43 protein-coding genes, 1 rRNA gene, 1 other RNA gene, 2 pseudogenes and 1 riboswitch (1 of these 48 running past the window's edge) are annotated in these 57,671 nt (G+C 35.4%); of the genes and pseudogenes, 29 read left to right on the top strand and 18 right to left on the bottom strand.

Translation table 11 applies throughout. The annotated features are described in order from the left end of the window. Both rrf and ACQKMI_RS19575 read left to right on the top strand, forming a co-directional pair. Positions 1-95 (top strand): 5S ribosomal RNA (gene rrf, locus ACQKMI_RS19570); the annotation flags it as partial. Positions 96-650: 555 nt separating this feature from the next. Continuing rightward, entirely contained in the window at positions 651-773 is a 123-nt protein-coding gene (locus tag ACQKMI_RS19575; RefSeq protein WP_263297453.1) for a hypothetical protein, read from the top strand. A gap of 34 nt (positions 774-807) precedes the next feature. On the opposite strand, the gene ACQKMI_RS19580 is transcribed toward ACQKMI_RS19575, so the two are convergent. Next, the gene (locus ACQKMI_RS19580) at positions 808-1,071 is read right to left on the bottom strand and encodes a hypothetical protein (protein ID WP_427491627.1); all 264 of its coding nucleotides are present in this window, start codon (positions 1,069-1,071) and stop codon (positions 808-810) included. Positions 1,072-1,371: 300 nt separating this feature from the next. Here ACQKMI_RS19580 and ACQKMI_RS19585 point away from each other — a divergent pair, with 300 nt between their 5' ends. From ACQKMI_RS19585 to ACQKMI_RS19620, 8 genes are all read left to right on the top strand, one after another. Continuing rightward, positions 1,372-2,403: a sugar-binding transcriptional regulator gene (locus ACQKMI_RS19585; protein ID WP_427491629.1), complete on the top strand. Its 1,032-nt coding sequence runs from the start codon at positions 1,372-1,374 to the stop codon at positions 2,401-2,403. A 125-nt stretch (positions 2,404-2,528) separates the two neighbouring features. Beyond that, positions 2,529-3,545, top strand: coding sequence for a type I glyceraldehyde-3-phosphate dehydrogenase (gene gap / locus ACQKMI_RS19590; protein WP_323648341.1), 1,017 nt, complete (start codon positions 2,529-2,531; stop codon positions 3,543-3,545). Positions 3,546-4,021: 476 nt separating this feature from the next. Next, positions 4,022-5,206 carry a phosphoglycerate kinase gene (locus tag ACQKMI_RS19595; protein ID WP_427491631.1) on the top strand — a complete coding sequence of 395 codons (1,185 nt, stop codon included), beginning with the start codon at positions 4,022-4,024 and terminating at the stop codon, positions 5,204-5,206. Positions 5,207-5,237: 31 nt separating this feature from the next. Continuing rightward, entirely contained in the window at positions 5,238-5,999 is a 762-nt protein-coding gene (tpiA, locus tag ACQKMI_RS19600; RefSeq protein ID WP_427491633.1) for a triose-phosphate isomerase, read from the top strand. Continuing rightward, positions 5,992-7,533, top strand: a complete 1,542-nt coding sequence (gene gpmI, locus ACQKMI_RS19605) for a 2,3-bisphosphoglycerate-independent phosphoglycerate mutase (RefSeq protein ID WP_427491635.1) — start codon at positions 5,992-5,994, stop codon at positions 7,531-7,533. The genes tpiA and gpmI overlap by 8 nt, the downstream gene beginning before the upstream one ends. Positions 7,534-7,535: 2 nt before the next feature. Further along, positions 7,536-8,828, top strand: a complete 1,293-nt coding sequence (gene eno / locus ACQKMI_RS19610; protein WP_197143197.1) for a phosphopyruvate hydratase — start codon at positions 7,536-7,538, stop codon at positions 8,826-8,828. A gap of 298 nt (positions 8,829-9,126) precedes the next feature. Next, a complete protein-coding gene (locus tag ACQKMI_RS19615) occupies positions 9,127-9,639 on the top strand; it encodes a GNAT family N-acetyltransferase (protein ID WP_427491637.1) in 513 nt (170 codons plus the stop codon). A 27-nt stretch (positions 9,640-9,666) separates the two neighbouring features. Then, positions 9,667-10,083 carry an N-acetyltransferase family protein gene (locus ACQKMI_RS19620; RefSeq protein WP_427491639.1) on the top strand — a complete coding sequence of 139 codons (417 nt, stop codon included), beginning with the start codon at positions 9,667-9,669 and terminating at the stop codon, positions 10,081-10,083. Positions 10,084-10,613: 530 nt separating this feature from the next. Here ACQKMI_RS19620 and dltD read toward each other — a convergent pair. From dltD to ACQKMI_RS19655, 7 genes are all read right to left on the bottom strand, one after another. After that, a complete protein-coding gene (dltD, locus tag ACQKMI_RS19625; protein WP_427491641.1) occupies positions 10,614-11,789 on the bottom strand; it encodes a D-alanyl-lipoteichoic acid biosynthesis protein DltD in 1,176 nt (391 codons plus the stop codon). After that, entirely contained in the window at positions 11,786-12,019 is a 234-nt protein-coding gene (gene dltC / locus ACQKMI_RS19630; protein ID WP_323648322.1) for a D-alanine--poly(phosphoribitol) ligase subunit 2, read from the bottom strand. The genes dltD and dltC overlap by 4 nt, the downstream gene beginning before the upstream one ends. Positions 12,020-12,081: 62 nt before the next feature. Beyond that, complete coding sequence (gene dltB / locus ACQKMI_RS19635) at positions 12,082-13,245, bottom strand: D-alanyl-lipoteichoic acid biosynthesis protein DltB (protein ID WP_323648321.1); 1,164 nt, start codon at positions 13,243-13,245, stop codon at positions 12,082-12,084. Beyond that, complete coding sequence (gene dltA, locus ACQKMI_RS19640) at positions 13,242-14,714, bottom strand: D-alanine--poly(phosphoribitol) ligase subunit DltA (protein ID WP_427491644.1); 1,473 nt, start codon at positions 14,712-14,714, stop codon at positions 13,242-13,244. The genes dltB and dltA overlap by 4 nt, the downstream gene beginning before the upstream one ends. Positions 14,715-14,732: 18 nt before the next feature. Next, positions 14,733-14,870 carry a teichoic acid D-Ala incorporation-associated protein DltX gene (locus ACQKMI_RS19645; protein ID WP_285397286.1) on the bottom strand — a complete coding sequence of 46 codons (138 nt, stop codon included), beginning with the start codon at positions 14,868-14,870 and terminating at the stop codon, positions 14,733-14,735. Between the two features lie 720 nt (positions 14,871-15,590). Further along, on the bottom strand, positions 15,591-17,234 hold the full coding sequence (locus tag ACQKMI_RS19650; protein ID WP_427491646.1) for an alkaline phosphatase: 1,644 nt from the start codon (positions 17,232-17,234) through the stop codon (positions 15,591-15,593). A 324-nt stretch (positions 17,235-17,558) separates the two neighbouring features. Continuing rightward, the gene (locus ACQKMI_RS19655; RefSeq protein WP_427491648.1) at positions 17,559-18,803 is read right to left on the bottom strand and encodes a transglutaminase domain-containing protein; all 1,245 of its coding nucleotides are present in this window, start codon (positions 18,801-18,803) and stop codon (positions 17,559-17,561) included. Between the two features lie 276 nt (positions 18,804-19,079). Here ACQKMI_RS19655 and secG point away from each other — a divergent pair, with 276 nt between their 5' ends. The 7 genes and pseudogenes from secG (at position 19,080) to ACQKMI_RS19690 (ending at position 27,063) form a co-directional block, all read left to right on the top strand. Beyond that, positions 19,080-19,307: a preprotein translocase subunit SecG gene (gene secG / locus ACQKMI_RS19660; protein WP_323648313.1), complete on the top strand. Its 228-nt coding sequence runs from the start codon at positions 19,080-19,082 to the stop codon at positions 19,305-19,307. 425 nt (positions 19,308-19,732) lie between these two features. Further along, entirely contained in the window at positions 19,733-20,479 is a 747-nt protein-coding gene (locus tag ACQKMI_RS19665; RefSeq protein WP_427491650.1) for an alpha/beta hydrolase, read from the top strand. Between the two features lie 35 nt (positions 20,480-20,514). Further along, positions 20,515-23,055 carry a ribonuclease R gene (gene rnr, locus ACQKMI_RS19670; protein ID WP_427491652.1) on the top strand — a complete coding sequence of 847 codons (2,541 nt, stop codon included), beginning with the start codon at positions 20,515-20,517 and terminating at the stop codon, positions 23,053-23,055. A 117-nt stretch (positions 23,056-23,172) separates the two neighbouring features. Further along, the gene (smpB, locus tag ACQKMI_RS19675; RefSeq protein WP_079561397.1) at positions 23,173-23,637 is read left to right on the top strand and encodes an SsrA-binding protein SmpB; all 465 of its coding nucleotides are present in this window, start codon (positions 23,173-23,175) and stop codon (positions 23,635-23,637) included. Positions 23,638-23,952: 315 nt separating this feature from the next. Continuing rightward, positions 23,953-24,308, top strand: a transfer-messenger RNA (tmRNA) gene (gene ssrA / locus ACQKMI_RS19680). Between the two features lie 298 nt (positions 24,309-24,606). After that, positions 24,607-25,398: pseudogene (locus ACQKMI_RS19685) on the top strand (tyrosine-type recombinase/integrase). 759 nt (positions 25,399-26,157) lie between these two features. Continuing rightward, the gene (locus ACQKMI_RS19690; RefSeq protein WP_427491654.1) at positions 26,158-27,063 is read left to right on the top strand and encodes a hypothetical protein; all 906 of its coding nucleotides are present in this window, start codon (positions 26,158-26,160) and stop codon (positions 27,061-27,063) included. A gap of 137 nt (positions 27,064-27,200) precedes the next feature. Here ACQKMI_RS19690 and ACQKMI_RS19695 read toward each other — a convergent pair. Next, positions 27,201-27,452, bottom strand: a pseudogene (locus tag ACQKMI_RS19695) (recombinase family protein); the annotation flags it as partial. Positions 27,453-27,567: 115 nt separating this feature from the next. Between ACQKMI_RS19695 and ACQKMI_RS19700 the strand changes: the two are divergent. Next, positions 27,568-28,047, top strand: coding sequence for a HEPN domain-containing protein (locus tag ACQKMI_RS19700; protein WP_427491872.1), 480 nt, complete (start codon positions 27,568-27,570; stop codon positions 28,045-28,047). A 200-nt stretch (positions 28,048-28,247) separates the two neighbouring features. Further along, complete coding sequence (locus ACQKMI_RS19705; RefSeq protein WP_427491656.1) at positions 28,248-28,562, top strand: chromosome segregation protein; 315 nt, start codon at positions 28,248-28,250, stop codon at positions 28,560-28,562. A gap of 490 nt (positions 28,563-29,052) precedes the next feature. Here ACQKMI_RS19705 and ACQKMI_RS19710 read toward each other — a convergent pair whose 3' ends face one another. The 4 genes from ACQKMI_RS19710 to ACQKMI_RS19725 are packed head-to-tail and all read right to left on the bottom strand — an operon-like array spanning position 29,053 to position 36,096. Next, positions 29,053-30,873, bottom strand: a complete 1,821-nt coding sequence (locus tag ACQKMI_RS19710; protein WP_427491658.1) for an AIPR family protein — start codon at positions 30,871-30,873, stop codon at positions 29,053-29,055. Between the two features lie 9 nt (positions 30,874-30,882). Continuing rightward, positions 30,883-31,902, bottom strand: coding sequence for a PD-(D/E)XK motif protein (locus ACQKMI_RS19715; RefSeq protein WP_427491660.1), 1,020 nt, complete (start codon positions 31,900-31,902; stop codon positions 30,883-30,885). Then, positions 31,899-34,610, bottom strand: coding sequence for a Z1 domain-containing protein (locus ACQKMI_RS19720; protein ID WP_427491662.1), 2,712 nt, complete (start codon positions 34,608-34,610; stop codon positions 31,899-31,901). Before ACQKMI_RS19720 ends, ACQKMI_RS19715 begins: the two co-directional genes overlap by 4 nt. Continuing rightward, positions 34,603-36,096 carry an ATP-binding protein gene (locus ACQKMI_RS19725; RefSeq protein ID WP_427491664.1) on the bottom strand — a complete coding sequence of 498 codons (1,494 nt, stop codon included), beginning with the start codon at positions 36,094-36,096 and terminating at the stop codon, positions 34,603-34,605. Before ACQKMI_RS19725 ends, ACQKMI_RS19720 begins: the two co-directional genes overlap by 8 nt. Positions 36,097-36,377: 281 nt before the next feature. Here ACQKMI_RS19725 and ACQKMI_RS19730 point away from each other — a divergent pair, with 281 nt between their 5' ends. From ACQKMI_RS19730 to ACQKMI_RS19750, 5 genes are all read left to right on the top strand, one after another. After that, on the top strand, positions 36,378-38,141 hold the full coding sequence (locus ACQKMI_RS19730) for a DNA cytosine methyltransferase (RefSeq protein WP_427491666.1): 1,764 nt from the start codon (positions 36,378-36,380) through the stop codon (positions 38,139-38,141). Between the two features lie 1,126 nt (positions 38,142-39,267). Continuing rightward, positions 39,268-40,119 carry a hypothetical protein gene (locus ACQKMI_RS19735; protein WP_427491668.1) on the top strand — a complete coding sequence of 284 codons (852 nt, stop codon included), beginning with the start codon at positions 39,268-39,270 and terminating at the stop codon, positions 40,117-40,119. A gap of 1 nt (position 40,120) precedes the next feature. Continuing rightward, positions 40,121-41,605: a hypothetical protein gene (locus ACQKMI_RS19740; RefSeq protein WP_427491670.1), complete on the top strand. Its 1,485-nt coding sequence runs from the start codon at positions 40,121-40,123 to the stop codon at positions 41,603-41,605. A 371-nt stretch (positions 41,606-41,976) separates the two neighbouring features. Continuing rightward, complete coding sequence (locus ACQKMI_RS19745; protein ID WP_427491671.1) at positions 41,977-42,753, top strand: hypothetical protein; 777 nt, start codon at positions 41,977-41,979, stop codon at positions 42,751-42,753. Beyond that, positions 42,753-43,820 (top strand): DUF4145 domain-containing protein, encoded by a 1,068-nt coding sequence (locus ACQKMI_RS19750; RefSeq protein ID WP_427491673.1) that lies wholly within the window; start codon positions 42,753-42,755, stop codon positions 43,818-43,820. The genes ACQKMI_RS19745 and ACQKMI_RS19750 overlap by 1 nt, the downstream gene beginning before the upstream one ends. A 377-nt stretch (positions 43,821-44,197) precedes the next feature. Here the strand turns inward: ACQKMI_RS19750 and pruA are convergent, their stop codons facing one another. Further along, positions 44,198-45,742: an L-glutamate gamma-semialdehyde dehydrogenase gene (gene pruA / locus ACQKMI_RS19755; RefSeq protein WP_427491675.1), complete on the bottom strand. Its 1,545-nt coding sequence runs from the start codon at positions 45,740-45,742 to the stop codon at positions 44,198-44,200. Positions 45,743-45,925: 183 nt separating this feature from the next. Between pruA and ACQKMI_RS19760 the strand changes: the two genes are divergently transcribed. Next, positions 45,926-47,260, top strand: a complete 1,335-nt coding sequence (locus ACQKMI_RS19760; protein ID WP_427491677.1) for a helix-turn-helix domain-containing protein — start codon at positions 45,926-45,928, stop codon at positions 47,258-47,260. A 29-nt stretch (positions 47,261-47,289) separates the two neighbouring features. Here the strand turns inward: ACQKMI_RS19760 and ACQKMI_RS19765 are convergent, their stop codons facing one another. Further along, complete coding sequence (locus ACQKMI_RS19765) at positions 47,290-48,264, bottom strand: proline dehydrogenase family protein (RefSeq protein WP_323648282.1); 975 nt, start codon at positions 48,262-48,264, stop codon at positions 47,290-47,292. Positions 48,265-48,575: 311 nt separating this feature from the next. Here ACQKMI_RS19765 and ACQKMI_RS19770 point away from each other — a divergent pair, with 311 nt between their 5' ends. Together ACQKMI_RS19770 and brnQ are read left to right on the top strand one after the other, a co-directional pair. After that, positions 48,576-49,556: a proline racemase family protein gene (locus tag ACQKMI_RS19770; protein WP_427491679.1), complete on the top strand. Its 981-nt coding sequence runs from the start codon at positions 48,576-48,578 to the stop codon at positions 49,554-49,556. A gap of 23 nt (positions 49,557-49,579) precedes the next feature. Continuing rightward, positions 49,580-50,929 (top strand): branched-chain amino acid transport system II carrier protein, encoded by a 1,350-nt coding sequence (gene brnQ, locus ACQKMI_RS19775; protein ID WP_427491681.1) that lies wholly within the window; start codon positions 49,580-49,582, stop codon positions 50,927-50,929. 315 nt (positions 50,930-51,244) lie between these two features. On the opposite strand, the gene ACQKMI_RS19780 is transcribed toward brnQ, so the two are convergent. Continuing rightward, the gene (locus ACQKMI_RS19780; protein ID WP_427491683.1) at positions 51,245-52,528 is read right to left on the bottom strand and encodes a Na+/H+ antiporter NhaC family protein; all 1,284 of its coding nucleotides are present in this window, start codon (positions 52,526-52,528) and stop codon (positions 51,245-51,247) included. Positions 52,529-52,636: 108 nt separating this feature from the next. Beyond that, positions 52,637-52,744, bottom strand: a riboswitch (SAM riboswitch). Between the two features lie 295 nt (positions 52,745-53,039). Here ACQKMI_RS19780 and ACQKMI_RS19785 point away from each other — a divergent pair. Together ACQKMI_RS19785 and ACQKMI_RS19790 are read left to right on the top strand one after the other, a co-directional pair. Continuing rightward, the gene (locus tag ACQKMI_RS19785; protein WP_427491685.1) at positions 53,040-53,786 is read left to right on the top strand and encodes a protein NO VEIN domain-containing protein; all 747 of its coding nucleotides are present in this window, start codon (positions 53,040-53,042) and stop codon (positions 53,784-53,786) included. A 70-nt stretch (positions 53,787-53,856) separates the two neighbouring features. Beyond that, positions 53,857-55,497, top strand: a complete 1,641-nt coding sequence (locus ACQKMI_RS19790; RefSeq protein WP_427491687.1) for a DUF2075 domain-containing protein — start codon at positions 53,857-53,859, stop codon at positions 55,495-55,497. Between the two features lie 584 nt (positions 55,498-56,081). On the opposite strand, the gene ACQKMI_RS19795 is transcribed toward ACQKMI_RS19790, so the two are convergent. Beyond that, positions 56,082-56,444: a hypothetical protein gene (locus tag ACQKMI_RS19795; protein ID WP_427491689.1), complete on the bottom strand. Its 363-nt coding sequence runs from the start codon at positions 56,442-56,444 to the stop codon at positions 56,082-56,084. Positions 56,445-56,743: 299 nt separating this feature from the next. Next, positions 56,744-57,671, bottom strand: the 3' portion of a protein-coding gene (locus ACQKMI_RS19800) for a hypothetical protein (protein WP_427491691.1). The gene runs 11 nt beyond the window's last position; only the last 928 of its 939 coding nucleotides appear in the window; its start codon lies off the right edge, out of view — the gene reads right to left on this strand; it ends in the stop codon at positions 56,744-56,746.

Genomic DNA, 57,671 nt, shown 5'->3' on the forward strand with positions numbered 1-57,671 from the left:
GTCACACCCGTTCCCATACCGAACACGGAAGTTAAGCTCTTTAGCGCCGATGGTAGTTGGGGGCTTCCCCCTGTGAGAGTAGGACGTCGCTAGGCACCTGAAAAAGTCGAGGATTTATTCCTCGGCTTTTTTTATTTGCAATTTTTTAGTAAATGTTAATCCACCCAATACTATTATGGTTCCTGCCAATTATCTAGTCGAAGCAAGAGAAATGAAGAATCTGATCATAAAAGCCATAGCTAAGAAATGTGGCATACGTTTCGACGACAGAGCAAAATATTGAGCCAACTAACGAAGATCCAGGACCAGCAGATTAAAGAACGCAACATTTCTTGTGACCAAGCGAAGGCAAGGATTTTCATCGTCCGCAGTATCAGGCGATGAAAAGTAGAGTCGTAGTGACATAAGAAGTAGAGGGATTTTTACTATACCCAAATTTTTAGAGGTAATAATCACAATTCACAAATTGTTCAATGAAAACGTTTAGAATTTGAACAGTTTGTGAAGACCTTCACATTAGGCTTTATTTTTTTAAAAAAAGGAGTAGAATAGGAATCAGTAAGAAGTTGTTATAAAACAGTTTATCAAAAGTATCACATTTTTAGTGGTTGTTATAATACAAAAACGTATATTTGAAGGGAGATTTTACAATGTGGGTTATTACAGTATTTGAGAAAAAGGACGTTCGTATTTTTGAATACACAAATAAAAATGAAGCAACGAAAGCTTTAGGCGGATTTAAGAAAAACGCAATTTTATCTTTCACAAAATAAGCTAACAAAAAACTCGTAACCATGACAAATTTGGTTACGGGTTTTTATTATGTTGAAAAAAATGGTTAAGAGATCTATGTAAACGTTGTGGCTCTTTAAATGAGGGGGATTTCCGTTCCAGGCTACTCGCTTTGTTGTTGCTGTCGCTACGCTTTCGCACAGATAAAACAATTGCTGCCGCTTCGCTTTCGCACAGAGCAAAGCTTCCTGTGGGCGAGCGTCGAGCCGCTTCCTCCGCTAAAGGAACGAAGGCTAAATGCGTCACGTCCTGTGACAATGCCTTCGTGACCAACGTCATGTTGGCCTCAGGGTCTCGCCTGTCTCGTTTTCCCACGGGAGTCGAGTAGCCTTCCACTCCAATCAGCAATAGTGTAGAATTTTTATAAATTTATCCCGCATAACAGTGCGGTAAGAAACCCACATTCCAATGAAGTCCAACACAGGCGTAATGAGGCCACTAAATAATTTTCAATGCCAAAACATAGCATTTACTTGCTCTTTATTTTAAAGCGTATTATAATAAAAATGTAAGTGGGACATAATTTTATGTAGTGGGACGGAATGTAACCCGCAACTATTAAAAAGGGAGTAGATAAATATGTTATCTGTACCTGAGGCACAGCAAAGGCTACTTCCAGAAATGTATCCGCTTCTACAATCGAGATATCGTATTTTGCAAACAGTTCAGCTTATGCAGCCAATTGGGCGTCGAACACTTGCAGATTCACTTAAAATGACCGAACGAGAAATTCGTAAAGAAACAGATATTTTACGTGAGCAAGGGTTATTAGATTCTCAAAAGTCGGGTATGGTATGTACAGACGAAGGTGAAGCAGTTATTGATCAGCTACGAGCACTAATTTATGAATGGTCTGGTCTTACACAGCTCGCTAAATTACTGGAAAACCATTTTGGCTTACAGCATGTAATTGTTGTTCCAGGTGATTACAATGAAGACGATACGATATTAACATTGCTCGGAAAAGAGGCAGCACAAAAATTTATGTCAACAAGTTTTGATGGTGAAATAGTAGCTGTTACTGGTGGAAAGTCCGTTGCATCACTCACGCAATTTTTACATCCAGCTGATACACACAACATCACATTTGTTGCTGCTCGTGGAGGTATTGGACATGAAATGCAAATGCAAGCCAATACACTTGTCTCAACATTTGCCATGCAGATGAATGCACAGTATCGCACGTTGTTTTTACCGGAGCATTTAAGTGAGCAGGCCTATCAAGCAATGTTATCAGAGCCAATGGTAACTGAAATGATGAATTACTATGATCATGCAGATTGTGTCATTCATGGTATTGGCTCGGCAGAGGAAATGGCTGTTCGTCGTAATTCATCGCCTGAAGATTTACGGATACTCGAAGAAAAGGGTGCAGTTAGTGAAGCATTTGGCTATTATTTCAATGCAGAAGGCGAAATTGTACATCGAATTCGAACAATCGGTATTCAGTTTGAGCAAGTTCAAAGAAGTAAGCAAGTCATTGCAGTTGCTGCTGGTAAACAAAAAGTGAAGGCAATGCTATCGTACTTTAAGGTAGCACCAAAGCAAACCATTTTTATAACGGATGAGGTAGCCGCAAAAGCTATCGCGGAAGGTTTACCTTCTTTATAAATGACTATGTAAATCGTATTTCAGCGGGTGCTACAAAACCCTTGAATGAGAATAAAGCCAATTGCGGATATTATAAATGTCCGAGGCAAAAATAAATTATTTAAACAATATTGGAGGAATTGACAATGGCATTAAAATTAGCGATTAACGGATTTGGACGTATTGGACGATTAGTATTTCGTGAAGCTATGAAGCACGATGAAATCGAAGTGGTTGCAGTAAATGACCTAACAGATGCAGGTCAGCTTGCACACTTATTAACTTATGATTCAGTACACGGTATCTACGATGCTGATGTTTATGCAGAAGGCGATTCTTTCGTAGTAAATGGGAAAAAAATTAACGTGTATGCAGAAAAAGATCCTGCTAATTTACCTTGGGGTGATCTAGGTGTTGATGTAGTACTTGAATGTACAGGTAGATTCCGTTCGATGGAAGAAGTAGGAAAACATGTTCAAGCAGGTGCTAAAAAAGCAATCCTTTCGGCTCCAGCGAAGGGCGATATGCCAACGTTTGTAATGGGTGTTAACCATGAAGATTACAACCCTGATACAGATGATGTTATTTCAAACGCTTCTTGTACAACGAACTGTCTAGCGCCAGTTGCCAAAATACTTGATGAAAAATTTGGTATTGCACGTGGTATGATGACGACAATTCACTCATATACAAATGATCAACGTATCCTTGACTTCCCGCACTCTGATCCACGTCGCGCACGTGCTGGTGCAGTGTCAATGATTCCAACAACAACAGGGGCAGCAGTAGCAGTTTCAAAAGTATTACCTCAATTAAAAGGTAAATTAGATGGTTTCTCTATGCGTGTACCAACACCAAACGTTTCATGTGTTGACTTAGTAGTGGAGCTAAAATCAGAAGTAACAAAAGAATCCATTAATGCTGCATTAAAAGAAGCTTCAGAAAAAGAGCTTAAAGGTATTTTAGGATACAACGAACTACCATTAGTGTCAATCGACTACAATGGTAACCATAACTCTTCAACTGTAGATGGTCTTTCTACAATGGTATTAGAAAATAGTATGGTAAAGGTTCTAGCGTGGTATGATAACGAAATTGGTTACTCTACTCGTTTAATGGACTTAGCTTTATATATCGCAGAAAAAGGATTAAACAATAAATAAGTGTCATAATTCGATAACTTAAGTAAAAAGTGTGACATAATACTGCTTTTTGCGCACAAAAAGTATAGCCTTTATAATATCTAACAGATATAATATACAAGGGTAATGGAGTAAGGGAAATTTACCCTTACTCCTTTTTTATACGTAATATAAGATCGACGGCAGGTTATGTAATTGCAAGACATAGAACGTGACTTTTGCTACTATAAAGGCAAGTAAAGGGTACATCTCCTTAAAGTGGGTTGATGTCCATTTCGACTGGGCGACTCCTTGGGGTACATGTTTTAACAAATGCTATCTCTAACTTTTGGTGAAAGAGTATTTCATTAAAGGTTTGGATGATACTAGCTTTGTTATAACTTTATGTGTTGATGGACCAAATAGTTCTAACTAAAACAGATATCGTGAATGATGTGAGGAGCCAAGATGGGTGAATCCAGGAATTTCACGACTAAAACTTTGAAGGGGGTTTCTTCATGTTAAATAAGAAGACGATGAAAGATATTGATGTAAAAGGGAAGCGCGTATTTGTACGTGTTGATTTTAATGTACCGATGGCAGATGGCTCGATTACTGACGAAACACGTATTCGTGCAGCAATCCCTACAATTGAATATTTAGTGGAGCAAGGTGCCAAAGTTATTTTAGCCTCTCACTTAGGACGTCCAAAGGGTGAAGTAAAAGAGGATATGCGCTTAACTGCAGTAGGTGTACGTTTAGCTGAATTAATGGGTAAACCTGTGACAAAATTAAATGAATCGATTGGTCAAGAGGTAGAAGAAGCTGTTGCAAACATGCAAGATGGTGACATTATGCTACTTGAAAATGTACGCTTCCACGCTGGTGAAGAGAAAAACGATGCTGCATTAGCAGAGCAATTTGCAAAATTAGCGGACGTTTATGTGAATGATGCGTTCGGCGCAGCTCACCGAGCACACGCGTCAACTGAAGGAATTGCCAAGCATGTACCGGCAGTATCTGGTTTCCTTATGCAAAAGGAATTAGATGTGTTAGGTAAAGCATTATCTAAGCCGGAGCATCCATTTACAGCCATTATCGGTGGCGCCAAAGTAAAAGATAAAATTGGTGTCATTGAAAGCTTATTAGAAAAAGTGGATCACCTTATTATCGGTGGTGGTTTATCATTCACATTCATCAAAGCGCAAGGCTATGATATCGGTAAATCTTTATTAGAAGAAGATAAAATCGATTTAGCAAAATCCTTTATTGAAAAAGCAAAGGCAAAAGGCGTGCAATTACATATGCCAATCGATGCCGTTGTCGCAAATGAATTTTCAAAAGATGCTGAAACAAAAATTGTCGATGTAGATGCTATTCCAGCAGATTGGATGGGCTTAGATATTGGCCCGAAAACAGCTGCTAAATATGCAGAGGTTATTAAAGATTCTAAATTAATCATTTGGAATGGACCAATGGGTGTTTTTGAAATGGATAAATTTGCGAATGGTACAAAAACTGTAGCTGAAGCTATGGCAACAACAACTGGTTATACAGTAATCGGTGGCGGGGATTCTGCAGCAGCAGTAGAAAAATTTGAAGTTGCTGATAAAATGGAACATATTTCTACAGGTGGCGGTGCATCACTTGAATTAATGGAAGGAAAAGAACTTCCGGGAATTGTGGCATTAAACGATAAGTAAAATGGAATAAAAAATATAGGAGGCAAAAACAATGCGTAAACCAATTATTGCAGGTAACTGGAAAATGTATAAAACATTTGAAGAGGCTATTCAGTTTGTCGATGCGGTACAGGACAAAATTCCTTCAAATGATAAAGTAGACGCTGTTGTTTGTGCACCAGCACTTTACCTACCTACGCTTGTGCAAGTTGCGAGTGAATCTGAGTTAGCTATTGGTGCACAAACGATGCACTATGAAAACGAAGGTGCATTTACTGGAGAAATTAGTCCAGCTCAGTTAGCAAGTGTGGAAGTAGACTATGTTATTTTAGGACATTCTGAACGACGTGAATATTATAACGAAACAGATGAAGCCATCAATAAAAAGGTTGCTGCAGCACTTACACATAATATCGTACCAATTATTTGCTGTGGAGAAACACTTGAGGAACGTGAAGCGGGAACTACTGAGCAAAAGGTTGCTCATCAAATTACAGCTGCACTTGCTGGATTTGGGGCAGAAGAAGTGGAGCATATGGTGATTGCTTACGAACCTATTTGGGCAATTGGTACAGGTAAAACAGCTACAGCAGAAGATGCTAACCAAGTATGCGGTGCAATTCGTGCAGTAATTAAGGAATTATATAATGCTGAAACAGCCGCTGCTATACGCATTCAATATGGTGGTAGCGTAAAACCTGAAAACATTCAGGAATTATTATCAAAAGAGCATATCGATGGGGCTTTAGTTGGCGGTGCAAGTTTACAACCAGATTCATATTTAAAATTATTGGAGGCGGCAGCAAATGCCTAAAAAGCCAGTAGCATTAATTATTTTAGATGGCTTTGCATTTCGTGATGAAACGTTCGGAAATGCAGTAGCTCAGGCAAACAAGCCTAATTTCGATCGTTTTTGGAATGAGTTCCCGCATTCAACATTAACGGCAGCGGGTGAAGCGGTGGGGTTACCCAATGGTCAAATGGGGAACTCTGAAGTTGGACACCTGAATATCGGAGCTGGACGTATTGTCTATCAAAGCTTAACACGCTTAAACAAATCTATTCGTGAAGGAGATTTCTTTACGAATCAAGCATTTTTGGATGCAATGGGACATGTGAAAGCACATCAATCTAAGCTTCATATTATGGGCTTACTGTCAGATGGTGGCGTACATAGTCACTATGAGCATATGTTTGCACTCTTAAAGCTTGCCAAACAACAAGGCTTAGACAAAGTCTTTGTACATGGTTTCTTAGATGGTCGTGATGTTGGACCAAAAACTGCTTTAGACTATATTGAAGAAACTGAAAAACAAATGAAGGAAATTGGCGTAGGTCAATTCGCTTCTATTCATGGTCGCTATTATGCAATGGATCGTGATAAACGATGGGATCGTGTAGCCCTTACGTACAATGCATTAGTAGATGGTGTTGGTCAAACAGCTGATAGTGCAGCAAGTGGTGTAGCTGAATCATATGAGCGTGATGTAACTGATGAGTTTGTTATCCCATTTAGCGTTCAAGAGCAAGGAGAAGCAGTGGCAACGATTGAAGATAATGACGCTGTTATTTTCTTCAATTTCCGACCTGACCGTGCAATTCAACTGTCTAAAGTGTTTACAAATAATGAATTTGATGGCTTTGCTTTATCAGCTAAACAGCCAAAAAATTTAAAATTTGTATCCTTCACACACTACAGTGATGAAGTAAATGCTCAAGTTGCGTATGCAAATGACAACTTGAAAAATACGATAGGTGAAGTGTTAGCTTCTAATGGCAAAACGCAGCTTCGGATTGCAGAAACAGAAAAGTATCCGCATGTTACATTCTTTATGAGTGGTGGTCGTGAGGAGAAATTTGATGGGGAAGAACGTATTTTAATTGCATCTCCAAAGGTTGCAACATACGATTTAAAACCTGAAATGAGTGCCTATGAGGTAACAGAAGCATTGCTTGCAGAGATTGCGGCCGATAAATTTGATGGCATTATTCTTAATTTCGCTAACCCTGATATGGTTGGGCATAGCGGAATGTTAGAGCCAACAATCAAGGCCATTGAAACAGTCGACGAATGTCTTGGTAAAGTAGTAGATGCACTCCTTGCAAAAGGTGGCGCAGCTATTATTACAGCTGACCATGGTAACTCTGATGAAGTACTTACTTTAGAAGGGGATCCAATGACAGCTCATACAACAAATCCTGTTCCAGTAATTGTGACAAAACCAAATTTAATGTTAAGAAATGGTGGCATTTTAGCCGATTTGGCGCCAACCATGTTAGAATTATTAGAGGTGTCACAACCTTCTGAAATGACAGGTCAATCATTAATTGAAAAAGAGGAGAATTAATTATGCCATTTATTACACAAATTTATGCGCGCGAAGTTTTAGACTCACGTGGGAACCCAACAGTAGAAGTTGAAGTATTTACAGAATCAGGCGCTTTTGGACGCTCAATCGTACCATCAGGTGCATCTACAGGTGAATATGAGGCAGTAGAATTACGCGACGGTGACAAATCTCGTTACCTAGGCAAAGGTGTATTAAAAGCAGTTGAAAATGTAAACACAATTATTGCTCAAGAGCTAGAAGGTAACTACTCAGTTCTTGATCAAGTAGTCATCGACAAAGCTTTAATCGAGCTAGATGGCACAGAAAACAAAGGTAAACTAGGTGCCAACGCTATTCTAGGTGTATCAATGGCAGTTGCACATGCTGCGGCAGATTATTTAGATGTACCTCTTTATCAATATCTTGGTGGATTTAACGCAAAACAACTACCAGTACCAATGATGAACATCATTAATGGTGGCGCTCACGCTGATAACAACGTAGACATTCAAGAATTCATGGTAATGCCTGTAGGAGCAGAATCATTCCGTCATGCATTACGTATGGGTGCTGAAATTTTCCACAACTTAAAAGCAGTACTTAAAGCGAAAGGCTATAATACAGCTGTAGGTGATGAAGGTGGTTTTGCACCAAACCTTGGTTCTAACGAAGAAGCAATTACAGTAATTTTAGAAGCAATCGAAAAAGCTGGCTATAAACCAGGTGAAGAAGTGAAACTTGCAATGGACGTTGCTTCATCTGAATTATTCAATAAAGAAGATGGCAAATATCACTTAGAGGGTGAAGGTGTTGTCAAAACTTCTGAAGAAATGGTTGACTGGTACGAGGAATTAACTGCAAAATACCCAATCATCTCAATTGAAGATGGCTTAGACGAAAACGACTGGGCAGGACACAAATTATTAACAGATCGCATTGGCGCTCGCGTACAATTAGTAGGCGACGATCTATTCGTAACAAATACGAAAAAATTAGCGGCTGGTATTGAGCAAGGTGTTGGTAATGCAATCCTTATCAAAGTAAACCAAATCGGTACGTTAACAGAAACATTTGAAGCGATCGAAATGGCAAAACGCGCTGGTTACACAGCAGTTATCTCACACCGTTCTGGTGAATCAGAGGATGCAACAATTGCTGATATCGCAGTTGCTACAAACGCTGGCCAAATTAAAACAGGTGCTCCATCACGTACAGACCGCGTAGCTAAATACAACCAACTTCTTCGCATTGAGGACCAACTTGGTTCAACAGCTGAGTATCTTGGTTTAAATTCATTCTATAACTTAAAATAAGCTATTACTTAGTAGCTTCAGTAATATCGCCTCAAAGGTATTTATATACTTTTGAGGCGATTTTTTTGTTGCTCGGGCGGGTTATTGAGGGGTAGCTTTTAGTTAAGTGCTCAGGTCCCCGAGAGAAATGATCAGGTAGGAAGACAAAGTGATCAGGTCCCCGAAAGAACAGAGGAATGCTATGGAAATGCAATAGTTAGTCCGTTATTATATATTTAATTTATTAGTAAAACATACATTAAAAATAGGGGAAAAGCTTAGAAAATGTAGAATACTATACTGAGAGGAGAGTGGAATGATGAAAATTATTGAAACAGAACGACTTACCCTTCGCTTACAAACAACAGATGATGCAGATTTTATCCTTGAGCTAGTGAATGATCCTTCATGGCTAGAGTTCATTGGTGATCGCGGTGTGAGAACAGTAGAGGATGCGCGTGAATATATAGTGAATGGACCAATTCGCATGTATGAGCAATCTGGCTTTTGTTTTTATCTAGTTGAAAGAAAAGAAGATCAAAGCCCGATAGGAATGTGTGGTTTTGTTAAAAGAGAGTCGCTAGAAGATGTGGATATTGGCTTCGCTTTTCTTCCTAAGTATTGGGGAAAAGGATACGCCTATGAAGCAGCATCAACGACATTAGCATATGGACTAGATACACTAGGACTAAATCGTATTGTAGCTATCACAACTCAAGATAATCATGCTTCAGCCAAGTTACTCGAAAAGATAGGCTTGAAGTTTGAAGGATTAGTTCAACTTTCCAATGATTCTGAAGAACTTAGACTTTTTTCATTTGATAGAAGCTAAAATTATTATGAAAGCAAAGGTGATCATGTGAATATTAGAGAAGCGAATGAATTAGATTACCCAGAATTAAGAATAATTTATCTGGAATCACGTCGTAAAAACTTCCATTGGGCGGTTTTAGAGGAAATGACCTTAGACGATTTTGATAAAGATACAGTAGGAGAGCATATAATTGTAGCGGAAGAGGATAATCATATACTTGGATTTGCTTCATTATACTTGCCAGATAACTTCATTCATAATTTATTTATTAACCCTAATTACTTTGGTAAAGGGATAGGTGGTCATTTACTAAATGCCTCCATTAAAAAAATGAATAAACCATTAAGATTAAAATGTGTATCCGAAAATCATATGGCGTTGAAATTTTATGAGAAGAATGGTTGGAAGAAGGTAAACGAAGAAGGGGAAAAGGAAAAATATTGGGTTATGATATTTGAATAAAAGAACTTAGTTTCTTGACCCCCTAATAGATTCTAAAGTGTCACTATTAGGGGGTTAGTTCAAATCAACCTCCGTATCCTTATTTATGTTGTACTATTTTGTTGAGAGGATCAAAACCTAAACCTTGATAGTATTTATTTTCATGGGAGGGAGTAGGAGCATGAATTTTAATATTAAGGAAGCTATTGAAATTCTGGAGCGTACACCACAAACTTGACCGGATTATCAGATGGGTGTCTACAATGTAATGAAGGGGAAAGAACATGAAATGCTCATGAAATGATAAACCATCTGATTGTGGTTGATTGGAGTGGAGGCTGGACGCCCCCAGGAAAGCGCCCAGCCGGAACGGAAATCAACCCCTCGTTTTGCCGAAGAGACATACTATAATTAATATATGACACCTTTATTTCGTTTTTCGAAAATGAGCTTTATACATTACATTTGCCTTCAAAGATAATCACATAAAAAAAAGAGAGACAGACTAAAGTGATTAACACTTTAGTCTGTCTCTATGTTCGTTAAACGATTTATTGCTCCGCCCAGTATTTGTCTAGCTCTTGATCTAGATATACCCAACCCTTCCATGCGATATGAATCGTATCCATAATGAAATAAGGATCATAGTCATGGCCTGAGAAATCAACATATGGAACACCATTATCAGTCAAGATCTGCCCCATTTTTTCGTAATATTTTTCTCGACGTTCCTCAGGGTATTCCGTGTAGTCATACCAATGACCATTTACTGGAATAGAAACAAATAGTGGCTTTGCACCAGCATCCTTTAAAACATCAATGACTAGCTGTAAATCCTCATATTCAGGTGAAGTTGTATAATCTTCGTTTTTTCGCATGCCTTTAAACTTGTTAATATTAGCGTTTTTAAGGCGTTTATAAAACTTGTTTTCAATCATTAAGTCATTGGATACACGTTTCTCGCCATATTTCTCGGCATTTTGCAATTGTTGCTCAAATGTTTGGTCGACAACTAGTTTGTCATTGTTTTTTAATTTACTGCCTTCTCGAGGGAAGAGCGAGTAATATAAATCTTTTTTCTCTAAAAGAGCCTTTTGGACATGGCCTGCCATCATTGCAAGTCGTCCTATAACTGGTTTTTCCTTACCACCAGATAATTTATATTCATAAATTGTTCTTAGTAGTTCATCGCGATTGACAGTATCGAATTCAAGAAGGCGTTTCATTCCTCGATTTCGAAGGTCTTCGTCAATGTCCTTATTGTATGCTAAATCATAAGCATGCAACATCGAATAGTTAGGAGAAAAATGTAATTCATTCATTCCCTTTTTCGTAAACCATTGAGGAGAAATAATGAAGACAATTTTCTTATCCTTTAAATTCTGTTCCTGTGCAGCAAAGTTTAAAAAGTGTGTAATAGACTGCATTCCACCACGCCCGACCATAAATGTCGTATACGGAGCATTTGTAGCTCGAGCATAATTATAAGGGTGGAAAGGATCAAAACGGTTTAATTCTGAGGAGCCATATAAAGGCATCGTATTAGGCTCCTGCAACATACGTTCCTGGAAATACATCCCTTGGAACACTAACGGAGACATACTAGTCTTTGCCTGTTCTACTTCTTCATCTGAAATCCAAGCTTTAATCCATGAATTTGGGAAGAATACAACAGCAGCAAAAAGTATAAAAGCAACTAATAATGATAGAAAGCCTTTCTTAATCATTGTCTTTCAGCTAATTCCGCTACAATACGATTTGGCGTGTTCCATTCCTCACGGTTAAAATCAGTAATTGGTACTGAGATATTAAAGCGGTTTTCAATTTCCACTAATAAATTAATTGTACCGAATGAATCAAGAAGTCCTTCTTCAAATAAATCGATATCTTGATTTTCTAAAATGATATCGTCCTCGCATAACTCTACTAGCATTTCTAAAACCTGTTGTTTATCCATATTATAAATCTCCTTTATTGTTTAGGCTGTGTTATTCATAAAAGCATGAACAGAGCCGTTTATTAAAATAATGTTCCTGAAAAAATATAGAAACCAAAGCAAATGGCATTAAAAGTGATAAATACACCTATTGCATGAGTCCATTTATTTTTTGGCCAAATCTTGCGCTTTTTATTCCAGCGTTCAAATTTATCGAAGCAGATAATTAGCAAGGCATGGTAGAGTCCATAGACAACAAAGTGCAATTCCAATCCGTGCCAAATACCCATTAAGAAGAACAGTAAAAAGAAGCCGATATAAGAAACTGTATATTTGTTTTTAATCCATTTTTTCTTTGTCATCCACAGCACAAAGCGCATATAGACATAATCCCTGAACCAGAAAGAAAGACTCATATGCCAACGGTTCCAAAAGTCTTTAATATTACGACTCGAGAATGGACGGTTAAAGTTAATGGGCGTTTGAACACCCATAATGCGACTGACACCAACGGCAAAAGCACTATAACCCGCAAAATCGAAAAATAAATAAAAACTATACATATACATATACGCTATTTGCCCTTGAAAAGGTGTCAAATAGTTATACGTTTGATTTGGTAAATAAATAAGTGTGTAATTATATATTAAATAAGCCAAAATAAACTTATATAAAAAGCCTACAAATATATAATTGATCCCGCTTAACAGCAGTTTTTGATAGTCTTGCCCAGACGGCACTGTGTGCATATCTTTATAAAAGCGTCTCCAACGATCAATAGGTCCCGATGATACTGTTGGGAAGAACAGTAAGAAATAGGCAAGCTCAACTACTGAAATTTTATCCTTAATTAAGCCATCTCGTGTTTCTAAAATCATCTGTACTGATTTAAAGGTAATATAGGATACCCCTAAAAATCCAAATAAATTATGAAGACCAAGAATTGGCAGAACCTTCACAAGAACAAGTGGCAAAATAGACAGTACTACAGCAATGACGAATACAGAGGTATTATTCTTCTGTAAGCGATATTTTTGGTAAACGATAATTAAAAATAACTGAAATACTGTAAACAGTATAAGAGAAATGGAGCCGTTAAGGGAGCTACCAAAAATAAGAGCTAACACGACAATCGAAATAACGATATTATAGCCTTTAGCTGATTTCCCTCGTAGTCCTAAAATAATTGTTGGCAGTAACAAAATACCAATGATGATGAAAAAAACTATATTTCCATAAGGCGTCATACTGTTTCCATAACCGCCAATCCTTTACGATCAACTTTGCCGTTTGTATTTAAAGGTAAAGTGTCAATGTATTTGAATGTTTTTGGAATCATATAAGATGGTAAATACTCCGATAACAATGCTTTAAGCTGCTTCGTCATTTTGAAGGCAGAGTCCGTCAATGGCTCTCGAAGAACAATATACGCACTTAATGATACAATCTCATCATTTTTTGAAACAGGAATTATAACACAGCTAGATACAGGTGGAAGATTACCCATTTGTTTTTCAATTTCCTCGATCTCTAAACGATAACCGTGTAGCTTCACCTGAAAATCTTTTCGTCCAGAAAAGAACAGATAGCCATCTTTTTCATAACCAACGTCTCCCGTTTTATAAATACGTTGATCCCCTATTGTAGGAAACGCTTTAAGTGTTAAATCAGGTGCACCAAGATAACCTGCACTTACAGTCGGTCCAGAAATAATAATCTCGCTATCTTCTAACAAGGATAGATTAGGCTCAGATAGAGGGGCGATTGGTAATTGGTCAAACTGCTCTAAAAGCTCCTTTGTTACTTCCACATAAGAGACGGCAACGGTTGTTTCTGTAGGACCGTACAAATTATAAATAGAAGCTTGAGGGAAGCGTTGCATTAATTCCGTAGCTACGGATACTGGTAAAACTTCTCCGCAGAATAAAAATGTATCTAGAGAAGGCATTAACGCCTGATCCCACTCCTTGTTCATTAAACACATCTTCGCGAAGGAAGGTGTGGAAGTCCAAACGCGAACATTAGATGAAGCTAATGACTCAAATAACGCTTTTGGATTAGCAATTTGCTCTTGCTTAATCGCGTAAAGTGTTTGCCCGCTAACTAGTGCAGGATATAAATCCATCACAGATAAATCAAAGGAATAAGGCGCTTGATTTAGAAACACTCCAGATTCCTGTAATGGGAAATGTTCATGCATCCAAGCAACAAAATGTGCTAAATTATCAGCTGTAATTTGAACACCTTTTGGCTTACCAGTAGAACCAGATGTGTAAATAATATAATAAATTTCTTGATCCTTAACCCATGTTGAAGGCTCAGTCGAAATGCTAGTAGTTTGAGCCACTAAATCACTTACTTCTACTACAGGGACATGTAAGTTGGAACTTAACGTTTCAGTTTTTAGTAGCAAGCAAGCCTGAGAAGCTTCTATTATAATCTGTAACCTTTCAGACGGTGTTGAAGAGTCCACAGGTACGTATGGATGACCTGCCTTTACTGCACCTAAAAAGGCAACGATTTGTAAAGGTGACATATGCCCGTAGACGACGATAGGTTGTTGTCTTTCTAAATCAAGAGCCATTAAATATTGTGCTACACAATCAGAAAGATGCCAAAGCTCACCAAACGTTAAAGAATCATTGTCGGTTTGATAGGCAGTTCGATGTGGATGCTGTTGTGCCACTTTTTGAATAGCCTCTAAAATACTTAACATAGTTTATATCTCCTTTTCTTAAAATTCCGTATATATAAATGGTCCTGCGTTCATATCATGGAAGCCATGAATAAGAAACAAGAGCACTAAAATGATGAAATAAAATAACGTAAAGCCTATAAAACGAAAAAGCTCATTATTTTTAATGGATTGCATAAGTCCACCTCCAATTAAAAATGAAAAAGATTATAACTTTGTAAATATACTAAATAAATTGATATTTTTTCAAGTTATTTCTAAATTATTTTTGACATTAAAAATTTTTTAATACTGTTTTGACGGATTGTAGAGAAAAACGTTGCTAAATTTCCGTTTATTCATGAAATCATAAGATAAATTTAAGGTAGAATTAAGGTTTTGAAAAACATGACTATTATAATGGTAAGAAAATAATTTTTGTTTCACCTCAACTTGAATTTTTCTAAACGTTAATCCTTATTTATTATCGCTGTTTTTCTGCTTTATGGGTACTTAAGAAATCCTTAAATTTCGTATAGGGCGTTCGAGACAATTGATCCCGCATTAACGGGCGGTAATACGCCCACCTCAATATTCGGCAAAAGCAAAGAAGTTAAGTGGGAGCAATCAGTGGGGGATGAAGAAAGAAAACCCACTGAATAATGTTTCATTTAATCCTGCTACCCATTTTTACCTCGTTACACTAAGCATAATCAATGAAAGTAAAATAAAAGTAAATTTGATGAAAAATATCGGTATAAAATAAGTTGAGATGCAAAGGGGTAACGAAAAAGGAAGCCGCAAACATATGAAGCAGATAATGAAATCGGAAATCTTTCGAGGACTGTTGCAAAGACAAATTTGAGCAAAAAGAAAAGCAGCGGGGAAGAAGAGAATCCCCACTGATTAAGTTTCACTTTATTTGAGAAGCTTTAAAACTTTTTTGGAAACGTAAAAATCAGTGCCGTTGTAGACATTGATTGTGTCTAACGTATGCGTTTTAGCGGTTGTCTTGTCTTGTTCGTATACTACTATGTTCTTATTAACTGGGATTGTAATGGTTACATCCTTCTTTTGTGCAATAAATTTAGGGTTTTCTTGATCGCTTAAGTCAATTTTAGAAGTGTAGCCTTTTTCTGTGAAAGCCTTTGTTGCTGGTATATATAAATCCTCTGTAAGCTTATTTAAATCGAAGCCCATAAACTTTGCCATCGCATGTGCTAAATCCGTATTTTCGACAAGGCCTGTAATTTTAGATGGTCCGAATGAATATAAGAATACATCCTCACCTGTGTGCCCACCAGTTGTATAACCAATATTGGCGCGAGTTGCAAGCATTTTTACCATTTCTTTGCCCAGATCATTAGTCGATTTTAATGTGGCAAGCTCTTTCTCAGATAGATCATTTAATCCATAAAGTGCAGCGACTTCTACAATATTTGATTTGTCTTCTTTTAATTGGCTTAACGCACCTTCAATAGTCATTTTAGCTTTCTTCAGAGGATCAATATAGGCAGATACAGGTGTGTAGGAATAAGTACTTGTCGTGTTAACATTACCCATTGTAATCCCACTATTACCGTGGTCTGTAACAGCAATGACCATTGTATTACCGTCTTTTTTTGCAAAATCTACGGCTTCTTTGACTGCAGCATCAAACGATAAAATATCGCTAATTATGCCGATCGTGTCATTTGCGTGAGCCGCCCAGTCCACCTTACTGCCTTCTACAAAAAGGAAGAAGCCATCTTCATCCTTTTTAAGCGTATTTATCGCTTTACTTGTCATCTCAGCGAGTGTAGGCTCGGATGCTCTTGTTGTAGCACGATCTAAATCGTAGGCGAGATCACTTGGAGCAAAGCTTCCCCAAATTTTTGACGACTTACTATTGAAGAGCTCATCACGGGTCTTAACAATGTCATAATTCTTTTCTTTTAGGACATCCAATAACTGCTCGCCATCTTTACGAGCAGTTTTAGTAGTACCCGGTGCCAGAGATTCTAAGCCACCGCCTAACACGACATCTATGTTTTGATAAACTTGCTGCTCAGCGATGTCATCGTATTGGCTTCTATTTTTCACATGTGCAGAAAAGCCAGCTGGTGTGGCATGCTGAATTTCCGAAGTAGAAATCAATCCAGTTGCTTTACCCTGTTGCTTAGCCCCTTCTAACACATTAGCTACAGGTCTATAAGCATCTTCTTTGGCAATTGGCTCTAGCCCTGGTGAATTAATAACGGCTGGTAGCACACCCACAAATTTATCATTCGATTTATGACCAGTTGCTAACGCGGTAGCAGCAGGGGCTGAGTCTGTAATGGCTGAATCTGCAGAGTATGTACGCACTGCCCCTGATAAAATTTCATCCATAGCCAAGCTTTCCCCTTTGTACCAGCGAGAAAGTGTAACAGCATTATTACTACTACCATCCATCACGAGCATAATTACATTTGTTGGCTTCTTCACTTGGGCTGCTTGTACTTGCGGCTGAGCGATACTAATCGACGATAAAGCAATAGCACTTGCGAATAACAATGAACTCCATTTTTTTGAGTATTTCATGACTTTCCTCCTCTGGGTTAATTCACAAGTAAGTGTAAAGGAAGGTTGTTAAGCTAGGATGAATTAATTGTTATGAATTGTGGGGGGATTGTTAACTATAGGATTAATATTAAAAGTTAGGTGATTGGAGTGGAGACAGGGCGACTCCTTGGGGATCAGTCACAGAGGATACACTGGAGCGAAGCAAAGCGGCTCATCGGTTGCTCCCAGGAAAGCGCCAAGTCAGAACGGAAATCACTCCCACATTTTGGTGATGAGCGACAAAAGGGGAAAATAGAATCTGCTTACTATCCATTGATGGAAGCTTGCAGATTCTAGAATTCGCTATAAAGTTTGTGAATGTTTTTCACCGTCAATGGTTTCGTAAAATAAAACCCCTTTGTCATCAACGAACAAGTTTAAAACCTCTTCCTCTAATAACACTTCTTCTGAACCATCGTTTATAAATATTTTCGTTAAAAAGCCGGCATTATCATAATCACTGCAATAAATAGCATCTTCAAAAGCCGCCAAGTAGTAGCAGGCTGTTTCTGTAACTTGCCTATTTTGTTTTGCTGCTAAGTCATAGGCGTATACCATATTATCGTTCATGTCATTATAATAAATAACATTTCCAACGGTATCTGCGTACCACATATCATGCATGAAATCGTACGCATTGTTTGTAGCAGCAAAATAGTTTTCATTTGCCCATATATGGTCTTCACTTAGTTTCTCGTCATTCACTAAAAAATATGCATAGGAAATAGCATAAGGTTCAATAGGAGTGATATCATTCCAAGTCGTATCAATATGATACCAATCACCATTAACACTTACTAAGTTCCATGCATGAAGCTGATTATCGCTATAACCATATACATATTTAGCATCAAGACCAGCCGCTAAAAATAAACGATAGGCTAATAGTGCATAAGCTTGACAAACACCAGTTTCATTACTAATTAATTCATAAACCGATTGCCCTTGTGAATCACCTTTATCAGTATAAGTGGCTAGTTGTACGACAAAGTCATTAACGGTTTTAGCACGATGAAAATCATCCATGTCATCTGTAATAAACTTCTTAGCAAATTCCTGAACATAAGCGTCAATTTTCTTTTCCTTCTTCGCATCTGTAATATATGTAAAGTCAAACTCTACTTCGTACCCATTATCTACTTCCCATGCTTCCCAGTTGTATTCTTGAATATAGCCTGTTGTATATGGATTAACAAAATTAAGTATGTTATAAAGATCATTTACTTGTTCTTCAAATGTATCCCAATCTAATTTTCCTCTATACATGACTGTAAAGTTTGGATCAAAAGTTGAAATATGTTTTTCAACTTTTTTTGAAAACTGCAGCATTGCAGGATCTTCCTTGAATAATGTCGTTGAAAAAAGGTCTTCCGCAGAAAACTCAGCTGATGGGGCTTTACTAGCAAGCTCCTTAGGGTCCATAGAGACCTCTTCTTCTGATTCAAGTTCGTCTTGTAATAGTACTTCGACGCCCTTCATAGCAGCTGAGCAAGCGCTAAGCATGCTTAAAATAATAAGTAAAAAAATCAGCAATATACTCTTTTTCATAATTCCTCCCATTATTTTTATATTTTTTGATCATCACTAAAACGTGGGTTGATTTCCGTTCTGACTTTATAAAAATGGATATGTTCCTATTTTTTAGTGAAGGACTCGCTTTTAACTATTATAGGGTAATATGGTAGGAGTGTGGTGTGCTATATTTTGGGAAAACTGACCGATATAGGGCGAATAAGGGCATTTATTAATCTCAGTTTGTCAAGAGAACCTTTTTTTGTTATAATATGATATGTTGTGATGTTCGAAGTTCGGGAGGTGCAGTGAATGCATACAGTAGTATTAGTTTCATTAGTTATCGTTTCAATAGCGTTGATCGTTGCAGTATTACTTCAATCTAGTAAAAGTGCAGGCTTGTCAGGTGCCATCTCGGGTGGAGCTGAACAACTATTCGGAAAGCAAAAAGCACGCGGTATGGATCTAATCCTTCACCGTACAACAATAGTGTTAGCAATATTATTCTTTGTTTTAGCACTTGCTATTACAAAAATCTAATAGTTGAAGATATATCGCCTAACCTTACTGGTTGGGCGTTTTCTTTTATAGTACTAATTATTTGGACGCCAATACATAGTTAGTTCAGTAAAGTGAATACTTGAGCAGAGTAGGGAAATATCCGCGGAAGTGTGGTGAATACCCGCGAAAGCAGGGCGAATACCCGCGGAAGCAAGGTGAATACCCGCAAAAGCAGAGGAAATACCCGCGAAGCAAAGCAATACCCGCGGAAGCAGGGCGAATACCCGCGGAAGCAGGGTAAATACACGCGAAAGCTAAGCAAATCCCCGCGAATCATCAAATCCTCCACGCGTTTTCAGAGGATTCTCCTATAGCAACAGAAGAAACCGACCCCAAAGCTTTTGAGGAAGCTTCGGTATGGCTATAATAGGTATAGTATGTATTTGGATGAAGGAGAGCTCGCAATGAAAAAATCGTTATCACAGCCTTTTTTCTTTCAAGCAGGACCTCGAGCAGTTTTATTATTGCATGGGTTTACGGGAAGCTCGGCGGATGTGCGCATGCTTGGTAGATTTTTAGAGAAAAAAGGGTATACTACATTAGCACCTCATTATAAAGGTCACGGTGTGGAACCTGAGGAACTCATTACAACAGGTCCTGCTGATTGGTGGCAGGATGTCATAGCCGCGTACAAACAGTTACAGGATGCGGGCTATCAGGAAATTGCGGTTGCTGGCTTGTCATTGGGTGGTGTCATGGCTCTAAACGTTGCGCTGAATAACCCAGTGAAAGGGTTAGTGACAATGTGTGCCCCGATGACGATGCGAACAACGGATATTATGTTTGAAGGTGTACTGAAATATGCGAGGGACTACAAAAAGTTCCAAGGTAAAGATGAGGCACAAATCGATGCTGAGGTTGCGTTAATTGCTGAAAAGGGCATGCCATCTCTACAAGAGTTGCGAGAGTTTATTGCTCGGACACGTCAGGAAATTGACATGATTTATGCACCAATTTTTGTCGTGCAAGCGACAAATGATGAGGTAATTGAGACAGAATCTGCCAACATTATATATAATCAAACTGAGTCACTTGAAAAACAGATCAAGTGGTATGAAAACTCAAAACATGTTATTACGTTAGATCAAGAAAAAGATCAGTTACATGAAGATATTTATTGCTTTTTAGAAAGCCTAAATTGGGCACAATAAAACATATAAGGATTTTCTCATGAAGGAGGGAAATTATGAAAGACCAGAAAGATACACTACAAAGTCGTTTACTCGATTTTTTCGGTGGAGAAGAGTATAAACCATTAACAGTTGGCGAAATCGAGGATTTATTTGGCTTTGAGGATGCTGACGAATTTAAAGAATTAGTAAAAACGTTAGTACGTATGGAGGGGCAAGGCTTAGTTGTACGTTCTCGCTCCAATCGTTATGGCCTGCCAGAGCGTATGAATTTACTTCGAGGTAAATTTATCGGACATGCGAAAGGCTTTGGCTTTGTGGCACCTGATGTTGAGGGAATGGACGATGTTTTCATTCCACCACATGAAGTAAATGGTGCGATTAATGGCGATACGGTGTTAATCCGTGTGTTAAAGGAATCATTCGGTGATCGCCGTGAAGGAACTATAACAAAGGTAGTGGAACGTGGGCAAACAAGTTTTGTTGGGACGTTCCAAGCAAATCGAGGCTTCGGCTTTGTTGTGTTAGATGATAAAAAACTACCAATGGACATTTTCATTGCTAAAGGAGATACGTTAGGAGCTGTCGACGGACATAAGGTTGTCGTGGAGATAGCTACTTGGCCAGAGGATTTAAAATCAGCAACAGGCTATATTACGAAAATTTTAGGGCACAAAAATGATCCAGGTGTGGATATTCTATCTATTTTATATAAGCACGACATTCCACCTGAATTCCCAGAAGAAGTGGTTGCTGCTGCGCAACGCGTGCCAGATGAAATTACTGAGGCAGATTTAGAAGGTCGCCGTGATTTACGCCACGAAACGATTGTGACAATCGATGGAGCTGATGCGAAGGATTTGGATGATGCTGTAACCGTAACGAAAAATGTAGACGGTACTTATAAACTTGGCGTACATATTGCAGACGTTAGTTATTATGTAACACAAGGCTCTGTAATAGATATTGAAGCTTATGATCGTGCGACAAGTGTATATTTAACAGACCGCGTTATCCCGATGATTCCGCACCGATTATCGAATGGGATCTGTTCGTTAAATCCACAGGTTGACCGTCTAGTACTATCCTGTGAAATGATTATTGATGCAAATGGTAATGTGGTTTCACATGAAATATTCCAAAGTGTCATTAAAACAACTGAGCGTATGACCTATAAGGACGTTTACAAAATTTTAGAGGAGCAAGACGAAACGCTAATTGCCCGCTACGAGCCACTAGTGCCAATGTTTAAACATATGGCTGAGCTTTCTAACATTTTACGTAATAAACGTCAAATGCGTGGTGCCATTGACTTTGACTTTAAAGAATCTAAAGTGATCGTGGACGAAGATGGCTGGCCAGTAGATATCGAATTACGTGAACGTACAGTAGCTGAGAAATTAATTGAAGATTTCATGCTAGCGGCCAATGAAACAGTAGCAGAGCATTTCCATTGGATGAATGTACCGTTCCTTTACCGTATTCACGAGGATCCAAAGCCAGAAAAGCTGCAACGCTTCTTTGAATTTGTCACGAACTTCGGTATTTTAATCAAAGGTACAGGAAACACAGTACATCCGAAAGCTTTACAAGATGTATTAAAAGCCATCGAAGGCATGCCAGAGGAGCCCGTTATTTCAACGATGCTTTTACGCTCAATGCAACAGGCAAAATATTATCCTGAAAGCTTAGGCCACTTTGGTTTATCAACTGATTTCTATACACACTTTACGTCACCAATTCGACGTTATCCGGACTTAATCGTCCATCGTTTAATTCGAACGTATTTAATTAATAAAGATACATCAAGAGAAACAGTTGCACAGTGGAGTATGGCGATGGATGAAATTGCGGATCATACGTCAGAACGCGAACGCCGTGCAGTTGATGCGGAACGTGATACAGACGCACTGAAAAAAGCACAATATATGTCCGATAAAATTGGTGAAGAGTTTGAAGGAATCGTTTCGTCGATTACAAACTTCGGGATTTTCATAGAGCTTCCGAACACCATTGAAGGACTTGTCCATATTAGCAATATGACAGATGACTACTATCGTTTTGACGACCGTCAAATGATTATGATCGGTGAGCGTACAAATCGTCAATTCCGTATTGGTGATGAAGTTACAGTCCGTGTAGCAAATGTTATTATTGAGGAGTCATCCGTTGACTTTGAAATCGTCGGAATGGTAACGTCTTATGGACGAACACGAAAAGCAGCACCTACTGTCATTCACGCACGTAAAAATTATAGCGACAACAAAGGTGGTCGTAATGGCCGCAAAGGTGGTCGCGAAGAAGAAAGAGGCGGACGTGGTAGCCGTAGTGGTCGCAACGAAGAAGAAAGAGGCCGAAGTGGCAGCCGCAGTGGTCGCAACGAAGAAGAAAGAGGCCGAAGTGGCAATCGCAGTGGTCGCAATGAAGAAGGACGTGGCGGACAAGGAGAACGACGTGAAAACGACCGTGATCCACGAGGACGCCGCAAAGAAGGCTCAAACTCAAGCCCAGGCCCTAAAAAAGGCGTGAAGCAAAAGCAAAAGTTTTACGAGGGCGTAGCCAAGAAAAACAAAAAGAAAAAATCAAAACGTAAATAAAGTAAAAGTATAGGTGAAGGCACCAATTAGCGCTTTAAAGCAATTTGAAGCGGGGTGCTTTCACTTTATCAATAAGAGCGGTTAACCCTGCTCTACCTTTAAGTAGAGGTGAATAATATGGCAAAAGGTACTGGGAAAGTATTAGCACAAAACAAAAAAGCCGGGCACGACTACTTCATTGAAGAGACAATTGAAGCGGGCATGGTGCTTACAGGCACAGAAATTAAATCCATCCGTGCAGGAAGGGTTCAACTAAAAGAATCTTATGTACAAATCCGCAGCGGTGAAGCTTGGATCAACAATATGCATGTCAGCTCATTCGAACAAGGCAACCGTTTTAACCATGACCCACTGCGCGCCCGCAAATTACTGCTTCATAAAAAGCAAATCGGCGAGCTAGTAGGTGCCGTAAAACGTGACGGCTACACAATTGTTCCGTTAAAAATGTACATTAAAGATGGCTATGCCAAACTATTAATAGGCGTCGGCAAAGGTAAAAAAGATTACGACAAACGTAACGACATGCGTAAAAAAGAAGCGAAACGCGATATGGAACGCGCCTTCAAATCTAAAAATCAATAGTCATAGATTGTTAGAAAGCTCACTATATTTAGATGGTGAGCTTTTTTATATTTGGATGGATAGGATGCTAAGGGCGAGTTCTAAAGGACTGTGACTTTATAAGGAACTTACCGCAGATGATAAAATAAGAAAATCATTGTGAGCTAGCCAATTTTTTCTACTATGCGGGACACTTGAACTATAGATAGATTTGCTTTATAATAAGTATTACTGAATGCCAGATTACATGGAAGCGTACTTTTAGCTCCCACCGTACTAGAAGAAATTCTAGCTCCTTTGCTTGAACGAAGCTTAAGTGCTTCGATTCATATTCAAGGGGACGTTACGGATTCGACAGGGATGGTTCAAGCTTTAGTCGCGCGTCGGAGGTCTCGGCTCCGTCATCAACGGAAGTTATATAATAACTGGCAAACAACAAAACTTAGCTTTCGCAGCGTAAGCTCGTAAGCGCTCTGCCTCTCTATCGCCCATGTAGAGAACGTGGGGCCCAACTTTAGTGGGATACGGTCGATGGTGCCACCTGAGTCACCGACAAGAGATTTCCAGGTTAGCGTACAGGACGCCTGTTTGTCGGCATAATGTTACGTGAATCGTAAATAGGCAAACTACACGCGTAGAAGCTGAAGTATTGGAGTTTCTGGACGCGGGTTCGACTCCCGCCGTCTCCATACATAGTATTTAGCAGTAGAAATGCTGTTAAATCAACGTTTATAAGAGTTAGGGTAACTTGATGAAGGTGTTAAACTTTCAAAAAGACTCCCTAACTTTTTTCGTTTTTAAGGGTACATTTAATTGAATACTTACGTTTATAAACCTTCTAATTCACACGATGAATAGGGGGTTTTTTGTTTGGATAAAAGCAGAAAGCATGGTGTGTTTTCGATGGAAAATGCACGTCATGTTAATCCTAAAGATAGTAATAACCATTGGATACCGATTGATTACGCATTAGAACTTGTATTTAAGCAAATGAATATTGCTGGCAATAGACCACGTACCATTGATAGCTATGACTATATTTTTAGGGGATTTTGTGAAGTAAATAAAATTCATTATGTAGAGGAAATTACGCTTGATACAATTTATAGTTACTTAGAAGGTCTAGATGTTTCACAGCAAACAAAGAAAATACGTTTAAAGACCATTAAAGCAATTTTAGGGAAGTTTTATTTCAATGATTGGATGAAAGATAAGTTTTGGCTAAAGATTCAAATTAAGGTTGATACAGAAGTGAAAGAAGCAGCTAAAGAAGGCGATATTCTCAAACTGGTTCACTTCATAGATAAATCGACATTTATCGGATATAGAGATGTTACCGCTATTTTGCTAATGTATCGTTCTGGGATACGTATTCACACACTTTGTGAATTAAAAGAACGGCATATTGACTTTGAACACCAGTGTCTAAATTTAGATGGTTCAACATTAAAAAATCACAAGCTTTTAAAGCTACCATTAGATGATGAACTAACAGAAATGTTGCAACTGCTAATAAAGCAAAATAAAAAGATACGTCAGCATTACAAGATAAACAATCAAAGCGTATTCATCACGCAGAATGGTTTATCAATGAGTACATCTAAATCATCGAACTGTGTGATTTCTAAATAGCTTAATAAGTATTCAAAGCGTTTCGGTTTAGAAAATATTAACCCACATGCGATTAGAAGGGGATATGCGAAAAATCTATTGAATAAAGGGGCTAGTGTGCCTTTAATCAGTAAGGCATTAGGTCATTCTGATTTAGCAGTAACAACGTAATATTTAGACCTCAATGTGGAGGAAGTGGCACGTAGCTTAAAGGATTATTTATAGACAAATAAAAAAGAGAGTGCTGGAAACACCCTCTTAACAGAAATGCACTATATGTTTGGCGACATAGTAGTGCTAACCCATAAAATTACATTGCCTTCATTTTACTTCAAAAAAAGCTAAAGTGCAAAGGTCTACTTTCTTATTGTCTTTTTTAGGAAAAACTCTTTCGAGGTTGCCCACTAACTCGAATCAAAACAAAACTGGAAAGGTTATGACTTAGCCGACGCATTAACTAAGTCTAGGATACAATAACGCACTTCCTTGTTAGTGCTAGTGTCTGAATGGTGTTAGCTACCATAAAGGCTAGGAGTGGAAGATCTGATTAGTTAAGGCTAAGCAGTATTCACCGTTGAATGTAATTGTTGCCGAGTTCCTCATATAACTATAGGATAAGCATTTACGCTACGTGTAAGGCACGTATAACGGATTATAAGCACTATCGGGGGCAGAAGTAGATAGTAGGTGAATTGTTCGAAAGGACACATTTAACAAGGGCATACATATACGGATACCTCAAATGACGGATTCATGTACATACATAAGCAAATGACTGTCTATGTTTTAGATTCTATTAAGTTAGTTTCTAAAATGTAGGCATTCATTATTAGCACCAAGCCGTTGTCCTCAATTCTGGCTTCATGGGGAATTTTACCCATAAATATCATTCTGTTATAATATATGGAATTGAATTGGAGGGTTATATGTATGATTGCTAAAAATTTGAAGTTGTTAAGGTTCAGTTTCTTTATTCCTATACTTATATTATCGTTATTATTGTTTTTTGAATATGACTGGGAAATCTCTTTAATGGGATCTGTAGTATTATCTATTTTTTTAAATATAGGGTTAAAAGCCAAGATATATTATAGGAAAATAAATTTAACATTTAATTGGATATTCTTATTGGGTGCTATAGCAGGGGTGATATATTTTGTCATTACACATAAAACAAATTTTTTAGCGTATATAGTTATTTTCTTTTGTTATATTTTAATCTCTAATCTACTTATCGAAAAGAGTATGTTAAGTCATATCGATTATCATATAAAACACAAATTGAATAATAGTTATGTGGATGAAAGATATAAAGACACAGAACCTTTTAAACAAAAAGTTTATCTTAGAAATATACGTACTATAAATGCATATGTAATTGTTTTGGGTACAGGAGTTGGTATTTTTTTAGTTATATCAATAGTTTATGGTATTGACCTGCTAACAAAAGAAGAAATGGGAGATGGACTAGGGTTATTAGGAGTAGGTTTGGGTATTATTGGATTTTTAGGAATTCTTATTGCAATGGAAAACAGTAGAGAAAAAACAAAGTTCTTAATTAAAAGTTTCTATTTTATCTTAGAAGAAAAACATAATATAGACTATGTAAACAAATTAGAGAAGATCGATCCAAAGATAATTGAATTCAGAGATATTCCTTATTTATTAGATTTAGTAGAGAGAGAAAAGCAAAGAGAGAAATTAAAAGGTGATCTTGAGGAAATAATATCAAAGATTACTGATAAAGAATTAGATGCTGATGACAACTCTAAAAATTCAATCAATCAAGAAAATCGATTTATACGAATATTAAAGGTCTTGATGAACTGGGATTAGTTAAGTTATATGTTGATAGAATAATTGTTTTGTTATGCATATTTGTGCAAACATATATTTAAAAAGTCATACAAACGCTTATACTTACTATAAAGGAAAGGTTTTTAATATTTTTTTGCACAATAAAAGAGGGGGGATTATGCCTCCTCTTTTTGTTGTCTGTATTCCTTTATACGGCGTTTAAAAGTGGCGATACTACATTTAGCATATTCCGCGGCTTCTGGCTGCGACATTTCTCCACGTTCCACCATTTCGATAGCATGTAATAATGCACCTTCAATTTTATATGTTTTAGTTTTACGACCGAACTTTACCCCTTTTTCTTTAGCGTCTTTAATCCCTTCTTGCGTTCTTTCGATAATCATGGATCTTTCAAACTCTGCAAACGCACTGAAATTTGCTGATATTGAAGGGAATATTAATTCTGTTTTAAATAATTGGTTTAAATTTCATAATGACTATAAGATAGTATTAGAACTATACTCGGACGAATTTTATAAACCTATGTATATAAATTCTAGCTTTTTAAGTTATATTCAATCATTAGAGATTTATCATAGACGGAAATTTGACTCAAAACTATTTTTGGAAAGTGATTACAATACGTACATGGAAAAACTCAAGGTATTTGTTGAGAAAGAAATTCCTGAATTTACAGCCAAAATCGATTCAATGAAGCAACATGGTAATGAAGTTAATCTTGGTAAACGTTTAAAGGAAATTATTAGTTCATTATCAGGAGATTCGAAATCATACCTTTTTGGAAATAGTAAAAAACGCGATAAATTTATTATGCAATTAGTGGAAACTCGAAACTATTTAACTCATTTTGATAAAACGAGGAAGAAAAATATTTTAGAAGATACTAATTCCTTATTGAATGCGGTTATGAGAATGCAAGCATTAATTACATTAACCATTTTAATTGACTTGGGTATTGATGAAGAAATTGCATTAAATAGAATAAAAGAAAGTAATAAGTAGTTACGGTATATTAAAGGTTTAGCACCGAATATTATCGAAAAGGTTTTGAAAGTTAAATGGTTCTAAATCATGTAAGGATTTATCAGGATAAGCCGAACGTATGTGAAATATTTTTATTCATGTTGTTATTTTTATTACATGAATATATTATTTAATTTGCAAACTTTTTTATTTATAAGGTGTTAAGGTGAGGTATAATAATGCAAAAGCAAATAGTTTTTACTGAAGAAGAATATGAAGAAATTGTTATGAAACTAAAAGAATACGATGAATTAAAGAAACTGCAAATGGAACACGACAATTTAAAAGAAGAATATGATAATTTTATAAAAATTGTTAAAGGTATTTTTAGTAGAAGTGACGGGAAATTATCTTATTATAAAACTACGAAATATCACCCAAATCATTTACATATTAATGATGAAACGTTAGCCTTACTATTTAATTATTTTTACCGTGATGAATTTTATCAACAAACGGGATTAGAAGTGGATAGGTATTGGACATTTAAATAGTAATAAATTGAGGGAACTGAAATTTTTAGTTCCTTTTTTATGTTTGCAGCTAGTGAATTAGTGAAAGTGGCATAAACAAGTAATTGCAAAGTATCTGGATTAATCTATATAGCATATTGTTTAGAACTGTTTATAATCTTGAATATTAATAATCCAGTGAACTAAATATTAAGTACTGGATATAGTTGATTGGTATTGTTATGTATAAAAATTATTAACCAGTCTGTATAATTTCTTTTCTTTAACAGACTTGTATAAAATTCTATAATAATGAGTAACGCCGTTATTAACGGTAGGGAAGGTTAGGAAGGGAAGCGACCTAAAATATTTAAACAAGTAATTATGTAGGAAGAACGGGGGGGATATATGAAGCTGACTTACTGGTTATCAAGTGTTGGTTTATCTCTCATCATCTCCATACATGGGATTTAGCTTTTGTAATTAAAATCCCTCTTATCAATTATTACTTGGTAAGAGGGGGGCTTCTAATTTATATTAAATTTTTTAAGGAGTTAGAATACTGTTTTTTGAAAGTAGTCCAACATTCTTCATTTTTAGCCCATTGAGTAACGTTTCGTTCTCCGGCAGAAATACGTAAATGATCCAATGCTGCTTTAGCGATTGTTTGGACACAACGTTCCCACTCTGAAGATATTTCTTGATTTTTCCAAATATCCTCTAAATCAATTTGATTTTTATATAAATGATTTAACATTGAGACAGTATAATAAATAACATTAGCTTTATAGCCCTTTAAATTCATTTTTTCTACGATACCTTTAACGTAGTTGTTGATAATGCAGAAAGCAATTAAATTTGTATAGAAGGATTCATCAATACTTTTAATTCTGTCACCTTCTGACAAATCATACTTCCAATATTCACTATTTAAGGACATGAACTTTGTGAAGGCCTCTTCGCCACCTTTACTAGAAACCTGAGGATATCCATTCCAGGACATAAAGTATTTTGCTATGTCTACTTTTCCTAAGACAAATTCTTTTGGATAGAGTTTTTTGAAATCATTTTGTTCTTTACCTTTTTTACGGCGCCCTATGTCAACCATATATTGACCACGCGCACGTTCAAAGTACCATTTAGATTCTTCTTTTCGCCCATCTTGGCTAGGAATCCATGTATTACGTGAGTACTTTTCGATATCTGATAGAAATCGGGTATTTGCTAATAAATCAGATTTGTTAATTTTATTCTGTGTATTGGCATACTCGGATATTTTAGAGATCATCTCATCTTCTAATAGATAGTTATCTTCTTCACTATTAGAATCTATATGGATAATTGTTAACTTTGCTTGAATAAACACTTCATCCAACGGTACATCATTTTTAAAAGCTTGATGAATCGAAGCAGTAGTTTGACCACCATTTACAATTTGCCAGCTCTTTAAGCTTTTAATACGATATAAATTTGTATCCTTAACTTGTTCAATGTCTCCAGACTTCGCTACTGTAGAAATCCCGTTATTATAAGCTACAAATAAATCTCGTTGTTTGGGATTTTTTAATGTATCTCTTATTCCCTTGTTAGTACCGCCACGAGCTTGTAAAAATGATCGCACATTTCGTTCAACTAGTTTTGGTCCGAATTCATCATATAATTGTGCCAATAAATGTGCTGGAACATAACCAATATAGCAATCAATCCCATTATGAATAACGTCCGTGGATAATTTAGGGACTTTCATCATCTCAAAATCAGTATCGTATTTGCTAAAATTAATTTCGAAGTCCCTTATACCTTGCTCTGCCTCTGTTAGTTTATAGATACGATCCATATCCCATACATATACATTTACATTTGGTATACCAGGAATAGCTAAATCAACAGGTTTATTGGATGTGTAGAATCGATTTGTCACAACATAGATATTTACTTCTTCAAGTTCGTTTTGAATGTCTAAAATATGTTTGGCTAAGTTAGCAACTTCCAAAGTTCTCTCTGCATAAGTATGAAAGGATTTTGCATTTGTGAAAAAACGTTTTGCTCGTGTAGCAACTTCTGTAACAGCTGTTTTTGTTATTTCAGGTAGAGAATCATCTTCATATTCAATATCATAATCCACTACATATAGATTTAAAGAATTACTTGCTTCAGAATAAAGATAACCATTTAGTTGGACCTTTGCATTTGAATTTCCAAAGTAAAAAACAGTTGGCTCATCTTCTTCCGAAATAAAGGGTAGAATCGCTTCTAAAAATGGAGTTTGGCGACTGCCAAGTGCAGCACCACGTCTTTCAACAGCTTCCATAAATTCGTTGAAAAACTCTAATTTTTGCTGAAATTCATTCATTTCCCACACTCATCTTCCATTGTTTAAATAGTATACATCTTGAGAATTTGCTTTGAACTCTTCACAATGAGATAAATCTACAGAATAGGATACATATGAAACACCTTTTGGTAACATATTTGGTGTTAATTTAGGGAAATTATCATTTACTTTATATGCCATATCCTCCAATACAGAAAATTTATTTTCTGTGTAATCTTCTTTAATAATACGAAGTTCTAACAATAAATTTTCCAACGATACAATAGTTGAAGGTGCTCGAGTACTTAAAATATTGATGATATCCGTTAATATGTCGAATAAATTTTCCCCTTCTGTATCAGAAATCTCAACACGTAAAACATATAAATATAAATTTTTAATAATAGGTGTTAACTCTAACTGACGCTCACTAGAAATTCGAATATCTTCACGAATTTTAGGACAGATTGTTTTAATTTCTATGCCCGTTTTAGCAGCGACATAATCAATCCGATTCATTAATGGGCCTTTCCAATAATCCATAATTGTTGGTGGTGCATCCGGAAACTTATTGAGCCATGCTCTAAAGAAATATAATTCTCCATAAAGTCCCATCTGTTCTTCAATCGTTAATTTACCATCTCGTTTACGCATGAAAAAGTTTTTCCATTGATCCAATACTGTGTAAAGAGTAGAGAATAAATCTTCCTCCAAATTATGAATAATATTGTCATAGACACTTTGCATAACATTATCAAAAATTTCAATGCTTTGATCTGGTTCCTGATATAATACCAACATTTTTTTCTCTTTTAATGGTCCTATTTTTTTATGGAATTCCTCTTTAACCGTTAGACCACGCCATTTAGGGAAGGTTTTCATTTTATCTTTAGGCCAATTTTCTTTAGTTATATCGATATAAAGTCTGCGTTCTTTTGTTAAAGAATCCACGCCGATCATGATACAAGGTTTTTTAAAATGGATAGTTTTTAATTTATAAATTGCCTCACTTTCAGAGGGATTAATCTGAGTAAGTAATTCATTAAAAGCTACTGTTACCTTTGTCATTCTTTATTCTCCTTTTCATCAAAAACTGTTTTATTTTTTACATATTTTTGACGTGCTTCAACGATTTCTCCTTTTAAATTTTCTTTATATACTCTTGGGAAATCAAAAGCAATACCAATTGGTACAAAGTTCTCATTGAAATCATATTCCAGCTCATCGAATGCAGGTATCTGTGGATGTAATGGATAAATTATTAATAATGGATTAGCATTATCACGGATTTGTTGATTCTCTAAATCAATTAAAAAGTGTTTTCCGGAAGTGATTGCACCTAAATCAATAGAATAATCGTTAGTATGGTTTTCTTCTGGATTTATTCTACGTAAAACGGCATTTTCTATTTGTATATCGCCTAAGTTTACGGAAAATTCTTTTATATTTTTACCAGACGCATTTGCTTTTCTAACTTCACTTCTGTTCAATGATTTTTTTGTAGCGTCTACAACAACAATATTAAAGTTTAAATATTCTCCACGAGAAATTTGTTTTTGTATATAATCAAATATTTTGTTTGAAACTACTTTAGTTGCATTAGGATCAGTTTTATATGTTTTTAGGAACTGAAGAATGTTCTGAACAGAAACATTTTTGGCTACATAATATTTAGTATCTCCTACAGTACATGGAGTAAAATTCTTAATGGATTCTATTAACTTGATAGTAATATCCATATTTGTTTTATAAAAATCTAGATCCTTACTAAATAATCGTGTTTGAGGTTTTTTACCTCCTAGATAATGTAAGAATTCAGCTGTTTTCATTTTGGCGGGGCTTGTTATATCCATATAATCATGTCCGAGTACGGAGACAGCATAGTCATAAGGAGTAAGAATCTCGTGTTTTGCTAACCAATCGAATTCTTTACGTACTTCTACCATTACTTCTGCTAAATGTTCAAAGTTTGATGCAATTTGTTGTGAAGTATAGATACGACAAAGATCCATATAGCCATTACGGAAACCAAACCAACGCCCCATTTGTAAAAGAGAATCGTACATACTTGTTCCACGATAGTAGTAGGAAACAGTTAAACCATCCAGTGTCAAACCTCGAGATAATTTATTTCCACCGATAGCAATTACGTTCCATCCGTTTTCCTTGCGTGAATCATAATCTAATATATCTTTACTATCGCCGTTAATAGCCAGAATGTCTATTTTCCCTAATACTTTTCTAATTTCTTTATAAACTTCTACCCATTCAAGTACTGGATAGCAATGTTCGGTATTTTTGTCATTGAACGTTTTTTGAACTTGAACGAAATCTTTTATATATAAGTTTTGTAATTGATTGATTGTTTCATCAGTCGACGCATAAAGGATAGTATTTGAAAATTCCTCAAAGTAGGCTTCTACTACTTTTTTTAGTTCTAATTGAATATCTGTTAAATGAGATGCATGGATTAGCATGGAGTTATGCTCTTTTTCTTGATTGCGTAAATTTCTCACTGCTGTAGCAATAATAAAGCTCTGAATAGCTTGTTTCATTGAATACGGTACATAATTGATTAATTCTGCATGCTCTTTATTTTTAATATTATTGAATAAATCCAAATCATCCTGATTTAGATGTCGAATATATTGTGGTTTGTCATCATCTTCTTCATATCCAGTAACATTAAAGTATTCCTCTGGACCACAATATCCATCTGGTTTGGGTAATGCAACAATAAAATCTTTTGGATATAAGTCTTCTTGTACTTCCTCATCAGTTGTTCGAGAGTCAATGAGTAAGTTAGCAAACGGAGTTGCAGTATAACCTACGTATGATTTACGGTTAAATTGATTTAAAAGGCGACGGATTAAACTATTAATTGTTTTTGGTTTCTCATTAGAATCTGCTGTGTCAACAGATGCTTGGTCGGCCTCATCATCAATTACTAAGACGGGAACGTTACGATAATCAGCTGATAAGTTGCAACAAGCTTCAATCACAGTATTTAATGTTTCAAGAACATCTTTATTTTTTTTAACAACCATTAAATTTGGTACATTCAAATTATGGCGTTGATCTTTGGCTTTAATAGAAATATCATTTTCTACATCAGTCCATGTTTGTACTAGTTCCCCCTTATTAGATATTGAAGCAACTCCCGTAGCAACTTTAGTAACTTTATCAATCACACCAACGACCTCTTTTTCAAGCCGTAATTGTGTTTGAGAACGTAAATCATTATGCATACCGGCTAGTACAATGACTAATTTGTAACCAACATCATAAGCTTTGTTGATTAAACCAGTGAAGTTTGCTGTTTTACCAGATTGTACATATCCCAACACCAATCCTCTATAATCAAATTCAGTTTGTTTATTAGGATTTCCAATACTTTTTAGAATTTCATTAGTTGTGGTATCGATGGATCTAATAGTATCGATTGGCCAATGTTTGATCTCTTCTAAATACTTAGAATAGCGATACCAATAGTAACTAAATTCTAATTCACCATCTTCCCATGCACTATCTTTAGAAGCACGAATTACACTTGTTGGTTTTATAATAATTTCTTGCACATGCGTATCATATATCTCTAATAGCCACTCCTCTAACTTGTCCGCTGTTAAGTCGAGATGTTTCTTTTTAATCTTCATTTTTGCAGCATTCATTGCTATATCAGCTGCATCTTCAGTATTTAAAATAAGAAGCTTTTTGTATGTTTCAACAAATGCTTTTTCTAATTCATTTTTAATAGTATCTTGTGTGTCAATCATTGATAACATCCTTTAATATAATTTTTTCTAATGCAATTCTACCAATAGATTCGAATTGTGGGAAAAGCATAAGAGATTCGACTAATTCATCTAGTGGCATATCTGGATTCTTTTTCAATAATTCTCCTGATATTAATACCAATAAATTTTTCAATTTCAAATCAAGAGATTCTTCTTCACGTTGAATTAAATGTTCCATCTCAAATAAATTCATTGGTGAGCCAAGTTCAATTAAGTTAAGATATAAATTTAACTGTTTTTTAGTTTCATCGTCTATACTAGACAAAATTTCATTTAGGATAGGATGGAGTCTATTTAAAATATACTTACCGTGGTTGTTATCATTATCTAGCTCCCAGGTATTTAATGTGCCGATAGTTCTTTTTATCCTAGAGCCGGATGTTCGTTTAGTACGGTATAACATTATATCTTGAGACAATTGGCGATAGTATCTACCAATGGATTCTAAATTTTCTTTTGCTTCTTCAGGTATTGAAATGCTAGATTTTTTAATGTCTATTTTCCAATCATCATCAGACGCATTTAAAAAATCTACTCGTATTCTTACGAGATCATAGATACTTTCTTTTTTGAATAAACCAAGCCAATCACCAAATGTAACAAGGCGATTTTCACGATAAATATAAAACCCTTGATGTTCACGCCAACCCTTAAGACCACCAGCTTGAGTAAATTCTGTACTATTATAATTTGATGGATGTGGTAATACATACGGTCGTACGATTACCCGTTTCCCATTAACGCGAAAAGCCTGTTTTTCTCCCTCTAAAATTTTTTCTTGTATAGTTTCTGACATATTTAATAAAAATGGATCCCAGCCATTTAATTGATTATTATTAATTGTGATGGTTAGTTTATCATTTAATAGTAGATGATAAACTAATTCTAAGTAGTCACGAATTCTTTTTATTTTCGTGAAGTAACTTTTCTTTTTTAAAGGAGACGATAATCCAGCTTTTGAAAAACGATCTAATTTATCTATGTATACAATAGTTCCACTTTCACCTTCAATATCAGGTAAATCGTGGAGTATAGAATCTGGTGCTTTTTTATATAAATACCATTCATTGTGTTTACTAACTAGATCTAAGTCCCAGCAACGTTCTGATATGATGCCATTTTTTTTAGAAATAACACTTACTCGTTTTCCTAGAGAAAAACTTGCTGTTTTAAGTCCCATTCCAAAACGTCCTAATTCATTTTTATCTCGTTCATCTCGAGGATCCTTAGAGCCAATTGTCATTGCTATTTGTAATTCATCTTCGTCCATTCCACTTCCATTATCCTTGATTAATATGAATCCATCACCATTGCCATATTCAAATTGTAAATCGATAGCCGTAGAATGAGCATCAATACTATTATCAACAATATCTGCAATAGCTGTTTGAGCTTTATAACCTATATTTCGTAAAGCATGAATAACAGGAGTAGCAGCTGGTTGGGTGTGGATTGTACCATCCATATATTTCAACTCCTCATGTGAAGATTAACCTATTACTATGATACCATATAATGGTTTTATGGAAATATCTAATATGTTTTTATAAGAGTAGCTATATCTGATGATTACTCTGTTTATAATCTATAACTAGATTATAAATAGTCCAATCTAATTACAGAAGAAAGGTTAGATGAAATATAATTTTGTCGTTTTTTATAATAAGAATAGATAAAAACAATTGATAAATTTATCAGAATCCTATATGCTGCAATAAGAGTAGTTTTTAATAGGAGCGAGATTTAATGAGTAACAAAGTAAGTAAATTCAAACTTATCGATTTGTTTGCTGGAGCCGGTGGATTAAGTAATGGTTTTGAACAAACTGGTAGATTTGAAGTAATAGGTGCTGTAGAAATAAACAAAGAAGCAATTGAAACATATGTTTATAATCATAATAAAAATGAAAATATTATTATTAAGCCTGAAGGTAGTAAAATTAGTGATATAACTAAAATTGATTTTAAACAGTTTTTAGACTCAAAAAATATTTTGGGTGAAGAGATAGTCGTAACCGGGGGTCCGCCTTGTCAAGGGTTTTCGAATGCGAATCGTCAAAAAAATCATTTGATTTCTGGAAATAATCAGTTGGTGAAAGAATTTGCTAGGGCAATTGATGAAATTCGTCCAATAGCATTTTTAATGGAAAATGTTAAAACAATGAACTCCGTAAAGCATAAGTTTTTTGTGACTGAAAATTGCGGGGGTATTTATGGATACAGTTCTGAAGAACATCTAAATAAAATTATTGAAGGGTCAAACCAGAAAAAATTTTGGGAAATAGAAGAGCTAACTTTAATAGAATCTAAAAACCCTGATTTAGGGCCATTAATAAAAGAGCTTGTTACATCAGAATTTAATCCTGTTCTTTATAATGAAAAGCATTTATCAAAGTTGCGAACAATAGTTCGAAATTTAAAAAAGAAGAAGCTCTATATTATTGAAAAGAAAAATGAGATTGAAGAAATAAATGAACTCATTACTGCAATAAATAAATATGATAAGTCAAATTTAAAAGAAATTGGATTATTTAATGGTGTAATTCTAAACACGACTGAAGTTTTACAAGCATTAATTGATCATAAACATGATAATAACGAAACTTCGTTATCAAAACTTATAGATTTTATTAACATCAACCAATTATTAAGATATTTAATAGAGTTGAAAAATGAAAAAATAATTTGCTTCGGTGAAACTAAAGTTAAATCAATATCTGAAGAAATACGAGTTAGTGTTCAAGTGAAATCTTATAATATTGTTCAATATTTAGATGCATTTTTTAAACATCTTGGCTATGATATAGCTTCTAAAGTAATGTTAGCGAGTGATTTTTTTGCACCTCAAAATCGTGAGAGGTTTATGATTTTAGGTGTGAAAAAGGATAAAGTAAATAATGGACCTGTACAAATGCCTGCAAAATTTGATTCAGATCAATTACCATTTACGGTGTTTGATGCGATAAAAGATTTAGAAGAAATAACTCCAAAGAAAGACATTAAAGATTATGAACTTCCTTATTATGTAACTTCTCATATAACTAGAATGCAAAAGTATTATCGTTTAGGTATGAATGAGAACCTAATTTATAATCATATCAATACTAATAGTGAACCATTAAGTAAACAAAGATTTGAGGCTTTAAAACAGAGCGGAGGGAAGAATTTCCATAGTCTGTCAGATGAACTAAAAGAGATTTCTTATACAGATAGTTCACGTACACAAAACACAGTTTATTTAAGGCTGAACTATAATGAACCTTCTCCGACAGTAATAAATGTTAGAAAATCAATGTGGCAACATCCAGCGAAACCGGAAGCATTAAGTATTCGGGAAGCGGCAAGACTTCAGTCCTTTAAAGATAACTATGTATTTATTGGAACAAAGGACAAGCAATATCAACAAATAGGTAATGCAGTGCCTCCTTTACTAGCACGAGCAGTAGCTGATCAAATGTTAAAAATAATAGGAGAAAATCCAGTCAAAAAATTATCAGATGAATTTAGTTGATACCAGAGTACACAAATTGGTGTGCTCTTTTTCATTTTGTTTATCTAAAATAGCACAAGTGTGCATTAAAAGTATTAAAAGGATCCTTTATTGTGTACATTAATTTTGTTCCTGATATTTAAAATATGTATAAAAAATCGAAATAATGGTAATGGTTCATTTTTCGAAATTGTTAATGGATTATTTGAGTAGAGACGTATAAATGAATAAACTTTAAAAATTTAACTGCTATTAAAGCATTCTATGGGGTTGCTGGTTCGACTTCCGCCGCCTCCATACAGTTGATAGCCGTGAAATCACTGGTATATCAATGTTTATAGAAGTTAGGGTAACTAGATGAAGGTGTTAAACTTTCAATTAGGCCCCCTAACTTTTTTCGTTTTAAGGGTATTACATTTATATAATGAATTTCGTTTATAAACCTTCTAATTCAGATAATGAATAGGAGGTTTTTTTATTTGGATAAAAGTAGAAAATATGGTGTATTTTCAATGGGAAATGCCCGTTTAGTAAAACCAAAGGAGAATGAACATTGGATTCCTATTGACTATGCCTTTGGAAGTTGTATTTAGACAAATGAATATTGCTGGAAATAGACCTCGTACTATCGACAGCTTATAATTATTTTCCGAATCTTTCGATTCATAAACTTTAATGGCTAATAAAAGCAGACATTTCCCCATTCTGGTTATATTAACTTCCAAAGTACGTCTATTAAACTATTAAAAAATGTGCCTCGTAAAAATTAAGGTACTTCTCAAGCAGACATGTATCAAATATATGCGTATGCGTAGAAGTACAATACGAATGAAATTGTCCTAATCTATCCGAAAACAGAGGTGTTTTCTGGTGATGAAGAAATTCATTTCGTGAGTGATGATGGAGTAATAGTTAAGGTGTTTTTTGTGGATTGTCATTGGATAGAAAATAGATTAATGGAATTAGTTGAGTACTATAGAGTGTAAGTTGGAAGCTGCTTGATATGATTCAAGCAGCTTTTTTGTACTAAAATTATCTATTAAATAATTTTATAGTCAAATACAAAAAATTAAGTTCAGTTCGAAAAACCTTTAATATTACCAAATTGGTGGTAAAATAATATTAATTTATACACCGAGGTGATTGTATGCTTAATAGTTCTTTAAAAAAAGAAGCAGTTGAAAAATTAAAAGAAGAAGTTACTAATTATGAAAATGCACAAAAAAATGTTCAAAAAGCGGCGTTGAATTTACATAATTCACGTACATCGGCATTAGAAGTAATTGATAATGTAGAACGCTATATCAATTCAATCGCTAATACACCGAAAGAATTTGAAAAGGAATTCGATGCGATTCGTATTAATACTGCAAGCTTTAAAGCATTAAGTGAAATTACGTATGATGAAAAATTAATGATTAAAATTGCAGGTGGAGGTACTGCAGCAGGTGTAGCTGCTGGCGTAGCAACAGCCGCATTTGCACCAACTGCTGCTATGGCAATAGCTACAACATTTGGAACAGCTTCAACCGGTGCGGCAATTTCAGGATTATCGGGTGCAGCTGCAACAAATGCTGCTTTAGCTTGGCTTGGTGGCGGTGCATTAGCTGCAGGTGGTGGCGGTATGGCTGCGGGTAACACATTATTAGCATTAGCTGGTCCAATTGGTTGGGGAATTGGAGCAGCAAGTCTAGTAGCGGGTGGCGTATTTGCAAGTAAAAAAAATAAAGATGCTGCGATAAAAGCGGATAAAGAAAGATTAGAAATTTTAAAAGAGCGTCGTAAAATTGATGCTATTCAATATGAAATTGTTGAATTAACTTCTACGACAAAAAAATTAATGAATGAATTATATAAAATGATCACGAATTTTACGAACGCTGCACAAAATATTACTTCATTCGAACAATATTCTTCAAATCAAAGACAAGAGTTAATTGCGATAATTAACAACACATCTTCATTATCGAAATTATTTATGAAGGAAATAGGAAAATAATATGACGGTGTGGAAGGATCAAGTTATTGCAGCTGGTGTCGATGGATTTAATGTTTGGAAAAGTGAATCGGTTGCCAAACATTTAGAATCAATTGTTAGCGATTCATTAAAAGAAAAACAAATTCAAAATGAAAATTTTGAAAAGGCATTGCAGCAATTAGTGAAAATGCGTCAGTTTTTAAATTCACCAGAAAATATTTTAGGTTCTCAAAAAACAAAGCATGGAGAAATCGCTGAAAACTTCGAAGTGCATATTCGGAATGCTAAAGCAGCTTTAAATGGTCAAGCAGATGTTGCAACTTTCGAAGGGGTAGGAAGAACAGCAGCAGAAGATTTTATTTGGAACGGTGTAAAAACGCAGTCGAAATTTATAAACGGAGCGAATAATTCATTGTCTAGTGTGTTAGAGCATTTCAATAAATATCAAGATACGGCAATGGATTATGTAATTCCAAAAGATCAATACGATATTATACAAGCTTTACGCAATGGTCAAAACCCTACAACTTTAAGTGAAAAGTCGATTAGATCAATTTTACAAAAAGTAGATGAGATTGAACGTCAAACAGGGCGTTCATTTAATGATGTTGTAAAACAATCGATTTCGAAATATGACGAAGTACAAACAGGAAAAGCACACGAAACGCTTCAAAAAAACCAAGAACAAATGGTCGAAGAAAATCAACAAAAAATAAATGAAATCGATAAAGAGGCTGAGCAAAAAAGGGAAGCAGTACAAGCAAATGCTGGCCCTTCATTAAAAGAAGGAATGAAGGTTGCGGGTACTGCCGCAGCAATTAGTACAGCTGTGAGCGCATGTACAAATATTTATTCAAAAGTGAAATCTGGTACGAAGTTGTCCGATTTTACAGCTGATGACTGGAAAGAGGTTGGACTACAGTCAGGAAAAGCAGGTACAAAAGCAGGTGTTACAGCTGGTTCAATTTATGCTTTGACAAATTTAACGTCGTTGTCGGCTCCGTTTGCAGGGGCAGTTACGAGTGCAGCGATGGGAGTTACTTCGCTTTTAGTAGATCATCAAAAAGGTCAAATTGATTTAGTTGAAGTCGTAACGCAAGGTCAAATTTTATGTTTAGAAGCCGGTATTGCAGCAATTGGTGGCGCAATTGGTCAAACACTTATCCCAATACCAGTACTCGGAGCGATTATCGGTACAGTAACGACTAATTTCGTTTGGGGTATCGCAAAAGGGAAACTAGGTCAAAAAGAAGCTGCATTAAAGCGTCACATGGATGAGTATATGGTGGGATTACTAGCAAAAGTAGATAATGCATATCATGAAATCATTAAAAAAATTGATACGATGTATGCGCGGTTTAACACATTAATTGATGCTGCATTTGACTTTAATGCTAATAAAGCAACATTAGCTGCGGCTTCGATTCAATTAGCACGAGAAGTCGGTGTTGAAGAGCATAAAATTTTAAAAAACGAAGCTGATTTAGAGGCATTTTTCTTAAACTAGATTTTATGTGACATCAAAATATTTTCACGTAAGGAAGATGAAATACTAGGTGAAAACATTAGGCCGTTGCAGTTTTATTTAACAAGGAATTTAGTTCCGTTAGGTTCAACATCGGATGTAGTAAATGAGCGTGATAACGCAATAGAAACACATTTATAAGTAAGTGAAGAAGAGTAAAATGAGCAACTTACAACAAAGAAACCCTTTCGTCCTTCTATGTGGACGCGTGAGAAATTGGGGAAAGGTGTTACGTTGTAGGAGGAAGAGTTTGAAGCGTTAAAGGCGCCTTATTAAATCAAGTATAACAATTAGAAAGCGTATCATGTTTTTATACTGGTACGCTTTTATTTTAAATATAAGGAGGGTTTTTTATGCACTTAGAATTAATCAACAATACATTAACAACTATGCTACTTGACTGCATTAGCCATTATCCAAAGCGCGGTCAGCAAAAGGAATGCTTTGGTTTACTTTTTGGTGAGCAAGATAGAAATGTAGTTGGTGAGTATACATTTCCAGTTGCGAATGTACTGAATAAAACAGCTTCAAGTGTAAAGGCAGATGAGCAAGTGAATGATATTGTGAAGGAAGCGAGAAAGCTTGTGACAACAAGTGACTTTGTTGCTTATTATCATAGCCATCCATATGATGAAATATTTGATGAATGGGCAGATCCGAGTACTGGGGATCTTCGAGTAGCTAAGGATATTAACTCTAATATAGAAGTAATATTTGCAATTGTGAAAAGTAAAGATGTGGATACAAATGAAGCGTTAAAGTATGAATATTTATCAGATATGCAGTATCGTTTTTTTGAAGAAAAAAGTGCGAAAAATAATGAACCACTTAGGGCAGAATTAATTGGAAAAGACGGTCATGTTATTCAAGGTCACTACAGAGACTATGATTTTATAGTACGTGCCTACAAATGGACAGGAAGTTCTTTTGAAGAAATCAAATTATATTCGTCTGAAGTAGAGATGAGTCTACTACTATATGAACATGACCTCATTATAGAAGAACTGCCCAAAGAAGCGATGTATCATTTGAAAAAATTAGAGTACTCTTTACGCTTAGCAAACAAAGATAAATATAAAGAAAAAATTCCATATTTGATAGAAAAAATTAAGCAGGTAGGTGTGAAATAGTGTCGCAAAAGTTACAAGAAATTTTATACAGAATTAATCCAAATTTAGCTGAGTTAACGCAAGAAATAGAAAAGCTTCTTTTTATTTCACCACGTGCAGCGATGCAAACAACGCGAACGATGGCGGAAACGTTAGTTCGTCAAGTTGCGCAATTGGAAGGGCTTGAGCACAGTGACTTAAATTTCGGCGAATTACAAATGAAGTTAAAAAATGAAGGTATTATTACGCCAACAACGGATAATGCGATTCACTTCGTTCGTCGCCAAGGAAACACAGCAAGTCATGATGGTACGCGCAAAATATTAATTCGAGAAGCATTAACTTGTTGGGAGTATCAGCATTTAATTTTGACATGGTTTATCGAAACATATGCATCACCAGATATTGAGGTACCAGAGTATATTGAACCGGTTCCTGAAAAAAGCGCGGTAGATAGTGAATATTTAATCGAACATATTGAAGCATTAATGCAGACGTTTGCGCAAAAACAGCCGACGCCAGAAAATGTTGTAACCGAGCAAAAGGTTAGTCGTAGAATTTACTATAAAGATCAATTTGTTGAGATACCGGATTTTTTACGTGATGCATTTTTATTGCCACAGCGTTTCCCAAAATCCACAACATTTTTAATTCGTTTGAATGGCGAACAGCAAGCACGTATTATGAGTGAACTGCCATATCAATTAGACGGTATTTACCAGTTTGTGAAGCGATTTAAAGAAGCTAATGATGAATGTTTCTTTGAAGAATTACGATTATTCGTTGAAGAAGAACAAAAACGCAAAATATTAATGGAGCAATATCGCGGGGAAGTCTTGTTATTTTATAAATCAGATTTTGTTATTTTAACTGAAGCATTAGGAAATGTTGCGTTAACGAAGGACAACTTTCCCGGACAAACAAGCTTGCTTAACTCGTTACAAGAGCAAGGTTTCTTCCATGTTAAGGATTTCCCTAAAGAGCTAGTGCTATTAGGTAAGTACCGCAATGTCGGAGAGACGGCATTAGCGAATTTATTTAATCAGTTGAAGGTACAGGGGATGGAGTTTACAAAGGTTGAAATTTAACGTAAGTGAAGAATGATAGAGATGGCTTAAAGAGCATTTTTAGCATATGAAATTAGAAGAAGTTGTCAAAGAGAGTTATCTAAGAAATATTGAGAAGGCCGTCTTCATTTTTTAAAATCAAACGATTTCACAGAGTGTCAAAATCCTTAATAAATAAGGGTTTTGGCACTTTTTTAAAAGCTCCATACGGAAAAGCATACAAATGAGGAAATATCCAAAATGGATACTAGCGCATCTCAAAAAGCTTCCTATTAAAAAGAACCCTCAGCAATTCCTAAAAGGAAAGCCAAGGGTTAAAAAGTCTACAAGTTCGTTCCCAAACTTCGCGTAATTCAACTTAATTGGACAGCCATATACGGAACCGAAATGTCTATGTTTTAGAGCATCTCAGAAGTCGTTTTTGCTTGCATGTGTAATTGTAAGTAGTCTGGACCGCCTGCTTTTGAGTCTGTACCTGACATGTTGAAGCCACCGAATGGTTGGTAACCTACGATTGCACCTGTACAGCCACGGTTGAAGTATAAGTTACCTACATGGAAATCTTCACGAGCTTTTTCTAAATTCATACGATTATTTGTAATAACCGCACCAGTTAAACCGTATTCAGTATCGTTTGCAATGGCAATTGCTTCGTCGAAGTCTTTTGCTTTGGCGATTGCCACAACTGGACCAAAGATCTCTTCTTTCATAATGCGTGCAGATGGGTCTACGTCTGCAAATACTGTTGGGTTGACGAAGTAACCTACTGAATCATCTGCTGTTCCACCTGCAACAAGACGACCTTCGCCTTTTCCGATTTCGATGTACTCTGTAATTTTGTTGAATGCAGCTGCATCGATTACCGTTGCCATGAAGTTTGTTGGGTCTGTTGGGTCACCAACTGTTAACGTGTTAGTAAGTTCAATTACACGATTAACAACTGTGTCATAGACATCTTCAACGATAATGGCACGAGAACATGCAGAACATTTTTGCCCAGAGAAGCCGAATGCTGATTTCACGATTGATTGAGCAGCTAATTCAAGGTCAGCTTCTTTATCGACTACGATTGTATCTTTACCGCCCATTTCAGCGATAACACGTTTGATCCAAATTTGGCCATCGTTTAATACAGAAGCACGTTGGTTAATACGTAAACCAACATCACGTGAACCTGTGAAGCTGATGAAGCGTGTACGTGGGTGGTCTACTAAGTAGTCCCCAATTTCTGAACCGCTACCTGGTACATAATTGACTGCACCTGCTGGTAATCCTGCTTCTTCTAATACTTCGATAAATTTATATGCTACAACTGGTGTTGTAGAAGCTGGTTTTAATAAAACTGTGTTCCCTGTAACTAGAGCTGCTACTGTTGTACCCGCCATAATTGCGAATGGGAAGTTCCAAGGAGAGATAACGATACCAACACCTAATGGAATATAGTCATAACGGTTGTATTCACCAGGACGGCTCTCTACAGGTTGACCTTCTTTAACACGTAGCATTTGACGACCGTAGTATTCTAAGAAATCAATAGCTTCTGCAGTATCTGCATCTGCCTCGTTCCATGGTTTACCCGCTTCTTTTGTTAATAAAGCTGAGAATTCGAATTTTCGGCGACGGATAATCGCTGCTGCTTTGAATAAAACGTCTGCGCGAATCGCTGGGTCTACTTTTTTCCATGTTTTGAATGTTTCATCTGCCACTTGCATTGCTTTTTCAGCTAAGTCACGTGTAGCTTTTGACACGCGGCCAATCACTTCTGTTTTCTTCGCTGGGTTGTACGAAACGATTTTATCTTCTGTCATAATACGTTCGCCACCGATAATAAGTGGGTAGTCTTGACCTAAATAGCCTTCAACAGTTTGTAAGCCTGCTACGTATGCATCTTTGTTTTCTTGTTTCGAGAAATCTGTGAATGGTTCGTGTTTATATGTAATCAAATTAATTTCCTCCTGTGAACAAGTGCCAAATGATTATGCACTATTTAGAATTTTATTAATTCTATAATGCAATATAATTTGGCATTAATCAACAATAATTTTCGGAATTTTTCAATTTGCATGTCTACCTTTCATGCATAGTGTTAAAATATTGGGAGGGATAGGCGTATACAGGAGGACAAGATGGACAATCATATTTTATTAAATATTTATAAATACGTTATTGAAAAAGGGGATATGGGCATTTGTGTTGTAGATACAGAGGGTAAATTGCTCATCTATAATAAAAAAATGCGAGAATTAGAAGGCGTGAATGAAGATGAATTCGAGCAGAGACGAGCACTCGAAATTATTGATTTTGAATCGGAGAAAAGTGATATTTATAAAGTTTTAAGCTCCGAATCGCCAATACCCAATGTGAAAAAAACGTATTGGAATAAAAAAAATCAAGAAGTCACGTACATTAGTAATATTTATCCGTTGCACTATGAGGGAGCTTTAGTAGGTGCTGTGGAATTTGCACGAGATATTACACAGCTTGAACATATGATGTACCAGCCATTAAGAAGATACGGTGCTCCGCTGACCTTTGAAATTATTACCGCAGTATCAGAAGTGATGCGAGACGTTATAGAAAAAGCAAAAATTGTGGCATTGAGTAGAATGCCCGTTGTGTTAGTAGGGGAATCGGGTACAGGAATTGATATGATTGCTGAGGGAATTCATCATGATTTAAAGGTGCAAAACGATCTGTTTATTGCATTGATTTGCCGTAGAGATGAAAACACTATTTTAAAGCAATTTGAAAAAAGCATTGCTGGAGAAGAGAGTATTACGTTCTTCGCTGAACGGATTGAGTATTTATCCATAGCGGCGCAAAAAAAAATTGTAGAATTGTTTAACAATCATTCGCATCATCAGCATATGCTCATTGCTAGTGTGGGAAAAGACCCGATTGATTTAATTCAAGAACAAATGTTATCTAAGGAGTTATATCGACTGTTTTCAGGGATTACGATTTATGTACCTCCATTACGAGAGAGAAAAGAAGATATTATGCCGTTTATTGATGATTACTTCCAGCGCCATCGTGTTAGCTTTGGCTCATCCATTCAGGGGTTATCGGAAGAAGTCAAAGAGATCTTTTTGAAATATGATTGGCCTGGAAATTTAAAGGAGTTAGAAGTATTACTTGATGAAATTTCCTCCCTTTTGACGAATGAAACTGTCATAGATTTACATATGCTACCAGCTTATTTTAGATGGAAAATCCAGCAGATTTATGATGATGGGATGGAAGAGAATGCGGATTTATTTATTATTAAAGATCCAAATGATATTCGACCACTTGATGTCTACATGAAAGAGGTGGAAGAGTATTATATTTCCAAAGCATTAGATTTTCATCAAGGGAATATCTCGAAAACTGCGGCTACATTAGGCATACGACGACAAAGTTTACAGTATCGTGTGAAAAATTATAAACTCAATAAAAAGAGCGAAAACATTGATTCATGATGTTTTCGCTCTTTTATTTATGTGTTGAATTATTTGACCTTTTTAGATAGACGACCAAGAGCAAAGGCTGTAACACCTAGACCAATGGCTGTATTTGTTTTTTTAGTAAACACTTGTTTTGTGACAAGTGTTAGATTTTGAGGGCGCTCTGCTAGACGTCGCATGAAATAACCGTACCAATCACTACCGAATGGTAAATATGTACAGAAGTTATAGCCTTCTTTCGCTAAATCATACTGCATATCTTTGCGGAAGCCATATAACATTTGGAATTCAAATTTATCATTCGAAATATTATGTTTCTTAACAAATTGCTTCACATGATTAATGACATTGTGGTCATGTGTTGCAATCGATGTGAACTTACCGTTTAGCAAATGTTGCTCGATTAGTTTTAAATAGTTGCGATCAATATCACCTTTTGATTGATAAGCCACATTATCATCTTCCTTGTAGGCACCTTTTACGATACGAAGGCGGAAGTTTTTGTATTTCTCAATATTTTCCTCTGACTCAAAGAAGTAAGCTTGAATAACCGTACCCACATTATCGTACTCTTGGTGTAGCTTTTCTAGTAAGTCAAATGAGCTATGAAGGCGTGCGTAGTTTTCCATATCGAAATTCACAAAAATATCGTACTGATGTGCAAGTGCCACGATTTCTTTTAAATTTTCATAGCAAAAGTCGATATCGATATCTTGACCTATCTGTGATGGCTTAAGTGAAATGTGTGCATCCAATTGCTCATCATGAATAGCTTGTATAACGGCTAAAATATTTTGTTTCGCTGCTGTTGCCGCTGATTTCTCAAAGACGAATTCGCCAAGGTTGTCTACTGTACAAGAAATGTTTGCTTTGTTTAATTCTTTAATCGTTTGTACAACCTCTGGAATTGTTGTGCCTGCTACAACGCTTTGAGCGCCCATTCGTAAGCCGTATCTTTGAGCTGCACCATTAAGCATTTGGTTCTCCGATAAGTAAATAAAAAAGTCACGTAATGCCATAAAATAGCCTCCTAAAAATAATGAAATTTAAATTCTTGGCGATTATAACACTAAAAAAAGAAAACTGTAAAATTTCAAAAAATTATTTTGCAAACGTTTTCAGGTCATGGGGTATTGTGGTTATTGAATTTCTACTGACTTGAAAATAAGTAAAAATATTTTTTGTCGAAAAAAAAACTTTTCAAACGAATGATTATGCTTTATGTTGTGTTGTATAGATTTATTCGAAAATTCCAAAAGGGGTGAATAATAGTTTAATTAGATTTTTTATGCAAAATTACTATTTTTAGATCTTTGGGGGAGAGAACTATATGACTAGTTATGAGTATGAAATAAAAACAATTGATACACATACTGTAGGGGAAGCAACACGAATTGTTGTGGATGGATTTCCAAAAATCGTTGGAGAAACAATGATGGAAAAGAAAAATTTCGTAAAGGAAAATTATGACCATTTACGAAAGTTGCTAATGAATGAACCTCGTGGGCACAAAGATATGTTTGGTTCTATTCTAGTTGAGCCTATTCATCCACAGTGTGATCTTGGCGTTATTTTCATGGATAGCGGCGATTACTTAAACATGTGTGGACATGGAACCATTGGCACAGTCACTATGTGTATCAATAAAGGACTTATTGAAAAGAAAGATAAAGTATTAGTTGATACACCATCAGGTATTGTGGAGTGCTCTATTTATTATAACGGGGATGAAGTGGAAGCAGTTGAATTCAAAAATGTACCAGCCTTTGTACTACATAAGGATTTAAAAATTGAACTGGATGAGCTAGGTACAGTTCAGCTTGATATTGCTTTCGGGGGAAGCTTTTTCGCTATAGTAAATGCAAGTGAGTTAAAGATAGACGTTGATTTGCAAAATAAACAAGAAATATTAAAATACTCCAAAGATATAAGAGATTATGTCAATGCGAATATTGACATTCAACATCCGTTAATTGACGGCATCAAGTCCGTTGACTTAGTAGAGATTTCAGAAAAAATTACGAATAGCCACTATAAAAACGTAGTTGTCTTTGGGAATGAACAAATTGACCGCTCTCCTTGTGGAACAGGCACCTGTGCTAAAATGGCAACGCTTACATTGGATGAAGGAGATGCAATTATTCAAGAAAGTATTATTGGTTCACAGTTTACAGGCAGAATTTTAGGCAAAACGAATGTGGGAGATTATGAGGCAATCATTCCAGCCATTCGCGGTGCAGCTTGGATTACTGGGGAGCACAAATTCATACTTCAAAGTAAAGATATTTATCCAGTAGGATTTGTTGTTTAAATAACAGGAAAAGGGGCGGTTATATGGGTAATAAAATATCCTTTGTTCAAATTCTAGTCATTGGATTCATGTTGTTTGCCATGTTTTTAGGTGCAGGAAATGTGATCTTCGCACCGATTGTAGGACAGCAGGCAGGAAACAATACACCAATCGCAATGGCGGGCTTTTTAATTACAGGAGTAGGCTTAGTTCTTTTAGCAATCGTTGCATTAAATAAAGGTGGCGGGACAGTAGAAAGTTTAGCGAATCGCGTTTCACCAAAGTTTGCAGTCGTTTTTTCCATTTTACTATTCCTTGCATTAGGGCCGTTCTATGTCATTCCACGTACAACATCGGTTGTGTATGAAATTGGATTAAGACAATTGTTCCCAAGTGATGCGAACCATACACTATTTTTACTCCTTTTCTCAGTTGCATTTATCGCGATGACAATCTATTTATCTTGGGAAACATCTAAGCTTGTTGAACGTTTAGGGAAAATTGCGACACCTATCTTTACAGTGCTTTTAATTATTATTGTTGCAAAATCAATTATTACTCCAATGGGTTCTGTACAAGCACCTGTAGAATCGGCTGGTTATGAAACAACGATGGCTGCTTTTCTAAAGGGCTTTACACAAGGTTATTACACAATGGATGTACTGGCAGCCTTTGTTTTTGGTGGAATTTTTATTAAATCAATTGAATCGTTGAATTTGAAGACACAAAAAGACGTTTCCAAAGTATTTTTTAAAGCAGGGATTATTACGGTTGTTGGTTTAGTTGCGTTACAGGTATCTATGGCTTGGATCGGTGTATCGAGTGTGGATTCGGTTGGTTATGTATCAAATGGCGGAGAACTTATTGCCTTAGCAGCGAAAACTTTATTTGGTCAAATCGGAATTTATTTAATTGGAATCGTCATTTTCTTAACAGGAATTACAACAAACGTTGCTTGTTTAGCTGCAACTGCTGAATATTTTAGCCGCATTATGCCAAGTATTTCATATAAAAAGTGGTTAATTGTTTTCTCATTACTAGGTGTTGTATTTACAAACTTTGGTTTAACAAAGATTTTATCGATGGCTTCACCAGTATTAATGCTTTTATACCCAATTGCTATCGCTTTAATCATCCTTATTTTTACAGAAAAATGGTTTGGTGGTGCACAAAGTGTATATGTAGGCACGATGATTGGTACTGCATTTATAGCAATATTAGATGCATTGAAGGATGCTAATATTATGGTAGACCAAATTAACGCTACATTTGCCTTTATTCCATTATTTACATCAGGTGCAGGTTGGCTAATTACAGGTCTGTTAGGTGCGATTATTGGCTATCTTTTCAGCAATAAAAATGTTGTACAGAGTGGTAGTAGTGTATCAAATTAAGTGAAACGATAGTATGATAACACCCGCATTTGAAATGTTCTTGGATGTGCCTTTTTACTTAAAGAGGCACATTTTTAATCGAGACTTTTAACTAGTATTTAGTTCTGGGAAATTCAATCAATAGTAATTTTTTGTTATTAATAAAAGTAAGAGTTGCTTGCAAGGTGGCAAATGTGCAATACGTGACGACTTGACTTTTGAAACATTGAATAAGCCTCAAATAAAAAATCCAATCGTTTTGATTTTTTGCCAAAACGATTGGATTATTTCAATGTGAAATTTTAAAGTTACACTTGTCACTTTAAAGTGATGAGGTCAGGCTTTTTTTGGTTTCGGATATCCGATTAGGATAGCGATGATTCCGCAAATTCCTATCAAAATTGGATAGAAAGAATATTGCAACATGCTCACTGGCGAAATTCCAGCTACGCTTGCGGCTGCCAGGAATTGAGCACCATATGGAAGAAGACCTTGGGCCGTACAGGAGAAAATATCTAATATACTTGCGGACTTTCTCGGCTCAATTCCATACTGGTCAGCAATATTTTTTGCAAGTGGACCAGCAATTAAAATAGCAATCGTATTATTGGCCGTAGATAAATTAGTTAGACCAACAAGGCCAGCAATCCCAAATTCAGCACCTTTTTTCGATTTAATTCTTCGTGTCGCAAGGTGAAGTAGGAAGTCAATGCCTCCGTTCAGCTTAATAATCTCCACCATTCCAGCTATTAAGATCGCAAGAAATGCCATTTCATACATGCCTGCCATTCCATCACCAATCTTTTGGAAAAGGTCCATTAACTGATAGCTACCATCCGCTAAGCCGACAGCCCCGGCCAGAACAATTCCAAATGCAAGAACAAGAAATACATTCATTCCAACTAGCGCAAAAATAATAACCAATACATAGGGAACAATTTTCACCCAACTATAGCTTAAATGCTCTACTTGTGCAGTCGTTTCACCCATTGTGATAATGCCTAGAATAATGCTCGTTACAATCGCTGCAGGCAACACAATCCAAAAATTCACCTTAAATTTATCCTTCATTTGTGCGCCTTGTGAACGAACGGCAGTAATGGTTGTATCTGAAATAAAGGATAGGTTATCGCCAAACATCGAACCTCCAACAATCGCTGCCATTACTAAAGCTATAGAAAAGTCGGTATGCTCACTGATCCCAACTCCAATTGGCGCCAGTGCAACAATTGTTCCTACCGATGTACCCATTGATAGGGAGATAAAGCAGGCAATGATGAACAAGCCTACGACAAGCAGGTTTTGCGGAATGACCGACAAAGCAAAGTTAACAGTGGAGTCCACTGCACCCATGCCTTTGGCTACCTCTGAAAAGGCTCCAGCCAAGAGAAAAATAACAACCATCAGCATGACATTTACATTTCCTGCGCCTTTACAAAAAATATCAACCTTATGCGAAAACGATTCTTTTCGATTCATCGCCAGAGCCACAGCGCCCGAAATAGCAATAGCTGCAATGACAGGGAAGGCATAAAAATCACCTGTAATAACCCCTGAACCAATAAATAAAACTAAAAAAACAACAAATGGGATTAACGCCCATGGATTCTCTTTCTTCAATTATTCAACCTCCAAAAATTAAAAATGGATACGTCTTTGTCCATTTTTCTCTAAAAAAAGACCACTTCTTGAAATAACAAGAAGAGGTCTTATATCTATAAAACACTCCTCTTATCTATCAAGCCATTGCTTGCTGGATTTGGCACAGTAACTTACTCACAAAGTTCCGCTGCCGAGATTTCATAGGGCCAGTCCCTCCATCTCTCTTGATAAGAAGAAAAACATATTATTTTTTGCACAATAATGAAATATTATAATAAAACATCTATATTTGCAACATTTTTTAATCAAACCTTATTTCAAAGTAACATAAAAGCTTTTTCTCAGGAAAAAAAGAGATCAGTAATGCTATTATCTAAAGATCTGCTACTTCAATTTCAAAGGTCTTTTAAAATTTTTCACATTAGGTCTTATTATATCTCGTTTCATAATATTAAATTTCCAAAATATAAAAAAATTAACTTATAATAATATTGTAGAATACTAATTGGAATTTAATGAGGTATATCGGATGGATAAAAGAGAAAAATTATTAATTACAGCATTTTATTTAGCAAAGTTTGATAGGGTCGCCTACGCGAATCTTGGATATTTTAAAATTAATCAGGCACATGAAGAAATAGGTAAAAAACTAGGTTATAAGAGAAACAGTGTAAAGAATCGGCGGGATGATTTTGATCCGTTATTTGGACATCGGGCGGGTTGGCATCAAGTAGAGTTAAGTAAAAGTAACTTAAAAATTGTTGATGCATTTGATCATTTGAGTGAAGAAGCACTAAGAGCTGTTGTATTGGATTTATTAGATGAAGCGTCATCAAGGGCAGTGCTTTTATTATCTGAAAATGTACATAAACAAACATCTACTTATACAACACGTGGTATAACGGGAAAAAAAGCTGAAGCAATTTTTGTAGATTGGTTTGCTAAATATTATCCCCATGATGTTTTAGTAGATACTCGTGATTTAGGTTGTGGGTATGATTTTGAGGTTGAAAATTCTGACCGTGTATTTGAAGTAAAAGGTTTATCGGGAGATAATGGTGGCGTATTGTTTACAGATAAAGAATGGGTTATTGCAGCTGAAAAACAAGAAGATTATCACCTTGTATTAGTAAAAGATTGTTTTAGTAATGAGCCCATAGTGGAGGTTTATTCCAACCCGCATAGGAAATTTAATCCTAAGAAGCAGATTACCACTGTAATCAATGTTAATTGGGGTATTAGCAGTAGTGATTTAAATTATACAGAGATTGATTAGTAAGCAAAAGTGTAGCTATATTAATATGCTAAAATAAGTTTATCTATATCGTAAGTAAGGTGGCATTAAGGTGAATACAGTTGAAATTAATACATGGCCATTTAATGAAAAAAGTTTAAAAAGTATCAATAACAAAGAAAGCTATTTAAATTATCCAGTCATCTACCTTTTAAAGGATCAAAAAGAGGCTTATATTGGAGAAACGGTAGCTTTCAAAAATCGAATGCGTGCACATTTAAATACAAAGGAACGTCAGAAATTAGATGAGATGCATTTAATCCATCATGAGGAGTTTAATCGTTCTGCTACGTTTCATTTAGAGACGAAGCTTATTAATTATTTTCTAGGAGACCAAAAATATAAGCTACAAAATAAGAGCCAAACGGTAAATAATATTTCACATAATTACTTCAATAAAAAGTTTTATGACCGTGATATTTTTAAGGAAATTTGGCAACGTCTAGTAGATCAAGGGATAGTTAATAATGAACAGCATGTAATTGAAAACCGTGATGTTTTTAAGCTTTCACCTTTTAAGGAATTGTCAGTTGAACAATTAGAGTTAAAGGAAAAAGTTATTGAAATTTGCGAGCAAAATATTTCTCGTTCAGAAGAAGATAAATCATTTTTATTCTTGATTCAAGGTGAAGCGGGGACAGGTAAAAGTGTGGTGTTAAGTTCTATATTTAATTCTATACAGGAACTGTCTTCAGATGTTACATCACATTTATGTGGTTCAGAAAATTATTTAGTTGTTAATCATGATGAAATGCTCAAAACATATAAAAGTATAGCTTCTAAATTAAAGTTTTTAAAAGCTAAAAATTTTGATAGACCTACACCTTTAATTAATCGTCTAAAAAAATCAGGCGAAAAGGCTGACATTATTTTAGTGGATGAAGGACATTTATTGTTAACTAGGCCAGACACATATAATAATTTTACAGACAATAATCAGCTTGAAGAGCTTATGAAGTTGGCGAAAATCGTTGTAGTTGTTTATGATGAAAGCCAAGTATTGAAACTTAAAAGCTTTTGGAAGGAAGCTACTTTAGAAGCCTTATTGCATCAAAGTGATTATGAAAAATATGAACTAAAAAATCAATTCCGTATGAGAGCAAACGAAGAGGTAATTGAATGGATTGATCATTTTAAAAATAAAAAGATTTCTCCTATTCCTAACGATAAAGAATATGAGTTGACGATATTTGAATCTTTACAAAAAATGCATAAAGCGATTATTGAAAAGAATAATGATGGTGGTTTAAGTCGAGTTGTTTCAACATTTGATTATTTACATAAGAAAGACGGCGGTATTTATTATATAACGGAAGATAAGGGCAATTACAAAATTCCATGGAACATAACAGATGGGAAATACACTTGGGCAGAAAAGGACTCCACTATAGAAGAAGCAGGCTCCATCTATACAATTCAGGGCTTCGATTTAAACTATGTGGGTATAATCCTAGGACCATCTATAACATACGATAAGCAATCCGATTGTTTAGTTATAAAACCTGAGAATTACAAAGATGTAGGTGCATTTGCAGGAATTGAAGGTATAGAAAATGTTAAACAAGCAAAAGAAAAGATTATTCTAAATTCCATGAATGTGCTGATGAAGCGGGGAATTAAAGGATTATATATTTATGCTAGTGATGAAGTACTTAGAGAAAAATTATTAGAACTTCAATCTGAAAGCTTGTAAAAGTAATCATATATTTTAATAGGACAAATTTAAGAAGCTCAATAGGTATGGTAGAGAGACCATACGCTATTGGGCTTTATATAATCAATTACTATTTTCTAAGATGTATTTCATTTTCTTTTTATATTGAATAAAGACATCAAGCCAAATCCAACTACAGCTATACTTAAGCAAATAGTAGAAAATAGATTTTCGCCTATTTTGATAATTAGTAAGTAGAGACTAGTTATGAACATCAAAGGTACACCGTATTTCATTCTAAATTTATTCAACATAATAAATCTCCTTAATCATATAAAGTTGAAAAGAAATAAGTTATTGCTAAAGTCCATAATGTAATTTTCCCATAACCAAAATCCAGATCCTAGACTAACAATGAGTCTACCATGTTGCAAAGTTCATATTTAATTTCATGGCATATTCAACAGGTTCCACGACCTTTAGTGTAAAATAACCGTCATACCTATCGCAGTAAGGGCAGCGATAACAAATCCCCCCACTATAATCCATTGAGGAATATCTTTTTTTTCGCCTCTCGTCACAATATAATTTGTAGTCATAGTCGATATTTAATCCCCCTCTACCTATTTTTTTGCTAGGCCGAAAGCGAAAAAAGAAAGAACATTTAGTGAGGTTCTCGTTCGCTCATGCTTACATTTTCTATCCCCGAAAATGTGCTGCAGCTTAATGATTAGTTTAATCAAAATCGGTATTTTTTTAAGTAAAGATACTAATGCTACAATTAAAAATGCTGTAGCTATTGTTTTTGTCCATTCCTTATAATCATTAGGTATATATTTACTGGTGATAAACGCTATTACTGCCATTACTATATAAGTTAAAATGCTTTTTAATTTTGTATTTTTTATTGTAATTAAATACATTAATGATTCAGCAAATAAAATGATAAGTAATAAAATAAATATATTTATTAATATATAACTCAAAGTTTTCACCTTCTTTTAAACGATTAAAAAAGGATATCAAAGAATTGATACTTTTTATTGATAGAGAAAGGAGAAACGTTGTTTTGATATGCTCCCATTTATTTATATAAGAGTACCCTATAAGATAGATACTTAAAAAAGTCTATCTTATAGGGTACTTTTATGTTTTCAGCCGCCGTACCATGTTGGGGGACATGGGGGAATTAAATTGAAAGAGGTGCTTTTTTCAATTCCAAAAATTTAGACAAGATGAATTGAAAGACCATAAATGTAGTAACCAAAATACTACTCAATGTTTATTATTTTTCAATTTGTATACTCCATTTTCTTCTAATATATTCCATCAGCCAAATATAGCCTAACAAAAGAAGAAATGAAATAATGATTAAATGAAATCCCAACTCTATATTCTGTCCTACATTTGCACGAAATGTTGAAGCATTGGTGTTAAATATACTTGGGTAAATGGTTAATAAAATATTTTTTAGGTCATATTTACCCAACGGAGGTAGTATCAAATTGTATATGCCTAGAAGAAATAAGCTAATAAAAGTGTTCCTAGTTACGGCTGTCAGATAGAAATAAAATATAAAATTCATAAAAGCAGCAATAATAATTACTAGCAACTGTACGGGTGCTTTGTTTAGATAAGAGATTTGATTGAGAAGTGTTCCATCTATGTTTAATGAAGGTTCAGGTTTAATGAAAAAAATAGAAAAATATTGAAGTAAAAAGAAAGTGATTATTGATGCAAACAGAAAGAAAAAAATACTCAAAAGACTAGCTAATATCTTATTCAAACTCAATTTCCATTGTGTATCTAAGCTCAATCTAATTTTAGTAGTATGATATTTTATATCGGAGTTAGCCACTATTATGCCATAGATACCTGCGATAAATGGAAATATGATAAAATACGAGGAAGATAATAATTGATTAATTCCATTTTTAACATTCATAGCTACTAGACTTGATTGATAAGCCATATAATAATATTTTAGTGGATTATCGATTTGTTCCACATTATTATTGAAAGTTACACTGAAATCTCCATTTAATAGTTGATGAATATTTTCCCCGTTTTTAGTAGCTTCTTCAAGGTACATCTCGAAGTTAGTCAAATTGCTTTGAATTAAAATAACTTGAGAAAAAAACATCGATGCAGACAAAAGAATGGAGATTGCTATAAAAAGATAGAATATCTTTGCACGTCTTTGATAGTAAAAT

It is taken from the genome of Lysinibacillus sp. NPDC097214, assembly GCF_050277945.1.
GTDB classification, from domain to species: Bacteria; Bacillota; Bacilli; order Bacillales_A; family Planococcaceae; genus Lysinibacillus; species Lysinibacillus xylanilyticus_B.

Coding starts and splice junctions, on each gene's coding strand:
- ACQKMI_RS19575 (WP_263297453.1), top strand. CDS start 651: ATGTGGGTTATTACAGTATTTGAGAAAAAGGACGTTCGTATTTTTGAA.
- ACQKMI_RS19580 (WP_427491627.1), bottom strand. CDS start 1,071: ATGACGTTGGTCACGAAGGCATTGTCACAGGACGTGACGCATTTAGCC.
- ACQKMI_RS19585 (WP_427491629.1), top strand. CDS start 1,372: ATGTTATCTGTACCTGAGGCACAGCAAAGGCTACTTCCAGAAATGTAT.
- gap (WP_323648341.1), top strand. CDS start 2,529: ATGGCATTAAAATTAGCGATTAACGGATTTGGACGTATTGGACGATTA.
- ACQKMI_RS19595 (WP_427491631.1), top strand. CDS start 4,022: ATGTTAAATAAGAAGACGATGAAAGATATTGATGTAAAAGGGAAGCGC.
- tpiA (WP_427491633.1), top strand. CDS start 5,238: ATGCGTAAACCAATTATTGCAGGTAACTGGAAAATGTATAAAACATTT.
- gpmI (WP_427491635.1), top strand. CDS start 5,992: ATGCCTAAAAAGCCAGTAGCATTAATTATTTTAGATGGCTTTGCATTT.
- eno (WP_197143197.1), top strand. CDS start 7,536: ATGCCATTTATTACACAAATTTATGCGCGCGAAGTTTTAGACTCACGT.
- ACQKMI_RS19615 (WP_427491637.1), top strand. CDS start 9,127: ATGAAAATTATTGAAACAGAACGACTTACCCTTCGCTTACAAACAACA.
- dltD (WP_427491641.1), bottom strand. CDS start 11,789: ATGATTAAGAAAGGCTTTCTATCATTATTAGTTGCTTTTATACTTTTT.
- dltC (WP_323648322.1), bottom strand. CDS start 12,019: ATGGATAAACAACAGGTTTTAGAAATGCTAGTAGAGTTATGCGAGGAC.
- dltB (WP_323648321.1), bottom strand. CDS start 13,245: ATGACGCCTTATGGAAATATAGTTTTTTTCATCATCATTGGTATTTTG.
- dltA (WP_427491644.1), bottom strand. CDS start 14,714: ATGTTAAGTATTTTAGAGGCTATTCAAAAAGTGGCACAACAGCATCCA.
- ACQKMI_RS19645 (WP_285397286.1), bottom strand. CDS start 14,870: ATGCAATCCATTAAAAATAATGAGCTTTTTCGTTTTATAGGCTTTACG.
- ACQKMI_RS19650 (WP_427491646.1), bottom strand. CDS start 17,234: ATGAAATACTCAAAAAAATGGAGTTCATTGTTATTCGCAAGTGCTATT.
- ACQKMI_RS19655 (WP_427491648.1), bottom strand. CDS start 18,803: ATGAAAAAGAGTATATTGCTGATTTTTTTACTTATTATTTTAAGCATG.
- secG (WP_323648313.1), top strand. CDS start 19,080: ATGCATACAGTAGTATTAGTTTCATTAGTTATCGTTTCAATAGCGTTG.
- ACQKMI_RS19665 (WP_427491650.1), top strand. CDS start 19,733: ATGAAAAAATCGTTATCACAGCCTTTTTTCTTTCAAGCAGGACCTCGA.
- rnr (WP_427491652.1), top strand. CDS start 20,515: ATGAAAGACCAGAAAGATACACTACAAAGTCGTTTACTCGATTTTTTC.
- smpB (WP_079561397.1), top strand. CDS start 23,173: ATGGCAAAAGGTACTGGGAAAGTATTAGCACAAAACAAAAAAGCCGGG.
- ACQKMI_RS19690 (WP_427491654.1), top strand. CDS start 26,158: ATGATTGCTAAAAATTTGAAGTTGTTAAGGTTCAGTTTCTTTATTCCT.
- ACQKMI_RS19700 (WP_427491872.1), top strand. CDS start 27,568: ATGTATATAAATTCTAGCTTTTTAAGTTATATTCAATCATTAGAGATT.
- ACQKMI_RS19705 (WP_427491656.1), top strand. CDS start 28,248: ATGCAAAAGCAAATAGTTTTTACTGAAGAAGAATATGAAGAAATTGTT.
- ACQKMI_RS19710 (WP_427491658.1), bottom strand. CDS start 30,873: ATGAATGAATTTCAGCAAAAATTAGAGTTTTTCAACGAATTTATGGAA.
- ACQKMI_RS19715 (WP_427491660.1), bottom strand. CDS start 31,902: ATGACAAAGGTAACAGTAGCTTTTAATGAATTACTTACTCAGATTAAT.
- ACQKMI_RS19720 (WP_427491662.1), bottom strand. CDS start 34,610: ATGATTGACACACAAGATACTATTAAAAATGAATTAGAAAAAGCATTT.
- ACQKMI_RS19725 (WP_427491664.1), bottom strand. CDS start 36,096: ATGGATGGTACAATCCACACCCAACCAGCTGCTACTCCTGTTATTCAT.
- ACQKMI_RS19730 (WP_427491666.1), top strand. CDS start 36,378: ATGAGTAACAAAGTAAGTAAATTCAAACTTATCGATTTGTTTGCTGGA.
- ACQKMI_RS19735 (WP_427491668.1), top strand. CDS start 39,268: ATGCTTAATAGTTCTTTAAAAAAAGAAGCAGTTGAAAAATTAAAAGAA.
- ACQKMI_RS19740 (WP_427491670.1), top strand. CDS start 40,121: ATGACGGTGTGGAAGGATCAAGTTATTGCAGCTGGTGTCGATGGATTT.
- ACQKMI_RS19745 (WP_427491671.1), top strand. CDS start 41,977: ATGCACTTAGAATTAATCAACAATACATTAACAACTATGCTACTTGAC.
- ACQKMI_RS19760 (WP_427491677.1), top strand. CDS start 45,926: ATGGACAATCATATTTTATTAAATATTTATAAATACGTTATTGAAAAA.
- ACQKMI_RS19765 (WP_323648282.1), bottom strand. CDS start 48,264: ATGGCATTACGTGACTTTTTTATTTACTTATCGGAGAACCAAATGCTT.
- ACQKMI_RS19770 (WP_427491679.1), top strand. CDS start 48,576: ATGACTAGTTATGAGTATGAAATAAAAACAATTGATACACATACTGTA.
- brnQ (WP_427491681.1), top strand. CDS start 49,580: ATGGGTAATAAAATATCCTTTGTTCAAATTCTAGTCATTGGATTCATG.
- ACQKMI_RS19785 (WP_427491685.1), top strand. CDS start 53,040: ATGGATAAAAGAGAAAAATTATTAATTACAGCATTTTATTTAGCAAAG.